Below are 55,553 nucleotides of genomic sequence, written 5' to 3' on the forward strand. Positions count from 1 at the left end.
GGAACGGCGTGGTACCCAGGCCGGCCCTCGTGAGCGGCTTGGTCGCGTCCCACTGGATCTCGCCGCAGCCCGTCACGGTCCCGCGGCGCACAGGGCATCGCTGGCGGCGGCCCTCACGGCCGTCGCCACCATTGGCATGCCTGCGCCAGGTCAGTGCTCCCACGACAGGAGCCGGCCGACGGAGCGCCAATGACCCGAAACGCCTTGGCAGGGAGGGGAGTTGAACTGCATCCCCTCGCCGCGGAACGCTCCGGCCCCGCCCCCACGATCAGGGGGGCGGGGTCGGAGCGGCAGCAGGCAGCCGACAGGCTTACTTCCTGCCCTGGGTCTGGAGGGCCTGTTCATTTGACCAGGTCAGCGGGACTCAAAACCCTGCTGACCTGCGGTGGGGCGGTCATTACTAGTCGTTGTTGGCCGTTGTTTGTCGCGCTCGGAGGGCCCAGAGAGGGCCCGGCGTGGTCGCCCCCGGGCCTCACTCAAGAGGAGCAGCCTCCCCTTCGCTCGCCGTGCGCAAGACGGGCCCGTCCCTCGACGTGGCCGTTCCGAAGCGGTAGCTGAAGTCCTCGGTGACGGGTCACGCCACACTCGCTTTCGAGTTCTGCCGCAGGAGTCATTGTCAAGAGTTGTGGATTTGACGCTTGGCCTTCAGGCTATGACCCGGCCGCGGAGGATGATGCGGCTGGGGTGAGCCAGGGTGGAAGCGTCGAGCGTGGGGTCGGTGTCGTAGGCGACGAGATCGGCGGGGGCTCCGTCAACCAGGCCGGGCAGGCCAAGGTAGGAGCGGGCCGACCAGGAGGCCGCGCCCAGCGCCGCTTCGGGCGACAGGCCCGCACGGACCAGCCATTCAATCTCCGAGCTGACGGTGCCGCATGGGAAGCTGTCGGTGCCGGCCAGGATGGTGACACCGGCCTCATGTGCGGCTCTCACGTTGGGCAGCATCGCGTCCCATCCGGCCAGCCACCAGTCCCGGCGGGCGCTCGGTTCGGCGGCCCGCCGCCGGTCGGCTCCGGAGCCGAAGACGCTGAGCGTGGGGACGAACGCTGTGCCTTGGTCCGCCATCCGATCGATCAGGCTCGGGTCCAGGTGCATGCCGTGCTCCAGGCTGTCGACTCCGGCCAGGACGGCGTTGCGACTGCCCTCGCTGGTCTGGCAGTGCGCGGCCACCCGGCCACCGATCGTGTGCACGGCCTGGACGACAGCAGTGAGGATGTCCAACGGCAGTGCGGGTTCGTCATGCCTCCAGTCCCCGATGACCTTGCACCAACCCGAGGACGCGGTGGCCTCCTCCACGGCTGCGGCGACCAGGTCAGCCTCGCTCACGTCTCTTCCAAAGCCGGGGAAGAAACGGCCCGGGGTGGCCAGCCAGCGTCCGGCCGAGTAGACGCGGGGCATGTCCGGGTCTTCGTCAACCCAGTCGGGGATGCGAGCTGCGGACCCGGGCGTGCGTACCAGCAGCACTCCGGCGTCGCGGTGATCGGTCAGGTGCCGCCGAAGCGTCGCGTCGCTGAACGGAGCCTCGATGTCTTCGGTGCCGGGATGGGTATGTGCATCAACCAGGCCGGGCAGCAGCCAGCCGCCGTCAATGACGAGGTCAGCATCCGGGGCAGCCCCGGCCCTCAGCCGGTCGCCATCGATCCAGAAGGATCGCTCCTCCCGCTCGGGCAATACGACGCCGCGCACTTGCAGCACCACCAGTGGCCTCCCCACGAACCCGCCTGCACGTTGGTCAATCTCGCTGATCCTATGAGAGACCTCGGCAGGGGAACCTCGGCATCAAGCAGCCGCCTCGTCAGTCCGCTCTACGAGGACTCCGCGCTCGAATCTTGCTCCGGCACGGACGAGGGCGACGAGGTGGGGTGCGTTCACCGCTCGCCACCGCTGTTGGGCGGACTCGACGAGCTTGAAGACCATGGCCAGGGCGGCGTTGGACGCGGGAGAGAGCATCAAGGCCGTAAGCGAGTACCTCGGGCACTCCGACCCGGGACTGACGCTGAAGGTGTACGCGCACCTCATGCCGAGCAGCCGCGACCGTGCCCGCAAGGCACTCGGTGAAGCGCTCCGGCCGCCGCAGGACTCCCCGCACTGAGGTCCCACAGTGGGCCCAGGGCGTGAAAATGCCCCCGCCCCGCGCCGTATACGCAGGTCGGGGGCATGATCATGAAGGCTACTACTTCTTGCCCTGGTTCTTCACGGCCTCGATGGCGGCGGCGGCGGCCTCCGCGTCGAGGTAGCGGCCGCCCTTGGCGACCGGCTTGAAGTCCGCGTCGAGCTCGTAGACGAGCGGGATGCCGGTCGGGATGTTCAGGCCCGCGATGTCCTCGTCGGAGATGCCGTCGAGGTGCTTCACCAGCGCGCGCAGGCTGTTGCCGTGCGCGGTGACCAGCACGGTCTTGCCCGCGGCCAGGTCCGGGACGATCGCGTCATACCAGTACGGGAGCATCCGGTCGACGACGTCCTTGAGGCACTCCGTGCGCGGGCGCAGCTCGCTCGGGATGTCCGCGTAGCGGGGGTCGCCGGCCTGCGAGTACTCGTTGTCGTCGGCCAGCACCGGCGGCGGGGTGTCGTAGGAGCGGCGCCAGAGCTGGAACTGCTCGTCGCCGAACTCGGCCAGCGTCTGGGCCTTGTCCTTGCCCTGCAGAGCGCCGTAGTGGCGCTCGTTCAGCCGCCAGCTGCGGCTGACCGGGATCCAGTGGCGGTCGGCCTTGTCCAGCGCGATCTGCGAGGTGCGGATGGCGCGGCGCAGCAGCGAGGTGTGCACCACATCGGGGAAGAAGCCCTCGGCGGCGAGCAGCTCGCCACCGCGTGCGGCCTCCTTCTCGCCCTTGTCGTTGAGGTCGACGTCGACCCAACCGGTGAACAGGTTCTTCTGGTTCCACTGGCTCTCGCCGTGGCGGAGCAGGATCAGTCGGTAGGTCGTTTCAGCCATGGCGCCCAGCTTAATGGAGGCCGAAAACGGGTAGCCGGGGCCCGGGGCCCGTGAGTAATGTGTGCTTGTCACTTGAGCCTCTTACAGTCCCGATGTCCGGTGTGTCCTGTTCGCATGTCACCGCTCATCGGGACTCCTGCCGTCCGGGAGTCCGCCGTGCCTGTCCCCGCCCGCATCCGCAGAGCCGCGACGGAGACGATGGGCGGGTTGCCGCGCCAGTTCTGGTGGCTCTGGACGGCGACGCTGGTCAACCGCCTCGGCGGATTCGTGGTGACCTTCCTGGCGCTGTACCTGACCACCGACCGCGGCTACTCCGCCTCTTACGCCGGTCTGGTCGCCTCGCTGTTCGGCCTCGGCTCGGCCGTCGCGGCGGTCGGCGGCGGCGTGCTCACCGACCGGATCGGGAGGCGGCCGACCCTGGTGGCGGCGCAGCTCGGGACGGCGCTGTTCACCGCGGTGCTCGGCTTCACGGACGGCCCGGTGGCGATCGCCGCGGTGGCGTTCCTGGTCGGACTCTGCAACAACGCCTCGCGGCCCGCCGTGTCGGCGATCATCGCGGACATCGTCCCGGCGGCGGACCGGGTGCGGGCCTTCGCGCTGAACTACTGGGCGATCAACATCGGCTTCGGGGTATCCGCGGCTGCGGCCGGCCTGATCGCCACCCACGGCTACCTCGTGCTCTTCCTGCTGGACGCGCTCTCCACCCTGCTCTGCGCGGTGCTCATCTTCGTCAAGATCCCGGAGACCAGGCCCGACGTGCCGGCCGCCCGGCGTGACGAACCGACCGTCGGCCTCGGCTCGGTCTTCCGCGACGGACGCTTCATGGTGGTGGTCGCGCTCAACCTGCTGCTCGCACTGGTCGTCCAGCAGGGCAGCACCACGCTGGCCGTCGACATGGGCCGGGCCGGCATCTCGGCCACCCAGTACGGACTGGTGATCGGGCTCAACGGGCTGCTCATCGTACTGCTGCAGATCCCGCTGACCCGGGCGATGGAGGGGCGCAGCCGGACGGCGCTGCTGGTCGCCAGCGCACTGCTCACCGGCTGGGGCTTCGGGCTGACGGCGCTGGCGGGCTCCTCGGCGCTGTTCTACGCGGGCACGGTGGCGGTCTGGACGATCGGCGAGATCATGAACGCGCCGACCATGATGGCCCTGGTCGCCGAGCTCTCACCGACCCACGCACGCGGCCGCTACCAGGGCGTCCACTCGCTCTCCTGGTCACTGGCGTCCTTCGTCGGACCGGCGGCGGGTGGCCTGCTGCTCCAGCACGTCGGGGGCGGGGCGGTGTGGGGCGCCTGCGCGGTGTGCGGGACGCTCGCCGCCCTGGGGTACGCGGTGCTCGGGCGGCAGCCGGGCGCGCCGACGGCGGCGGCAGAGCCGGTCGGGGCCGTGCCGGTGGCTGCCGAGGCGGCTGAGACTGCTGCGCCGGAGGCGGTCGGAACGGTGGCAGTCCAGCCGGGGGCGGCCGACACCAGGGCGGCCACCGAGACCGCGCCGATGCCGGCCGGCTGATTCCCCGGACGGGCGGGCCGGGCTCAGCCGACCGTCGCCGCCTACCCCGCTGCTGCGACCGCTGCGACCGGGCTACTCGGCAGCGGGGGCGGCAGCCGGCGCGGCGGGCGCGGCCAGGTGGGCGAAGGCCGCCAGATTGCGGGTGGACTCACCGCGCTTGGTGCGCCACTCCCACTCACGGCGGATCGCGGAGGCGAACCCGAGTTCGAGCAGCGTGTTGAACGGCTCGTCGGCGCTCTCCAGCACGGTGCCGAGCAGCCGGTCCACTGAGTCCCCCGTCAGGGCCTCCAGCGGAAGCCGGCCCGCGAGGTAGACGTCACCGAGCGCGTCGATCGCGTACGCGACCCCGTACAGCCGGGTGTTGCGTTCGAGCAGCCAGCGGTAGACCGCCTCGTGGTTCTCGTCCGGGCGGCGGATCACGAAGGCGTTGACCGAGAGGGTGTGATCGCCGACCCGCAGCGCGCAGGCGGTGTTCAGCTTCCGGATGCCCGGAAGGGTCGCCACCAGCGTGTACGGGTCGGTGGTGGCCGGCTCCCAGGCGACGCCCGCGTCGTCCAGGGCCGTGCGCAGGAGGGTGAGGGCCTCGTCCTTGGTGCGGATTGCCATGGGGGTGACGTTACTCGGCGGTACCTGCGGCGCGCAGCAGCGGCCGCGGCTGCCGAAGGGCGCGCCGCCGCCCCGCCCGGGGCGGAACGGCGGGTCGGGGGCAGGCATCCCCGAGGATCAGAGGATCAGAGGATCAGGCGAGCTTGCGGCGGGCGCCGCCGATCCGGCCTGCCGGGCGGCCCAGGGTGGCCGCGTACACCTCAGCTGTCCCGGCCGCGGCCGTGCCCCAGCCGAAGCCTGCGGCGTGCCGGGCGGCCGCCCGTCCCTGGGCGGCGACCAGGGACGGCCGGGTGGCGTACGGCTGGAGGGCGCGCGCCCAGTCCTCCGGGTCGTGCCCGCCGACCAGCCGGCCCGTCACGCCGTCCCGGACGGCGACCGGAAGCCCGCCGACCGCCGCCGCGACCACCGGCGTGCCGCAGGCCTGCGCCTCCAGCGCGACCAGGCCGAAGGACTCGCTGTACGAGGGCATCACCAGGGCCGTCGCCGCGCGGTACCACTCGGCGAGCTGCGCCTGGCCGACCGGCGGGTGGAAGCGGACCACGTCCCCGATGCCAAGCTGGGCGGCGAGCTTGTGCAGGCTCTCCGGCTTCGCGAGGCCGGTGCCGGACGGACCGCCGACCACCGGGACGACCAGCCGCTCGCGCAGCCCGGGCTCCCGGGCCAGCAACACGGCCACCGCGCGCAGCAGCACGTCGGGCGCCTTCAGCGGCTGGATGCGGCCGGCGAAGAGCAGCACCGCGGCGTCCTGCGGGAGGCCGAGCCGGGCCCGGGCGGCCCGCTGGTCACCAGGCCGGAACACGTCCAGGTTGACCCCCGGGTGGACCACCGCGAGCTGGTCGGGCCGGGCCGCGTAGTGCAGAGACAGCTCGGCCGCCTCCTCGGCGGTGTTCGCGATCAGCCGGTCGGCGGCGTCGACCACCTGGGTCTCGCCGATCACCCGGGCCGCGGGCTCCGGGGAGTCGCCCTCGGCCAGCGCGGCGTTCTTCACCTTGGCCATGGTGTGCATGGTGTGCACCAGTGGCACGCCCCAGCGCTGCGCGGCCAGCCAGCCGACCTGGCCGGAGAGCCAGTAGTGCGAATGGACCAGGTCGTAGTGGCCGGGCCGGTGGCCGGCCTCGGTGCGCAGCACACCGTGGGTGAACGCGCAGAGCTGGGCCGGGAGGTCCTCCTTGAGCAGGCCCTCGTACGGCCCGGCGGTGACATGCCGGACCAGCACGCCGGGGGCCAGCTCGACGAGGGGTGCGTCGTCCGAGCAGATCGCCCGGGTGAACACCTCCACCTCGATGTTGAGCTCCGCCAGGCGCTTGGCCAGCTCGACTATGTAGACATTCATACCGCCCGCGTCGCCCGTACCGGGCTGGTGCAGCGGTGAGGTGTGGACGCTGAGCATGGCTATCCGCCGTGGCCGGCGGGACCGGCCGCCGACCAGGGCCTGGAGCCGACCGCGACCGGTCGGCGCCTGGACATGGCGTGCCGGACGTACGGGGTGCTGGATCACCTGGCTGAAGCCTCCTTTGTGCTCCCCGACTGCTGCCACTGCTTACTGCCGCCTACTGCCACTGCTGGTCGTACTGCTCACTGCTCGTCGGCGCCTGCCGCCCGCGGGCCCGTGTGCCACCGGTGGCCGTCGGCCCGGCTCGGGCCGCACCGGCCCGTTCCGGCTTGCGCCGGTCCGGCCCGTTCCGGTGGGCGCGGTCGTGCCACCCGGAGCGCTCCGGGGCAGCCGGGCGCGCGGGCACGCCAAGCCACCAGTGTGCCAACCACAGGGCCACCGGTCGGCATTCCCGTCTCGCCCCATGAGATGCCAGCGGGTCCGCCACGTAGGCTGCGGGGCATGGCCGCTTCCTTCGACCCCGCCCTCCCGCCTGCCCGCGGCCGGACGGCCAGGCCGGTCGGGACGGTCACCCGGGGCACCACCAACACCAACCGGCTGCGGCGGATGGACCGCTGGATCGCCCACGCGCTCGGGCCGGCGCTGCGTTCGGCCGGGCGGCCGCCGGTGGCCGTCGACCTCGGCTACGGGGCGGCGCCGTGGACGGCGGTCGAGCTGTCGGCGCGGCTGCTTACGGTGCGGGCGGACGTGCGGGTGGTCGGGATCGAGATCGAGCCGGAGCGGGTCGCGGCGGCGCTGCCGTACTCCGCTCCGCCGCTGCTGAGCTTCAGGCGCGGCGGCTTCGAGGTGCCGCTGGACCGCGGCGAGCCGGCCCTGCTGATCCGGGCGGCGAACGTGCTGCGGCAGTACGAGGAGGCCGCGGTGGCCGGCGTCTGGGAGCGGCTGTGCGGACGGCTGGCGCCAGGCGGGCTGCTGATCGAGGGCACCTGCGACGAGATCGGGCGGCGGCACGTCTGGGTGGCGCTCGGCCCGGAGGGGCCGCGCACGGTGACCTTCGCGGCCCGGCTCGGCGGGCTCGGGCAGCCCTCCGACCTGGCGGAACGGCTGCCGAAGGCGCTGATCCACCACAACGTGCCGGGGCGCGCGGTGCACGCCTTCCTGACGGACTTCGACCGCGCCTGGGCGGCGGCGGCGCCGTACGGGGCGTTCGGCGCGCGCCAACGGTGGGTGGCCGCGTGCACGGCGCTGGCGGGGAGCTGGCCGCTGGTGGACGCGCGGGGGCGGTGGCGGCAGGGCGAGGTCACGGTGCCCTGGGCGGCGCTGGCGCCGTAGCGGGCGACTGGGGTGGTTGGACCGGGCGGAGGCGTGAACGGCGGCCCGGACGGCCGCCCCGGAGACGGTGCGGACGGCGGCCCGGGCGACGGTGCGGACGGCGGTCCTGGTGAGCGACCCCGGGGATTCACTCGAACGAGTTATCGAATATCCCTGGCATGTTGACGCCACGTCACGCCACCATGGGGACAGCCAACAGAGCCGCCCTGGCCACCGTCCCGCCATCGCCACGCCGCACAGCCGCTACAGCACCGCACGCCCGCACGGCCGACCCGCACCGCAGGCCCGCCATCAGTCCCGCTGTCCCGACCCCGACTCGTGCAACCCCAGCTCCCGCAACGCCCGCTCGAAGGCCGCGTACGACTCCGACCCGAACAACACGAACCGCGCCTCCTCCACCGTCGACCGCTCCCCCGCGACCGTGCTGAGCGCGATCCTGGCCGCATCGTCCAGCGGCCAGCCGAACACCCCGGCCGAGACCGCCGGGAACGCCACCGTCCGCGCACCCAGCTCCGCCGCCACCCGTAGCGACTCGCGATAGCAGGAGGCCAGCAGCTCAGCCCGCCGTTCGTAGTCCTCCGCCAGGTATACCGGCCCGACGGTGTGCACCACCCAACGCGCCGGCAGCCGGCCGGCCGTCGTCGCCACCGCCCGGCCGGTCACCAGGCCCTTGCCATAGTGCGAGGCCCGCAGCTGACGGCACTCCGCCAGGATCTCCGGCCCGCCCCGGCGGTGAATGGCGCCGTCGACCTCGCCTCCGCCCAGAAGGGAGGAGTTCGCGGCGTTGCAGACCGCGTCCACCTTCTGTTCCGTGATGTCACCCTCGACCAGCGTGATCCGCGCCACCGCTCCGCCCTCCTACCGCCTGCTCACCGGGAGCCCACACCCCCGGGCCCGTCCAACTCGTTCACGCTATCTAGATACGCCGCCACCAGCGTGGCAATAGCCACACCGATGCCGGTCGGCCAGAGAAATCCCCGGAGATCACGTTATGGTCGCGAGAAGTTCCCCGACACGCAGTGCCAGGCGGGCACTGCGCACGGATGTCGACCGTTGCCCACTCGGGGAAAGGGAGGACCGACCGATGCCCGCAACGGGAGACGGGCGGGCACCTGGTGCCGCAGACCTGCCGGGCACCGCGGCCGGTGCCCTGACCGACCATGCCCGCGCGGCGTCCAAGCGCCCGACCGTATCTGCGGGCGCCACTGGGAGCGTCTCGGTGGCATCCCCCGCGCCGATACCGCACCCCCGCGCCACGACCGGCTCCATCCCGACCGGCGCCCTCGCGACCGTCGCCGCACCGGGCGCCACCACCGGCTCCGGCGCGGCGGGCTCCGCCACCGGCGCCGGCTCAGCCGCCACCACGGCGACGGCCGCGACAGCCGCCACCACCCCGCCGCTCAGGCTCCTGGTGATCGAGGACGACGCCTCGGACGCCCAGTTGATCAAGGCGGCGGTGGCCGACAGTGGTGCGCCCATCGACGTGCACTGGGTGCGTGGCCTGGACCAGGCCGCCGAGCTGCTCGCCCCGGCACCTCCCTGGACGCGCCGCAACCGCTCGCGCGGCAGCGACTTCAGCTGCGTCCTGCTCGACCTCGCCGCCCCCGCCGACCTCGCGCACCCGTCGGACGCCTCCGACGGCCTGGAGGGGCTGCACGAGCTGCTCCGCCGCGCCCCACACACCGCCGTCGTCGTACTCACCGACGCGGCCGGGGCCGAGCTGGGTGCGGCCGCCGTGGCAGCCGGCGCCCAGGACTTCCTGATCAAGCACGAGACGGACGGCCCCCTGCTGGCCCGGGCGCTGCGCTACGCGGTGGAGCGCAAGCGGGCCGACGAGTCCCAGCGCAGGCTGGTCGAGGCCGAACTCCGCGGCCAGGAGAACGCCCGGCTCCAGCGCCATCTGCTGCCCACCCCGCTCCTCGACGGCGCCGGTCTGGCCTTCACCCGGCGCTACCGGCCCGGCCGCCGACGGGCACTGCTCGGTGGCGACTTCTACGACGCCGTGCGCACCGACGACGGCACGGTGCACGTGGTGATCGGCGATGTCTGCGGCCACGGGCCCGACGAAGCCGCGCTCGGCGTGGCGCTCCGGATAGCCTGGCGCACACTGGTCTTCGCGGGCCTCACGGGCGAAGCACTGCTGACGACGCTTCAGCACGTCCTGGAGCACGAGCGCCGCAGCGACGAAATCTTCGCGACCCTGTGCATGCTGGTCATCGAGCCCGGCGACGGCGCCACCGACGCGGGCTGGCACGGCGACCGCGCCACCGCCGGCGAAGCCAAGCGCCGCACCCGCGGGACCGACGGTACGGGAAGGGACGGCCCGGGCCATGGCGGTGCGGGGCAGGATGGCGCGGGCCCTGGTGTCGAGCACGCCAGGCTCTACCTGGCCGGCCACCCGGCCCCACTGCTGCTGGGTACGGATCACACCCCGGCGCTGCTGCCGGCCGACCAGGCCGGCCCGGCCCTCGGGTTGCTCCCGTGCGACGACTGCCAGGCGGTCTGGCCCGCGCAGCGGCTTGAGCTACGGCCCGGCTGGCGGCTGCTCCTCTACACCGACGGTCTGATCGAGGGCCGGGTGGGCGCGGGCTCACTCCGGCTCGGCCAGGACGGCCTGGCCGACCTGATCGGCGACCACCAGGCCACCGGGCTGACCAGGGGGCGACTGGTGGACAGTGCCATCGCCGAGGTGGAGGAGCTCAACGGCGGGGCGCTCACCGACGATGTCGCGGTGCTGCTGCTGGAGCGCAACCCCACCCCACTGATCCTGGGGTGACACGGTGACTCCCCCTCCGGGGTGACCGGGGTGACCCGGGCGACCGGGGAGAACGCCTCGGGCCCCGGCGCGCCTTGCGTGCGCGCCGGGGCCCGAGCCTCGATCGTTGTGGCCGACCGTCACCAGGGGCCGTACGGCCCCGTGTTGCGCCGGTCGCCGCTACCGCCTCGGCCGTCCGTGAGCTGCTTGATGGCCGGCCGCACGTCGACCATGTAGACGATCGCCGCGACGAGCCCGGCGAGCGTCAGGAAGCTCGTCAGGAAGCTGGCGCCGAAGATCAGGTCGAGCCCGAACGCGAGCCCGAGGACGACCAGCCAGAACGGCTTGGTCTTCTTGTCCGCCGCGCGGAAGGCGTCCTCCCGGCGGCTCGCCGCGTCCACGAGCGCGACCAGCTTGAAGCCCAGGATTCCGATGGCCAGCCACCAGAACGGGTTCAGGTAGTCGAAGGCCAGTACTTGGCCCACTGCACCCACTGCGGTCTCCTCACTCCGGCTCCACTCCGGCTCCGTCATCTCCGCAGCGCCGGCGCCGCCCATCCTGGCACGGCACCCCGCCTGCGGAGGGGACAACCTACCGGGCCGCCCGGATGTGCCCGTTACGTCCCTGGTTGCCCCCAGGCGACCCGTACCCTCCGGGGCGCCACCTCACGCTCGCGCGCCGTGCGCTACTTGGTGGTGCCGGTCTTCCGGGCGCGCGGAGCCTTCTTCGCGGCCGGCGAGTCACCGTCGGCGGCCTCGGACCCGGTGGCGTCAGCCGCCTCGGCGCTCTCCTCGGTCTCAGCGGTCTCAGCGGCCTCCTCGACCTCGGCGGCCTCAAAGGTCTCGACGGACTCGTGCGGCTCGACCACCACGGCCAGCTCGACGATCTCGTCAGACGCCTCCTTGCGGCCCTTGTCCACCACGCCCTTACCGCGAACGGCCAGCTCGTCGTAGGCCTCCTTGGCCTTCACCGCAAGCTCCACGGCCCGGCCCACCTGCTGGAGCGCGAAGCTCTGCGCCTTCTCCTGCAGCACCTTGATGTCGGTCGGCAGCGTGGTGACCGTCTCCGTCACCTTCACCTGCGTCTCGGCCAGCTTGGCCTGCGCCTCGTGGAGCCGCGCGGTCGCCTTCTCCTGGGCGCCCCGGCGGTCCGCCGCGATCGCCTCGACCAGGCCCGGCACCTCACGCAGCTTCTCGTACGCGAGGTCTCCGGCGCCCGCGAGGGCGTACAGCGGCGTCGGGTCGCTGAGGGTCTTCTTGATCTCGTCCGTGATCGGCATGACAGGTCCTCCTGGGGTCTGCTTCTAAGGTCTCTCAGTCGCTGCCGGCCGTCGTGGTCGGCCGCGCGGCCCGCGCTACGTCGTCCTGCTCGTCACCGACGCCCTCCTGACGCACGGCCCCGGGCCTCGGTGCCGTGTTCTCCCTCAGGAAGGTGTCGTAGACCGCGAGCAGCGCTTGCCTCTGCTGCTCGTTGATCAGCGGATCGGCCAGGATCGCGGCCCGCAGCTCCAGGCCCTCCCCGCGCCGCTCCTCCAGGATTCCGGCCTGGACGTACAGCGTCTCCGCCGAGATCCGCAGCGCCTTGGCGATCTGCTGCAGGATCTCCGCACTAGGCTTGCGCAGCCCGCGCTCGATCTGGCTGAGGTACGGGTTGGACACACCGGCGGCCTCCGCCAGCTGCCGCAGTGAGTACTGCGCACTCCGCCGCTGCTCGCGGATGTACTCGCCCAACGAACCGACATTCAGTGAGGCCATGCCTTCACCCTGCCCCACTCCGCTTGCAAATGCAAGCACACTGCTAGCAGGAGCAAGCTGGTTGGGGGAGACAGGCGGAGGCAGTGGCCGCGGCCTGCTGCACCTGGCCCCAGACGCCCGCGAGCAGCGCGGTCACGCCCTCGGCCGCCGCGAGCAGCCCGAGCGGCCGGCGCTCGGCCAGGTCGATGGCGACCCCGTCCGCCCCGTCCCCATGGCCGAAGCCTGGCGGGCCGTCCAACCGTCCGGGCGGGGATCAGCCGGGCATGCCCAGGCGCCGGGCGAGCGCGGGGTCCAGTGGGTAGACCCGCTCGGGCGGCAGCAGGGGGGTGATCCGGGCGGTTCGGCCACCCCGCAGCTGGCCCGCGATCCTGGCGACCCGGGGCGTCAGATCCTCGATGTCCACCACCCAGTCGTCCACCAGTGTGCCGATCACACCGCGGCCGATGCCGACCTGGATGCTGTAGTGGTTGAGCGCGGCACCCGACACCGACCGCTCCGGATCCCACTGGACGTGGACGGGCGCCACCGCCACCGCGGCCGGGTCGGAGGTGGTCAGCACGGCCTGGGCGAGTGCCTCCTCCCAGCCCCGCCGGGTGATCCGGACGGCCAGCACCCGCTCCTGCCCGGGCTTGCGGGCCCAGTTGCAGCGGTGCATCAGCCAGCGGAACGACGGCTTGATCCAGGTCATCCGGTGCCGCGAGAACGGGGGTACGAAGCGGTTGGCGGCGAGGGCGGGTGCGGCAATGGCGGGGCTGTACGCCTGGTAGACCACGATCGTCCGGGCGTCGTAGTCCGCGCGGATCTCATGGAGGGCTGTCATACCGGCCACTGTGACAGGCATCCCACCGTGCAGGACAACGAATTCGGCCCGCGCAGGCTGGTCACGGGGAGCGTCAAGGAGCCGCGAGGAGAGGGTCGAGGGCAGGTCAGGAACAAGTCAGGGAGGCAGGTCAGGGCAGGGGCAGGGTCAGGAGGAGAGGGTCCGGTACGCGGGTTCCAGCAGTGCGGCGAGGTCCCGGCCGCGCACGGTGATGCCGGAGGGGCCGAGCGCAGCGAGGGCCGAGGTGGTCGGCGACTGCTCGGCGTCCCCGCCGTCCTCGCCGTCCCCGCGGAGGGTGAAGTCTCCACGCCAGAAGTCGGCCACGCAGTCGGCGAGCGGGCGCTCACCCACCGGCGCGGCATTACCCGCGACGCTGCTGGAACCCGCCGGGGGCGGCGTCGGATCGGTCATCGCGTCCTCCTCCTGTTCCCCGTCCCGTTCTCGTTCCCGGCTCCACCCGGCCCGCCGACCGCTGTCGCTGTCGCTGTCACTGGCGTTGTCACCGCTCCCACCGTCAGTCCTCCCCCACCGCGTCCGCCGAGAGGCTCACCAGTTCGCGCAGCGCGTCGGCGGAGAGCTCGGTCAGCCAGTGCTCGCCCTCGCCCACCACCGCGTCGGCCAGGGCCCGCTTGGCGTCGATCAGTTCGGCGATCCGCTCCTCGACGGTCCCGACGCAGACGAAGCGGCGGACCTGGACGTCCCGGCGCTGACCGATCCGGAATGCCCGGTCGGTGGCCTGCTCCTCGACCGCCGGGTTCCACCAGCGGTCGAGATGGATCACCTGGTTGGCGGCGGTCAGATTGAGGCCGGTGCCGCCCGCCTTGAGCGAGAGCAGGAAGACCCGCGGCCCGTCCGGTGCCTGGAAGCGGGCCACCAGTTCCTCCCGGCGCCGCCTGGGGACACCACCGTGCAGGAAGAGCACCTCCTCCCCCAGCCGCTCGGCGAGGTGGGGCTGGAGCAGGGCCCCGAACTCCGCGTACTGGGTGAAGACCAGGCTGCGATCGCCCTCGGCGAGGGCCTCCGCCAGGACCGCCTCCAGTCGGGCCACCTTGCCGGAGCGGTCACCCAACGCTGACCCGTCGTGCAGGAGTTGGGCCGGATGATTGCAGGCCTGCTTGAGCTTGCCGATGGCCGCCAGCACGGTGCCGCGGCGCTCGACACCCCGGATTCCCTGCACCCGGTGCAGCAGGTCGGCGACCACCGCCTGGTAGAGCCCGGCCTGCTCGGCGGTGAGGTTGCACCAGAGCGTCATCTCCTGCTTCGCGGGCAGCTCCGCCGCGATCGCCGGGTCGCTCTTGTGCCGGCGCAGCACGAACGGCGCTGTGCGGCGCTGGAGTTCGGCGGCGACGGCGGCGTTCCGATGCTGTTCCACCGGAATCGCGTAGCGCTCCTTGAAGCGGGCCGCAGAGCCGAACAGGCCCGGGTTGGCGAAGTCCAGGACGGCGTGCAGCTCGGAGAGCCGGTTCTCCACGGGGGTGCCGGTGAGCGCCACGCGGTGGGCGCTGACCGGCAACGAACGGACCGCCCTGGACTGGGCGGTGGCGCTGTTCTTGATGTACTGCGCCTCGTCGGCGACGACCCGCCGCCAGGTGATCGACCGCAGCTCCTCGACGTCGCGCTGTACCAGCCCGTAGGTGGTGATGACCAGGTCGGCGCCCTGGACGGCCTCGCGCAGCCCGTCCCCGGTGAGCCGTTCGCCGCCGTGGTGGGTGTGCACCCGCAGGCCGGGGGCGAACCGCGCGGCCTCCCGCTGCCAGTTGCCGACCAGGGACATCGGGCAGACCAGCAGGGTCGGCGCGGTGACGCCCTCGGCCTGTTCGGTGGCCAGCAGGGCGAGGGTCTGGACTGTCTTGCCGAGCCCCATGTCGTCCGCCAGCACGGCGCCGAGCCCCAGTCCCGCGAGCGAGCGCAGCCACGCCAGACCCCGCTCCTGGTACGGGCGCAGGGTGGCCCCGAAGTCCCCGGGCAGCGGCGTGGCCGGGACCGGCAGCGCGCGCCCGGCCAGCAGGTCGCCGAGTGGGCCCTGCGCGTCGACGGCGGTGACGGGCAGACCGCAGACGGTGGCGTCGGGGTCGAGCGCCGTACGGAGCAGCTGGGTGGTGGGCATCAGGCCGTCCGCCCGGTCGGTGAGGAAGGCCAGCGCTGCGGCGATCTGGTCGGTGTCCACCTCGGTCCACTGCCCGCGTACCCGTACCAGGCCCTGCTTGGCAGCGGCCAGGTCGGCCAGCTCCTGCTGGGTGAGGGTCACCGTGCCGAGGGCCGCCTGCCAGCGGAACGCGACGATGACGTCCCGGTCGACCTGGCGGGCGGTCTCGACGGCACCGGGGGCCGGCGTGCGGACGGAGAGGGCGAGCCCGAGGCGCGGGCGGCGTCGCCACCAGGTGGGGAGCAGCACGCCGAAGCCCGCCTGGGTGAGGGCGGGCGCGGCGGTGCGGAGGAAGTCGAGGGCGCCGGCCCGATCGAGCTGGACGGCGCGGGGCCGGGTGGTGCGCAGCGACCGGCACAGCGCGGGCCAGCGGTGGGTGGCGCGGTCCAGCTCGGCGGCGAACTCGTCGAGCGGGTGCGCGGTCTTGCGTCCGAGCGCGGCCAAGGCGGGGCCTGCGCTCCAGAGCTCGGCGGCGGGGACGAGCAGGGACGGCTCGTCGACGGCCTGGAGCAGCAGTTCGACCTGCCACCCTTCCTCCGGGCCCAGCGGCTCCAGCAGCCGGAAGCAGAGCCGCAGCGCGGCGGTGACGGGTGTCGCTCCCGCGTACCAGGCGCCGAGTCGTTCGCGCAGCTCCGCGAAGTCGGCGTGGTCGGTGTCGGCAAGGGCGGGGGCCGTGGGGGCGGGGGCCGCAGCGGCGCTGTCGGCAGGGGCGGGGGCGGCTCGCCGTGGGGAGCGGGCTCGGAGTGGGAGGTCGGCCTGGCCGACTTCTGGTGCCGCCGGCGCCTCGCCCGCGACAGCCGGGCGGTGGCCCGCCGTGCTCGCCGGCCTGGCCGTGGGCCCGGGAATGCGACTGTCGGGGGCGGTGAGCGCGGCGAGCCAGCGTTCGGCGGCGGTGGCGGGCGCCGTGCGCAGCAGTGGGGGCGAGTCGGCGAGGGTGGCGCGGGCCTCGGCGTCGACCAGGGCGTCCAGCAGGTCGGCGACCAGTTCGCCGCCGGTACGGGCCTGGGGTACGGGGGTGGCCGGGGCCGAGGGGCCGGCGGGGCATTCGGCGCGGCAGACCGGTGGGCAGCCGGCGGCGAGTGCGGCGGCCTCGCGGCGCGCCGGCTCGTCCGGCGCGGGGCGCCAGCGGGCGTGCGCGATGCCGCCCTCGACGGTCGGCTCGGGCCGGACCAGGCCCCGGCCGACCAGCCGCCAGGCGAGGTCGTGGACGCCCGTCAGCCAGCGCAGCGAGGCGCCGTACGCGATCTCGACCGGCCCGACGCCGGGGAGTTCGGTGCTCGCCACGGCCCAGCGCGGGTCGAAGAGCCCGCCGAGCAACTGGGCCGCCGCGGCGGCGTCGAAGAGCAGCGCCGGCACCCGCCACGGGTGCAGGGCGGCTCCGCCGCGTTCGGGATCGGCGGGCAGCTCCGGGGAGGGGACGGGGGCTCCGTCGAAGGTCGGGAGCAACAGGGTGGCCCAGCGTTCGGGCGCCTGCTCGGCGAGCCAGCCGAGGCCGGGGCCGATTCCGGCGAGCAGCTCGGCCACCGCCACCGCCGGACAGGCGTAGGGGTGGGCGCGCAGCGCCCGGCCGGCGCCGGTCTCCGGCGGCGCGGCCACGGCGTACGCACGGGCGTCCTCCGCCCAGAGGGCGAGCCGCCCGTCCGCCCGCCAGAGTGCGTGCAGGGCGAACATGGCGGGCCTTCCGGTCTGTGGAGCGGGTGCGGCGCGGGTGCGGAGCCGATCGGGAGCCGACTCGGGACCGACTCGGGACCGACTCGGAGCCGACCTTGGAAAGCGTATCCGCCGAACCCGGCAATCGAACGAACGGTCGACGCATGGCTTCCGCGAACGCGGCCAGCAGCTGACCCGGTTCGCAGCCACCGTCGGTGGCGCCGGAGTTCAGGCGGCTCGCACGCCGGGCCGAGCCGGAGCGATCAACTCGACTCGCGGAGAACCACTCCGACGGCATGGTTGAACATTGAACGAAGTGGGGTTATGGTGGACGCAAGAAGTTGAAGCCTAAACATCTGGCTTCGGAACCTCAGGAGGAGCCATGGCCCTGTTCAACCGCACCAAGACCGCCACCAAGCCGGTCGAGCACACCGCCGCGACCACCGCCGGCCCCGACCTGGCGCATCTGACCGGCGACTGGGCCATCGACGCCGCGCACAGCCAGGTCGGCTTCGCGGTCCGGCACGCGATGGTCACGAACGTGCGCGGCACTTTCGCCGAGTACGACGGCAAGCTCCACCTGGACGGCAGCCACCCGGCCAACTCCTCCGCCGAACTGGTCATCAAGGTCGCCAGCATCGACACCAAGCAGTCCCAGCGCGACGAGCACCTGCGGACCGGCGACTTCTTCGCCGCCGAGGTACACCCCGAGATCACCTTCCGCAGCACCTCCGCCGAGCGGCTGCGCGAGGACTCGTACCGGATGACGGGCGACCTGACGATCAAGGGCACCACCCACCCGGTCGTCCTCAACCTGGAGTTCACCGGCAGCGCCGTCGACGCGTACGGCGCCGTGCGGGTCGGCTTCGAGGGCTCGGCGACCATCGACCGCACCGACTGGGGTCTGAGCTACAACGCCGCCCTGGAGACCGGCGGCGTGCTGATCGGCGAGAAGGTCAAGCTCAGCTTCGACATCTCCGCGGTCAAGGCCGCCTGACCGCCCCCGACACCCCGGCGCCCCGGCTTACCCGGCCCCCGTACGGACACGCCCACGCCCCTGCCGTCCCCCCGCGGCAGGGGCGGCGGCATGCCCGGCCGACGAGGCCACGAGGCCAGGAGGCCACCCGCCGCAAGTCACGTCCGCCTCGTCGCCGTCACCTCCGCCGTCACTGCCGCCGTCAGTGCCGCCGCGCAGCGGCCAGCAGGGCCACGTCCTCATCCGGCAGCCAGCTGCCCGGCGGACGCACCAGCCAGCCCTCCCGCCCGCCGAGCTCGGCGGCGGCCGCGAGCAGCGCGGCGAGCCCGGGATGTCGCAGCTCCGGCCGGTGCACCACGCTCAGCAGGCTCAGCGGCACCGGATCCACCAGCGGCAGCAGGACCGAGCCGGGGATCCGCGGTCCGCCGGTGGTGGTCAGCATCGGATCGCCGTGCCGGGCGAGATAGCGCGCGGTCTCGTCCACCCCCACCGGCGGGACGTACGGCGGGGCCGCCTCCAGGCCGTGCTGCCCGAGGAGTCGGGCCCCGAGGTCGGCCCACTCGGTGGTCGCGGGGTTGCCCGCGCAGATGTCCACCGGGTACCCGGCCAGGTCCGCCAGCGGCAGCACCTCCCGCCCCGCGAGCGGATGCCCGGCCGCCATCATCACCGCCATCCGCTCCAACCGCACTGGCACCTGGGCGAGTTGGGCGCGCACCCGGGCCGGGAGGCCGGCGAAGCGGCCGAGCGAGACATCGAGCCGGTGGGCCAGCAGCTCACCGGCCGCGGCTGACAGCCCGCCGTGGAAGCGCGCCAGCAACTCGCCGTCCGGCCAGGTGGTCCGGGCCCTGGCGAGCATCCGGTCGGCGGTCAGATCGTCGCCCGTGACGTCGCTGTTGAGGTCCAGCAGCAGCGGCCGGTGCTCGGCCGCCGCCACGATCTCGTCGTGCAGGGCCAGCAGCCGGCGCGCCTTGGGCAGCAGCCGGACACCCGCGGGGGTGAGCTCGACGCTCCGCGTGGTTCGGGTGAACAGGGCGTCGCCGAGGGCCAGTTCCAGCGCCCGGACGTCCCGGCTGAGCGCCTGCTGGGCGATGTGCAGCCGCTCGGCCGCCCGGCCGAAGTGCAGGCTCTCGGCGACCACGACGAAGCCGCGCAGCAGACGGGGGTGCAGGTCACGGGGCATGGCGGAAGATTAACAACAGAAGATTGTCAGTACGCCGAAACAGGTGTTGGACCGGAGGCCGGGGCGGCCCCGAAGCTGGTGACATCCCCCCGCAGTCCTCTCCAGGAGCCCCATGTTCGCCTCGTACCGCCGCATCTTCGCCGTGCCCGGCACGCTCGCCTTCACGCTGGCCGGCCTGCTCGGCCGGCTGGCCTTCTCGATGATGGGCGTCTCGCTCGTGGTGCTGATCGCCACCCGCCGCGACTCCTACGCGCTGGCCGGGACGGTCTCGGCTGCGGGACTCGTCGCGGTGGCGGTGGGGATGCCGCTGTTCGGCAGGTTGGTGGACCGCGTCGGGCAGTCCCGGGTCGCCGTCCCCGCCGCGCTCGTCGCCGCCGTGCCGCTCACCGGGCTGCTGCTCTGCGTCCACTTCGGCGCCCCCGCCTGGACCCTGTACCTCTGCTGGGCGGCCGGCTGCGTCGCCCCCAACCTGGGCGGCATGGCCCGGGCCCGCTGGGCCCACATCTACCGCGACGACGCCGAGGCCCGGCACATCGCCACCTCCATGGAGCAGGCGCTGGACGAGGCCTGCTTCATGGCCGGGCCCGTCCTGGGGATGCTGCTCTGCACCTCGCTGTTCCCCGAGGCCGGCCTGATCACGGCCGGAGTGCTGTCGACGACGGGCGCGCTGCTGTTCGCCGCCCAGCGCGGCACCGAGCCGCCCGTACGGTCGGCGCCGGCACGGGAGGAGGCGCCCGCCTCCCCCCTGCGGCTGCCGGGTCTGCGGGTGCTGACGCTGACCTTCTTCGCCACCGGGCTGCTGTTCGGCTCGATGGAGGTCACCACCCTCGCCTACGCCGACGCGCTCGGGCAGAAGCCGCTGGCCGGCCTGCTGCTGGGGCTGGTGGCCGCGGGCTCCTGCGCGGCCGGGCTGGGCTTCGGGCTGCTGCGGCCGCGCCGGGCACCGCATGTGCGGTTCCTGATCGGCGTCGGGGCGATGGCCGGACTGCTGCTCCTGCCGCTCCTGGTCACCCTCTCCGGCGCAGGGTTCGCGGCCCTCGCGGTGGTGCTGTTCATCGCGGGTACGGGCACCGCGCCGACCATGGTCAGCGGCATGACGCTGGTTCAGGAGCTGCTGCCGCAGCGGCAGCTCAACGAGGGCATGTCGATGGCGGTATCCGGCATCGTGGTGGGCATCTCCACCGGCGCGGCGATCGGCGGCGTGTTCGCGCAGCACACCGCGCCGGGGACGGGCTACTGGCTGCCCGCCGGGGCCGCGTCGACGGCCCTGCTGATCGCCCTCGCCGGGCGGCACCGGCTCCGGCCCGCACCCCGCGGCCGGACGGCGGGCGGCGCGCCGGCGGCCACGAAGGCGGCCGGCGCGCAGGCCGCGGGCGCGGGCGAGCGGCTGCCGGAGCCGGAGCCGGCCCGCCGGTGACGGCGGTCACGGCAGTCACGGCAGTCACGGTGTACGACCATGACGGCTGACCGCACTGTCGGCCAGGCCTCTGCACGTTCCCCTTCCCGCAGCGCGGGCGCACAGCCGCCCGGGCGCTCAGCCCTGCTCGGCTCGGTCGGCCTGCTCGGCCCGGTCCGCCTGCTCCCCCGGCCCGGACCGGACCGATCCGGGTCGGCGCTACCGCCGAACGGGGGCGGGCCAGGTGTACTCGTACTCGGGCAGGGTGAACCCCGCCGGGAACTCGCAGTCGCGCTCGTCCGTGCGCCGCCCGCCCGCCCGCTCGTAGAAGGCCACCGCGCGGATGTTCGCCTGCAACACCTCCAGGTAGAGGTCCGCGCCGGGAAACCGTTCGGCACAGCGGGCCAGCGCGGCGTCCATGAGCCTGCCGCCGATGCCCCCACCGGTCAGACCGGGGCGCACGTGCAGGTTGTCGAGCAGGACCCGGCCCTCCGGCTGCGGGACGAGGTAGGCGAAGCCGACGGTCTCCCCCGCCAGTTCGGCGATCAGCAGCAGCGGGGTGTTGGCGGGCTCGCCGTAGTCGGCGTCCAGACGCAGCGCCCACAGTTCGCGCCGCTCGTCCGCAAGGCCGTCGCCGAGCGCCTCCGCCGGCATGATCCCGGTGTAGGCGGTGCGCCAGCTGGCCGCGTGCAGGGCTGCCACCGCGTCGGTGTCGGCGTCGGCGCCCGTCCTGATCGTCACGCCCGGAGCGTGCTGCGTCGTCATGTGACGAGCCTCCCACACCCCCACCTTGAACACGTTCAAACTCAGGGCTACAGTCATGCCCACAAGGTTTTGAACACGTTCGAAACGAGGTGGTCCCGATGGACTGCACTGTCGTCAGCTACGCCGTCTACCTGCCGATCGCCACCGGCCTGACCATCTGGGTGGCCCGCACACTGACCAAGAACGGCCGCATCTTCCTCGCCGACGTCTTCGCCGGCGACGAGAAGCTCGCGGACGCCGTGAACCACCTTCTGGTGGTCGGCTTCTACCTGCTCAACCTCGGCTTCGTAGCGCTCTGGATGAAGACCGACCAGCAGGTCATCGGCACCCAGGGCGTCTTCGACGCGCTGTCGATCAAGCTGGGCACGGTCCTGCTGGTACTCGGCGGGATGCACCTCGCCAACGTGTACGTCCTCAACCGGATCCGCCGCCGCGGCGCGCTGGAGCGCCAGCAGCGCCCGCCGGTCGCACCGCAGGGCTACACCGCCTACCAGCCGGCCCAGGGCTGAGGACGGTTCAGGTGACCACCGACCCCGCGCCGCAGGCGGAGCCGTCCGTCCCGCCACCGGTCACCCGGATCACCGTGCTGCACGACCCGGCCTGCCCGCTCTGCCGGCACCTCACGGCCTGGCTGCGCGGCCGGTACCAGCTGGTTCCGCTGGAGTTCGTGGCGGTCGCCTCGGCCGAGGCCCGCGAGCGGTTCCCCGGGCTCGACCACGACGCGACACTCGGCGAGATCACCGTCGTCGCCGACACCGGTGAGGTCTGGCGCGGCCCGCAGGCGTTCGTCATCTGCCTCTGGGCGCTCGCCGAGTACCGGCCGCTCGCCCGGCGGCTGAGCACCCCGACCGGACTGCCGGTGGCCAGGGCGGCGGCCTTCGCCGCCAGCAAGTACCGCGCGGCCGTGGGGGCCGGCCGCGCCGCACCGGGTGCGGAGGGGACATCCGGTACGGCGCGGCCCGGCGCGGTCGCGGGCCGGACGCAGTCTGCCGCCCACCCGGTCACAGACCCGTACGGCGAGCCGTACCGGCCCCCGGCGTACGGCTGTGTCGACGGCGCCTGCTCGGTCTCCGGCTAGGCTCAACGACCGTGGACGACGTGACACCGACGAACGGCGCGAACGGACAGCAGCAGGGCGAGCCCGGAGAGCAGGGCGCGACCGCGGGAGCCGACCTCTCCGTCAAGGGCACGGGCAGGCAGCCCGTGCCCAGCGGCGAGGTCCCCGGCGGCCGCGCGCTGCCCAAGACCGGCAAGAGCGAGCAGACCCGGGCGCTGATCCTGGAGACGGCCATGCGGCTGTTCAAGGAACGCGGCTACGACAAGACGACGATGCGGGCCATCGCCTCCGAGGCGGGTGTCTCGGTCGGCAACGCCTACTACTACTTCGAGTCGAAGGAATTCCTGATCCAGGGGTTCTACGACCAGATGACGTACCAGCACGCCGCCGACGCCAGAGCCCGGATGGCCGGGCGGACGGACTTCGCGGAGCGCCTGGAGATCGCCCTGATCTCGTGGATCGACTGCGCCGCGGAGTACCACGAGTTCGCCTCGCAGTTCTTCCGTACCGCGGCCGACCCGACCAGCTCGCTCAGCCCGTTCTCCAACGAGTCCCACCCGGCCCGCGCGACGGCGGTCGAGCTCTTCCGCGAGGTGCTGACCGGCTCCGACATCGCCGCCAAGCTCGACGCCGAACTCGCCGATCTGCTGCCCGACCTGCTCTGGCTGGACCTGATGATCGTGGTCCTCTACTGGGTGTTCGACCGCACCCCGGACACCGGGCGGACCCGCGAGTTCGTGCGCCGCTCGACGCCGATGACCGCACGGGTCATCAATCTCTCGCGCTACCGGGTGTTCCGCCCGATCGTCCGCGACGCCAAGGGCCTGATCCAGGACTTCATCCTGCCGACCATCGGCCGTACGGCGAGGCCGTAGTACCGCCGATGGTCGTGCGGTCCTGTGCACGACCGCACGACCGCACGACCGCACGACCATCGGCGGTACCACGGCCCAAAAGGCCAGGCTCAGAAGGCCAGACCCAGAATGCCGGTCTCAGAAGGTGTCCGGATTCCAGGCCAGCAGTGGCGTGCGCAGCAGCAGGTCGGCGGCGGCGACCGCGCCCGGGCGCAGCTCGCCGACCAGCCCGGCCGCCGCCAGCCGCGGGAGCGTCTCGCCGCCGAGGTAGAGCGCGCCGAGGGTCGAGGCGTCGAGCGCGAGGTCGGCGTCGTCGGCGGTGGGGGCACAGCGGCCGGTGCCGTCGGCGGCGACCTCCAGGGACCAGCGGCCCGCCGCGTAGCCCACCTCGTCCTCGACGTCCAGGACCACCCGTCCGGGCGCGCCGTACGTCCGGGCGTTGAAGGCCGCCTCGACGTCGAGCACCCGCAGCCACATGAAGTCGGCGTTCTCCGCGTACGGGGTGGCGGCGCGCGGATCGTTGAGCAGCAGCGGCAGCGGGTCGTCCGGGCCGATGTTCTCGACCACCACCCGGCGCACCCAGTCGACCGAGAAGGCGAACCGCCACAGGGCGACGGCGGTGACGCGGTCCATCGCCATGAAGTCGGTGACGGTGAGGGTGCAGTTGGGGTAGCTGCCGTCCCAGGTGTCATCGATCTTGTAGACCACCAGACCGGTGACGGTGCCCTCGGCGTCGCGGTGGACCGCGGCGAAGGGCTGCTTCCAGTCGAAGCCCGGCACAGTCACATCGCCGGTGTGGATCCGCCAGAACAGCTCGTCCCGGCCGATCGCGCCCGGCTGGGTGAGGCGCCAGCGCTCGTGCAGCTCCGGGCCGATCTTGCGCAGCTCCGCCATGGTGGCGAAGTCGATCCGGCCGCCGGGCTCCGAGGGAAGCTCCGCGCGCAGGCCGCCGGCCCGCAGCAGGTCGATGTTCCAGCCGTGGCCGCGGGTCGCCGGGCCGAATCCGTAGCGGCCGTAGATGTTGTACTCGGCGGCGATCAGGATGGCGACGGTGTTGCCACGGCGGCGCGCCTCGGCCAGATCCCGGCCCATCATCTCGCTCAGCACGCCGCGCCGGCGGTGGGTGGCGCTCACCGTGACGGCGGTGATCGCGTCGGCGTTGACGGTGGCGCCGCCGGGCACCGTCAGCTGGTTGTCGTAGCTGCGGAAGGTCGCGACGCAGGTTTCCCCGTCGTACGCGCCGAGCGTCCGGCCCTGGGTGAGCTGGAGGCGGCGCAGTTCGGTGCCGTCCTCGACGTGCGGCCGCAGGAAGCCGAGGGTGAGGGCCCGGTCCCACCCGGCGAGGTCGTCCTCGGTGATCGCCCGGATCACCACATCGTCTTCTCGGCCGGTGCCCGGATCGCGGGTCGCACCAAGCGCGTAAGTACCCATTCCGCCACCGTACGACCGGCCCCGCGCCCCCGGCATCCCATTTTCCGCGCCCCGCCGCCTCCCCCGCCTCCCCGAACGGCGGGCATGAGGAGCCGTTGCCTCCCGTCCTCGTCCCCGTCCCTGTCCCCGTCCCCGTCCCTGTCCCCGTCCCCGTCCCCGTCCCTGTCCCCGTCACGCAGCGTCCGCTGAACGCCCGCGAGCGGGCCGTGCACGCCCGTGGCAAAGGTGAAGCTCGCAACGCCCCTCTCCCGCGCAGGTGGCGGACACCCGATGGTCGGGCCGCAGGTTCTGGACGATGCTGATGCCGTGCGTCGAGCGACCTCCCCCACCATCCGGGCCCGCCTGCGGTCGGCCGCCCGGAGACGTCCGCCGGGCAGCACCGCCGCACCTCCGGCGACGCGGGCCCTCGGCCACAACCTGGCGCCCTGGGCCACGGCGTTGTCCGCCATCGCGGCAGCGATCGGCCTCTTCTTCAGCGCCACGGTGGCATCGTCGAGCGTGGACGCAACGCGCAAGCAGCTGGAGCGGGACCGGCGGGAACAGGCCGGACGGGTCAGCTACTGGACCGAGTGGGCCGGTGAGACCAGCGAGACGGTGATCATCGCGAACCGCTCGCTGGACCCGGTGACCCGGGTCGACCTGTGGTTCTACGCGCCGGACGCGGGCATTGATCCTGCTACCCACGAATGGATCTTCATGGGCTTCGACGCCATCCCGCCCTGCACCCGGCTGGTCTTCGCCGCCCAGGACATCGACGGCTTCCTCCGGGGCTACGGAGTCCTGCCGGGCGGGGCACCGATTCGGGCGGTCCAGTTCTTCGACAGCGACGGGAAGAACTGGTCGCGCGACCCGGACGGGCTCCGCTCGGCCGAGCACGAGAGGAACGACGGCGAAGATCTCCTCGCCGCACCCGCCAGGCAGGAGCCGGCCGAGCACTGCGACAAATGAGCGTCGCGTGGCGGCCACGCCGAGGCGAACCGGTGTCTCGTCGTCGTCCAGGGCCAGGCCGTCCAGGGTCCGGCCAGTGGGTGGCAGCCGACCGTCGACCGGATGGGACCGGCACCAGACCTTCTCCAAGGTCGGCGAGTTCCTGCACCAGGTGCGCGTTCGGGCGCGTCAGTCGGCGAACCCCGGCACCACCAGGCCGGACTCGTACGCGATCACCACCGCGTGGGTCCGGTTCTGCGCGCCGAGCTTGGTCAGCACGTTTCCCGACGTGGGTCTTGACCGTCTCCAGGCTCACGGTGAGCGAGTCCGCGATCTCCGGGTTGGACAGGCCGGTGGCCCATCGACCGCAGCACCTCCTCCTCCCGCCCCGTCAGCGCCGCCTTCGGCAACGCCTCGGCGGAGCCCAGCGGGCGGGCGGCGACCGTCCGGCGCAGTGCCGCCGGGAAGAGGATCGCCTCCCCCGCCGCCACCACCCGCACGGCCTCCGCGATCTGCCGCCCCGGCTACCGCCGGGCCCGGGGCGTCCTCAGGTGCGGGTGCGGGTGCAGGTAGCGGTGCGGCGCCCGGGGTTCCGGCCCCGTGCCGGCCGACGGCTCCTGCGGGGCCGGTCCGCCGGCGCGGACGCCGTACGTCCTGCTGCGTCCGGCCCGTACCGTACGGCGGCGCTGCCGGGCGCGGTCCTGGCGGCCGGGCTGCCCGTGCTCCACCGCACCGCCGCCGGCCGTACCGGGCCCGGGGGCGCCGGCCGCCGAGCGCCGGTCGGCGAGCCGGGCCGAGCGACGGGCCAGGGCGCGGGCCTCGTGGGCGTCCAGGTGTGCGGTGGCGCGGGCGGCCATCCGCTCGGCGACCCGGTGGGTCGCGGTGTGGTGGGCGGGGACCTTGTCAGGGGCGCCGGCGATCAGGTCGAAGACCCAGGTGCGCGCCCGGTCCGCGCGCCGGTGCAGCAGGCGTTCACGCCGGAGCGCCCGGGCCCGGCGGCGCGGGCGGGTGGCGTAGCGCCAGCGCGCCCACGGGCTGCTCGGGCGGGCCAGCCGGATGGCGCCGATCCAGGACAGACCGGGCACCATGATGCCCAGCAGCCCCGTCCAGACCTTGCCCTTGACCAGGGCGATGATCGACACCAGCGCGTTCACCGAGATCACCGCGACCAGGCCCCAGCGGGTCTCCTGACTGGGCACCACCCCGAGCGGCACGTAGCCGGTGAGCAGCAGTGCGGTGAACAGGATGCCGAAGATCACCGCGTCCACGGACTTGCGGCCCTGCTCGCTCCAGTACACGTCGTCCAGGTGCAGGATCAGCGCGAACTCGTCCAGCACCAGGCCGCAGCCGATGCCGAAGCAGAACCCGAAGCCGTCGATCCACGGGTGTCCGCCGTTGGTGGCGAACACGCCGACGCCGCCGACCAGCAGGAAGCCCAGGCCGAAGACCATGTGGTGGATGTGCAGGCCGCCCGGGGTGATGTTGCCGGGCCACCAGCGGACCTTGGCGCGGATCATCCGCACGCTGACCCGGATGCAGACGAAGGACGTGATGAACCCCACCAGCAGCAGGAAGAGCGGCTGCTTGTGCGCCGCCACGATGTGCTCGTGGTAGCCGTCCAGCAGGGTCCTGATCATTGGTCGTACCTTCGTTCCAGGTGCTGCTCCGGGACTGCGCCCGGCTGACGTGCGCTCAGAAGCCTCGGGTGCGCTTCGCCGCCCGCCTGGGCAGCGCCGGGTAGAGCTCGGGCCGCTCCGCGCCGCCGGGGATCTTCATGAACAGACGCGCGACCTCGCCTCCGAGGTTGACCCCGATGGCCAGGGCCATGGCGAGCGCGGCCGCCCGGCTGATCGAGACCAGGCCCGCGCTGGAGTGCCCCTGGGCGAAGGAGAGCATCCCCAGGTAGATCGCGGAGCCCGGCATCAGCGGGCCGATCGCGGCCGTGACGTACGGCAGTGCGGAGGCGTAGCGATAGCGGGCCATCAGCTGGCCGAAGAGGCCCACCAGTCCGGCGGCGACGCCGGTGGCGACTATCGGCGAGACGTCGGCGTTGACCAGCACTCCGTAGCTCGACCAGCCGATCGCGCTGTTGAGGGTGACCAGCGCCAGGCTCCTGCGGTCGGTCTGCAGCAGCATCGCGAAGGCCAGCGCCAGCACCATCGCGGCGACCAGCTGGACGGGCGGGTAGTCCACCCCGACCAGGCTCGCGTCCGGATTGAGGTTGGAGATGAAGCCGACCCCGGCGTAGAGGATCAGCATCACGCCGATCACGATGCCCGCCACCAGGTAGATCACCTCCAGCAGCCGGGCGGCGGCGGTGATGTAGAAGCCGGTCAGGCCGTCCTGGACGGCGGCGACCATGGCCCGGCCCGGCAGCAGCGCGAACAGCCCGCCGGTGATGACCACCGAGCCGCGCAGGCCGAGGTCGATGAACGAGAGGATGATGCCGGAGAGGGCGGCCGGCATCGCTGCGACCACGAACTGGTAGAACTCGGGCAGCCCGCGCCGGGCGATCAGCGAGGCCAGCCGGTCGCCGAGGATGGCGGCGACGAAGGCGTTGGCGAACACCAGCCAGGCCTTGCCGTCGATCCGCCCGCCGACCAGGAAGGTCGCCGCGCCGGCCAGCAGCCCGGTGGTGAGCGAGAGCAGCCAGACCGGGTACGGGTGCCGGTTGCGGCGGATCACGGCGAGCCGGCGGTACGCGTCGTTGACCGTCACCTCCTCGGCCGTGATGTCGGCGACCAGCTTGTAGACGGCGGCGAGGCGGGTGTAGTCGGAGGTACGGCGGCGGACCACCCGGTCGGCGGTGACGGGCGCGTCGACCAGCGAGGGCTGGTAGGAGATGCCGATCAGGGTGAAGGTGACCTGCGGCTCGCAGCGGTCCAGCGCGTAGGCGTGCGCGATGCCGAGCATGGCCGCCTCCACGTCCTCGGCGGCCTCGCCGCTGGCGAGCAGCAGCTCGCCGATGCGCAGGGTGAGGTCGAGGATGCGCGGGACGTTCTTGGCGTGGACCTCGGGCGGGCGCTCCTGCGTGGGGGTGCGCTCGTAGCCGGGGCGCTCGTGCATGGGTGTGCGCAGCAGGGTGCGCATCCGGTCGGGCCAGGGCGCGGCGCCGGGCGCGCCGGCGTTCAGCATCGGGATGCCGGTGGGCGGCGTGTAGCCGGCGGCGCGCCAGTCCTCGGGGGTGAGGGTGTCCTCCGCGCCGGTCGCCCGGCTCTCGCGCGCCGGAGTGTCCCGGGCGGGGGTGTCGTACGGCGCGGGGTCGTAGGACGCGGGGTCGTAGGGCATGTCGTCGTCGGTCCGCGCGGGGCCGTACGGCGCGGCGTCGAGCGCCGGGGCCGGGCCGGCCGGCGCGTCGCGGGCCTCGACCGCCGGGGTCAGCAGGCCCTCCGTCTCCAGGGCCGCCGGGGCGAGCGGGATGACGGTGGTGGGATCGGCGGCCGGCGCCGGGTGGCCGAGCAGACCCTCGGTGGGCGGCGCCTTGGACGGATGGACGGGCTCGCCGGACTGGACCTGCCCGGCCGGGCTCGCGGCGCGGGTGGGCCGGGCCGCTCTGCCGCCCCTGGCTCTCTTGCCGCCACCCGGCCGGCCCCGCTTCGGCACTTCCCGCTCCTCGCCCCTGGTGGCAGTCCACCGTTCGATCTCCGCCTACACCTTGCCTGATCGAACCACGGGACGCACATATACGCGGCGGCGGGCCCGCCCGCCCCGGGAGGACCAGCCGGCGCAGACCACGACCGCGCCCCGGACCGAGGCCACCCGCCGCCCGCCGGGAAGCGGGAAACGGGAGGCACGCGGCCGGAGGCACGACCCGACAGGCAAGAGGCGAGAGGCGAGGGCCGCGCCTCAGAGGCCGTAGCGCTCGGCGATCTCCTCGTGCCCGGCGGTGTCCACCCCCGCCGTCCTGGCCAGCTCCAGCCAGGCGAGCGGGTGCGGCCAGTGCGCGGTGAGCCGGCGCAGCAGGGCGTCCGCGTCGGCGGCCTGGGCCGTGGGCGGCACCCCGAGCGCCGCGTAGACACCCGGCAGCATCGCGTCCTCGTCCTCGGGGTCGGTGATCGTGTACTCGTCCCCGCTGTAGACCCAGACGCCGTACCCGGCCTGGGCCAGCGCGTCGCGGAAGGCCCGCCATGCCTCGTCCCCGGGCCAGCCGCCGTCGATCCAGTAGGTGGTGTAGCCCGCCGGGTCGAGCAGGGCGAGGTAGCGGAAGGTCGGGCGCCAGCGCTCCCGCTCGGGGGTGCCCTCCTCCGGAACGGGCTCCAGCAGCGCGGGGCCGAAGACCACCACGTCGTGGTGGTTGACGGCCAGCTCCTCGCCGAGCACCGGCAGGATGCGCGCCGTGGCCGGGCCGGTGCGCACCGCCGGGAGGTCGACGGTGGAGCCGTTGGCCCGGGTCGCCCGGACGGCGATCAGCTGCCACTCCTCCTCGACCGGCCCCTCGGGCTCGTCGAACTCAATGCCGAGCAGGGCGCCGGCGCGGCGCACCGCCGCCCAGTCCCGGTTGACGGTGGCGGCGGTGATCAGACGCCAGAGATCGGGCTCCTGGACGGTGCGGTGCTGCTCCTCGGGCTCGGCGCCTTCGGCCGGCGGGGCGTGCACCAGCAGCTCCTCGTAGAGCCGCTGTGCCTCGGCGTGGTCGCCCAGCTCGGTCGCGGCGGCGGCGGCCAGCCGACGGGTGTTGATCCGGTCGGGCTCCCGCGCCAGCAGCAGGGCGCACTGTTCGCCGACCTCGGCCCAGCGGCTCTCGGCGGCGGCCCAGCGGGCCCGTGTCCAGTACGCGTCGGCCGGGCGGGTGGCCATCAGGCGGTCGGCCAGGCGCCGTACGCCCTCGCCGTCCCGGGCCTCGATCAGGGCGGAGCCCAGCATGCCGACCAGGTGCTCGTGGCCCGGGTCGGCGTCCAGGCGCTGCCACAGCAGCTCGGAGGCGGCCCGGGCGTGGCCGAGGCCGCCGAGCACGCCGGCCAGGTTGAGTACCAGGTCGGTGGCGTCGGCCGCCGGACCCCGGTGCCGCTCCAGCGCGGCGGCGATCAGGTCGGCCTCGGCCTCGGACGCGCCGCCCTGCTCGCGCCCGGCGAGCAGTTCGATCAGCTCCCCCGGCGGCACGGGCAGCTCCGGTACGGGCAGGGCCTCGGCGGCCGCCCGCAGCTCGGCGATCTGCTCGGCCACGCCCTCGGTGCGGCGCAGCTGGGCGAGCTTGCGCTCGCCGGTGCCGGCCAGCGTCAGCGCGACGGTACGGGCGCCGCGCCGCAGGGCCAGCCGGCCGGCCGTCAGCAGCAGGTCCACGCAGGGGCGGTGGGAGCCGGCCGTGTCCAGGTAGCCGACCCAGTGCGCCAGCGCGGCGCCCAGCTCGGTGTCGTTCTCGCGGGCGCCGGCGGAGACGAGCAGCTCGACCGTCTCGGCCCAGGCGTGCCGGAGGTTGGCGTGCTCCGCGGCCTGCGCCATGGTGGGCAGCAGGGCGAGGGCCTCGTCGGTGCGGCCGAGGCCGGCCAGCGCGCGGGCCCGCAGCAGGGCGCCCCAGCGGCGGTCGCTGCCGTCGATCTCCTGGCCACGGGCGCGCTCGGCCTGTTCGGCGGCGTCGATCACGGCGAGGACGTCCTCGTGCCGGCCGAGCAGGTGCAGCGTCCCGGCCCTGGACTGGTGGAAGCGCAGGGAGAGCCGCTGGCCGGCGGACTGCATCCGGGCGCCGGCGGCGTCGAGCCGGGCGAGCGCCTCGGCGGGGCGGTCGTCGTCCTCCAGCGCGTCGGAGTACTCCCGGGAGAGGCAGTCGTAGCAGGCGCGGCTCGGTTCGATCCGCTCCAGGGTCTCTCCCAGGACGGCCAGCCGCTCCTGGACGTACCCGGGGCCGTCGACCCGGGCGTGGCAGATCGCGAAGTCCTGCACGGTGCAGACGGACTGGGGGCAGCTCGCGGTCTCCTCGCGGTGCGCGAACTCCAGCAGGTCCACCGCCTCGGGGAGGGCCTGCTCGCCCTGGTTGCGCTTGTTCAGCAGGTTCTGCATCCGCCAGTGCCTGAGATAGACCTCGACCCAGGGGAGGTTCAGCGCACGGGCCGAGGCCAGCGCCTCCGGGAACACGGCGTCGAGCTGGTCGTCGCGGCCCTCGTTGGCGTGGCCGGGGATCTCGTAGATGGCGTTGGCCAGGCGGTGGTGGCCCGCCTCGGCCAGCTGGTTGTGGGTGTCGTGGACCCAGGCCCAGATGTCGGTGGTCATGCGGTCTCCCCCTGCGGGTGGTGCCGTGCGCCCTCGGAAGCGCTGTCGGACAGTGTGCGGCCGGCCACTGACAGTCCGTCCGCTCTCATGCCGGCTCGCCGTCGGAGAGGGGGCCGGGGCTGTCCGGGACGGCGGGCAGTCCGGCCGGGACGGCAGCGGTCAGGGCCGAGACGGCCGTCCCGATGCCGGCCAGCGCGGCGGTCAGGTCGCCGCCCGCCGAGCCGGAGGCGGTCGCCATGATCACCTTGAGCGAGCGCAGCAGGCCCGCGGCGGTGGCGCTGCCGGTGTGCCCGGCGCGGTAGGCGGTGAGCAGGTCCTGGACGGCGGGCGAGGCCAGGTTGAGGTAGAGCCTGGCCCGTACCTCGCCGTCGGTGCGGGCGGTGAAGGCGCGGGCCAGGCGCAGCGCGGCGGACGGGATCCGGGCGTCCGCCTGGTCGTCCTCGATCCTGGCCTTGAGCTCGGCCTCCCGGTCGGGTACCAGCACCAGCGGCAGGCCGGGCGGGTCGAACCGGGCCGGGACGAGCTGTTCGCCCTCGTCCGCGAGCGCGGCGCAGAGCCAGGCGCCCTCCTCGGCGGGCAGCGGGCGTTCGGGGTCGCGGAACAGCTCGCGGTTGCCGCTCGCGCTGCCGAGCTCGACGATCCGGCAGCCCCGCAGCTGGCAGTAACGGCGCAGGAACGGCAGCACGGCGTACCGGTCGCCGCGCGCGATCGGGACCTGCATGGCGCGGTAGAGCATCTCCTCGAAGCCGCCGCCGCTGCCGAGCGCCACGTGTACCGCTCCGCCGCCCGCTCCGCCCTCGCTGGCGGCCCGCAGCGCACCGGCCGTCAGGTCGCCCTGCGAGGTGGGGACGGGCACGTCGTCGGCGAGCAGGGTGAACAGCCGGTCGTCGCACAGGGCGGCGCCGAGCAGGTCCTGCCCGTGCCGGGCGAGGATCCGGCGCCAGGCGGCCGGGCGCAGCCGGGCGGTCTCGTGGAGGCCCGCCACGATGGCGTCGGTGAGGGTCTGCTGGAGGGCGCGGTAGTGGTCGTCGCGCTGGAGGTCCTCGCGGCTGGCGGTGGGGGTGAGGCGGCTGGACTCGATCACTCCGCCGATGAAGCCGGCCCAGCCGGGCAGCAGGTCGCGGGCGTCCTCGGCGAGCAGCATGCCGCGCAGGTGGACCGACAGGTCCCGGTTGTCGCTGCTGCCGTAGGTGCCGCCGTCCTGGACCCAGAGCAGGCCGATCGCGTCGGTGCCGCCGTCCACCGGATCGACGGGGAAGGCGGTGAGCGGCTCGAAGCGGCGGCCGAAGGTGGTGGCGAAGCGCATCCGCGCCTCGTACTGGTCACCGGGCACCGGCTGCCGCCAGGGCACCGGGACGTTGTTGACGGGCTGCTCGTCCTCGCCGACGTGGACCGGAATGGGCAGCAGGACGCAGTAGCGGGCGAGCACCTCGCGCAGCGCGTACTCGTCGGCGAGGTGGGCGTGTTCGGGTTTCAGGGCCAGCTCGACGACGGTGCCGGGGGTGGGCCGGGCGGCGACCGGTTCGACGCTGTACTGCTCGCCGCCGCGGCTGCGGTAGCGGTGGCCGAGGTCGGGTTCGCGGTGCGAGGTGGTGGTGACGGTGACCTCGCGGGCGACCGAGAAGGCGGAGAGGAAGCCGAGTCCGAACGCGCCGATCAGCTCGTCGTTGCCGGTGACCTCGCGCAGCAGCCGGGTGTAGCCGGTGCCGACGGTGGCCAGGTAGGCGTGGATCTCCGGTTCGGTCAGGCCGGCGCCGGTGTCCTCGATGCTCACCAGAGCGCGGGCGGCGTCGCCGCGGACCCGGATCAGCGGCCGGTGCGCGCCCTGCGGGTCCTCCAGACGGCGGCGGGTGTGGGAGTCGTGGGCGTTCTGGACGAGTTCGCGCAGGGCGACCAGTGGGGTGGAGTAGAGGTGCGTGGCGAGGACGCTCACCAGTCCGCCGAGATCGACCTCGGTCGTTCGCAGTTCCTCGGCGGGCGCGGGGTCGGGGCGGAGACCTTCAGACATGGGTCCAGAGTCTGCCAGTACGACCAATACGCAGACCATCCGATATCCAGCGCATCCTTCGGTCAACCGGGAGTTGACGTCGGCCGGTCACCCGACCGGCCCTCCCAGCAGGCCCAACGCACCTCCGTCCGGGGGAACTTCACTGTCTCGGCGCACCCACGCGAACCCGCCGCCCGTTGCGACCTTATGCCTTCTTCATGACACCATCGGGCGAATTGCCACCCATTCGGTGGAACTGGCCGTGTAGGCCGGTGAATGCTGAGTGTGCGACGCCAGGCAACGGCGCGACCGGGGCGGCCACCTCGGATCAGCCGATCTCGCACCACCTCACCAGGAGACCATCGTGTCCCGAATTCGCACAGTCGCCGCCGTCACCGCCCTCGGGGCGTTCCTGCTCGCGGGCGTCGGCACCGCCCAGGCCGACAACGGCGCCGGCTCCGACCACCACGCCAACAGCAGCGTGGTGAGCAACGTGGGCTCCGGCAACATCGTCGGGGGCGTGCACGGCAACGGCAACGCCGCGCAGCAGACGGCCACCGGCTCCGGCGGCAGCAACCAGAACAACACCCTCGGGGTGGCGGGCAACTCCGGCGGCGTCGGCGTCGCGCAGGGCAACGGCAACCTCTCGGACGAGGTCTACTACCCCGTCGTCCTCGACTAGGCCGCCGCACGGGCCGGCCGTCGGCAGCGGGCAGGCGGCGGTGGCCGCACCCCCGGGGACCCGCCCCACCAGCGCGGGGGCGGGCACCCGGCGCGGCACCCTCCACCACCACCCCGACGGCCTACGACACCCGGCGGGGGCGGGCCACCACGGCCCGCCCCCGCCGACCTGTGTCCGCCGGCGAGGGCGCGCTACGAACGGCCGCGGACACCGTCGTTGACCAGCGCGGACATCGCGCGCACGCTGGTTGCGCGGGGTCGGCGCGGACTATGGACAGCCGAAGCTACCGGGGATTAACTTGTCCAGCGGTCAACTACGCCCCCGACAGCGCGCCGGCCCGCCCAGCCGCGGCGCCACCGCCCGGCGGGAGCGCCACCGAAGGGAGCCCCACCGTGCGCCGCACCGTGTTCGACGAGAACCACGAGGCCTTCCGGGAGACGATCCGGGACTTCATCGCCAAGGAGGTCGTGCCGGTCTACGAGAGCTGGGAGAGCGCCGGCCACCCGCCGCGCGACTTCTACCGCAAGCTCGGCGCACTGGGCGTCTTCGGCATCGAGGTCCCCGAGGAGTACGGCGGCGCCGGCGAGACGGGCTTCAAGTACCAGGCCGTCGTCACCGAGGAGACCGCCCGCGCGGGCGTGAGCTTCGGCTCCGCCGGGGTGCACACCGGCCTGGTGCTGCCGTACCTGCTGGAGTACGCGAACGAGGAGCAGAAGCGCCGGTGGCTGCCGGGGTTCGTCTCCGGCGACATCATGACGGCCATCGCGATGACCGAGCCGGGCGCCGGCTCCGACCTCGCCGGTATCACCACCACCGCCAGACTCTCCGCGGACGGCACCCACTACGTCCTCAACGGCGCCAAGACCTTCATCACCGGCGGCGTGCTGGCCGACCTGGTGCTGGTGGTCTGCCGCACCTCGCCGTACGACCCGGCCGACCGCCGGGCGGGCCTGTCGATCCTGTGCTTGGACACCACCGCCGAGGGCTACAGCGTCGGGCGCAAGCTCCAGAAGATCGGGCTGCGCACCTCCGACACCGCCGAACTCGCCTTCAGCGACGTCCGGGTGCCGGTGGAGAACCTGCTGGGCGAGGAGGGCCTGGCCTTCGGCTACCTCACCCACAACCTGGTGCAGGAGCGGCTGGCGATCGCGGTGGGCGCGTACGCGGCATCGGCGGCGGCCGTCCGCTTCACCGTGCAGTACGTCAAGGACCGCAAGGTCTTCGGCAAGGCGGTGGCCGAGTTCCAGAACACCAAGTTCTCACTGGCCGACTGCCAGGCCCAGGTGCTCGCCCAGCAGTCGATGATCGACCGGGCCCTGGAGCTCTACCAGCAGGGCGGGTTGACCGTGGCGGACGCCGCGGCGGCCAAGCTGTTCTGCACCGAGTCCGCCTCCGAGCTGATCGACAAGTGCCTTCAGCTGCACGGCGGTTACGGGTACATCCTGGAGTACCCGATCGCCCGGCTCTACACCGACAACCGGGTGTTCCGGATCTACGGAGGCACCAGCGAGGTCATGCGCTCGATCATCGCCAAGTCGATGGGGCTGTAGCACCGTCGCGACGGGACACCGCAGAGCGCGACACCACGTGACGGGGCACCGCAGGGCGCGACACCACGTGACGCCACGGCGCACCGCGACGCCCGTCACGACAGGCCCCACCCCGACGACCGCCGCCACGCAGCGGGCCGCGCACCCTCGCCCGGCCCGCTGCCACCGGCTCGGCCGGCGTCAGTTTTTCGAGGACACGTCGTGCGCGTTGCGCCAGGTCTCCCAGCCGGCCGCCTTGGCGGCCACCGAGGCCTCCTTGGCGTGGTGCAGCGCCCGGTGCGCCCGCTCGGCGGGCGGCGTGTCCATCTGCCGCACCCAGCCCCGGCCGGCCGAGGCCAGCGCCACACACACCATGGCCGCACCGGCCAGCCCGACCAGCGCGCCGGCACCGGTGAGGACGACCCCGCCGATCATGAGCGGACGGTTGATCTGGAACCCGCTGAAGACATTCTGATTCGCCATGTCTCCACCATGGGCGAGACCGGCCACCCCCGCACCCCGAGCGCCACCCGATGTGCGCCACCGGTGGCACCCGGGCGCCGGGCCCGGGGTGCGCGAGCCGTCCGGTCGGCTCTAGGGTCGCGAACGGGGCCCCTCCAGGAGGACGCGATGGAAGATCTCGTACAGCTCGCCGACGAGCAGGCCGCCAAGGCCGCCGCCAGCGCGCACGGACGCAGCGCCCACCTGCTGATCCATGACGGGCCGCTGCGCCAGACGGTGATCGCGCTCACCGCCGGCACCGCGCTGGACGAACACAACGCGCCGGTCGCCGCCAGCCTCCAGGTGCTGCGGGGGCGGGTCTCGCTGACCATCACGGGCCGGCGCGAGGAGCTGTCCACGGGCCAGCTGCACCCGATCCCGCAGGAGCGGCACGGGCTGCTGGCCCACGTGGACTCGGTCGTCCTGCTGACCGCCGTCACCAACTAGCGCGGCACCCGGGCCTGTTCCCCCGTCAGCACGTCGCCGGCCAGCAGCCGCAGGCCCTGGAGGATGTCACCGCCAGCGGGCGCCTGGTCGGGCGCGGCAAGCCACTGGGCCGCCAGACCCGCCAGCAGTGACTGGTAGAAGCTGCCGCGGGCCAGCTCCTCCTCGGTGTCGGGCACCTCCTCGACGCCCTGGAAGAGTGCCGACAGCCCGAGCCGGGCGGTGCGCTGCGCGGCGCCGAGCGACTCCTTGAGGTCCGGCAGGTGCTCCACCTGGCTGATCGCCTCGAACTGGGCGGCCCACAGGCCCCGGTGCTCGGAGAAGGTCTTCAGCACGTCGTCCCAGACCGCGGCGAACCGCTCCTGCGGGTCCTGCCCGGCCTCGCCGGCACCGGCCACGGCGGCGGCGAGGGCCTCACCCCACTCGCCGGTGGCCTCGATCAGCGCCAGGCTGAGCAGCGCGTCCTTGGAGCCGAAGTGGTAGCCGATGGCCGCCAGGCTGACGCCGGAGGAGGCGGCGATGTCCCGGGCGGTGGTGCGCCCGTAGCCCTTCTCGTAGAGGCAGCGCTTGGCCCCGGCCAGCAGGTCTTCTCGATTTCCCATGCCCGAAGGCTACGCCAGATCTGTACAGGCGTCTTGCACGAACGAGCCAGACGAACGAACCAGACGGACGAGTGAGACGAATGTACTAGACAAACGTCTGACACGCCCGTACCGTCTTCCTCATGACCGCAACCAACGGCCTCGCCGGCCGCCGCGAATGGACCGGCCTCGCCGTCCTCCTGCTCCCGACCCTCGTCCTCACCATGGACATGGGCGTCCTCTTCTTCGCCGTCCCGTTCATCAGCACGAGCCTGGCGCCGAGCGGCACCCAGCAGCTGTGGATCATGGACATGTACTCGTTCCTGCTCGCCGGACTGCTGATCACGATGGGCGCCCTGGGCGACCGGATCGGCCGCCGCCGGCTGCTGATGATCGGCGCCACCGGCTTCATCGGCGCCTCGCTGCTCGCCGCCCACGCGGGCGGGGCGGGTGAGCTGATCGCGGCCCGGGCCCTGCTCGGCATCGCCGGGGCGACCGTGATGCCCTCCACGCTGGCGCTGATCCGCAACATGTTCCTCGACCCGAAGCAGCGTCAGATCGCGCTCGGCGCCTGGGGTGCCGTGCTCACCGCCGGGGCCACCCTCGGCCCGGTGGTCGGCGGCCTGCTGCTCGACCACTACTGGTGGGGCTCGGTCTTCCTGATCGCGATCCCGGTGATGCTGCTCGTCCTGCTCGCCGCCCCGGTGCTGCTGCCCGAGTACCGCGCCCCCCGCAGCGGCAGCTTCGACCTGGCCGGCGCCGCGCTCTCGCTGGCCGCGATCCTTCCGCTCGTCTACGGCATCAAGACCCTCTCGGTCGAGGGCTGGAGCCTGCTGCCGGCGCTCGCCGTCCCGGCCGGACTGCTGCTCGGCGCCGCGTTCGTGCACCGCCAGCGCACCGCCGCGAACCCGCTGCTCGACCTGAGCCTGTTCAGGATCCGCGCCTTCAGCGGGGCGATCAGCGTCAACACCGTCGCGATGTTCGCGATGATGGGCTTCACCCTCTTCACCTCGCAGTACCTTCAGCTGGTCAAGGGCATGAGCCCGTTCACCGCCTCGCTCTGGGCGCTGGTGCCGAGCGTCGGGGTCGGCGCGGCGGTCGGGATCTCCGGCGCCCTGGCCGGCCGGGTCCGCCCGGCGATCCTGATGACCGGCGGCTTCCTGATCGGGGCCGTGGGCTTCGCGATGATGACCCAGGTCGGCGCCCACTCCCCGCTCTACCTGATCCTCACGGCCGCCGGCGTCCTGGCCGCCGGCACCGTCGGCACCATGACGCTCACCGCCGAGATGGTCGTCTCCGCGGCTCCGGCCGAGCGGGCCGGTGTCGCCTCCGCCACCTCGGAGACCGCGGTCGAGCTCGGCAGCTCGATGGGTATCGCCCTGCTCGGCGCGGCCGGCGCCGCCGCCTACCGGACCCAGCTGGAGGACCGGCTTCCGGCGGGCCTGCCCGACGGCGCGGCCCGGGCCGCGCAGGACACGCTGGGCGGCGCCGTCGCCGCGGCCGGCGAGCTGCCGGGCCGGCTGGGCGGCGACCTGCTGGAGGTCACCCGCACCGCGTTCACCGACGGTATGCACCTCGCGGCGGTGGTCGGGCTGGTCTTCACGATCGGCGCCTCCGCCCTCGCCTACGGCCTGATGAGGCACCTGCCGGTGCAGGGTGCCGGCGCGACGAAGGCCGAAGCCGGATCCGCCGAGACCGCCGAACCCACCGCGGCCGGTACCCGCTGACCCCACCGGTCGACCGACCGGCCGAGCCACCGGTCGGCCCACCGGTCGGTGCCGGAGGAATCGGCGAGGCCCCTCCGGCACCGGCCGGGCAACCGACCCCCACCTGGTGGCGAGAGCCCTGAACGCGAGTCCCCTCCCCACGGAGGGGACTCGCGCGTTCGCCGCCCGCCCCTCCCGCCGCAACCCGCGCTGCGCGCAGCGGGCGGCTCGCCTAGGGTCGCCAGCAACAGCCACGACCACCCGCTGGAGACCCGCCCCGATGCCGGAACCCGCCTGGCGCCGCGAGGACGAGGAGCCGGACTACCGCTTCTCGCTCGCCAACGAGCGGACCTTCCTGGCCTGGGTCAGGACGGCGCTGGGCCTGCTCGCCGGCGGGGTCGCGATCGACCAGCTCGCCACCGACCTCGCACCGGCGGCGCTGCGGACGGCGCTGGCGGCGGTCTGCGCGCTCGGCGGGGCGGTGCTGGCGGCCCTGGCGTACCGCCGCTGGTCGGCGGTCGAACGGGCGATGCGCGCGGGCAATCCGCTGCCGCACACGCCGGTGCTGATCATGCTGGCGGTCGGTGTGGCCCTCATCGCCGCGGTCTTCTGCGTACTGATCGTCAGGAACGCCTGAGTCCAGGCGACGGCGTCCGGCCCGGCCGGCCGGACTCCTCGGCGGCACCTGGTCTTTGACCAGCGTTTCCCGGCCGGTGTATACGTTCTCCGGTTTAGCCAGGCATACTGGCCAGGTCGGGCGACCCGCTCGGCACAACGGCGAGAATCGAAAGGACCGGTGGTCAGGGATGCTGCGTAACGGTCTGGAGCCCTGGCACGTCCTAGTAGTGCTGGCTGTCGTCATCCTGCTCTTCGGCTCGAAGAAGCTGCCCGAGATGGCTCGGGGCCTCGGCAAGTCGATGCGCATCCTGAAGGCCGAGACCAAGGCCCTTCGTGAGGACGACGCCCCCGCCGAGGGCTCCACCCAGAACGGCACCGCCGCGTCCACCGCGTCGCAGCCCGCCGACCAGCCGCGTCCGGCCGTCACGCCGACGAACGTGACCACGGCGGCCGAGACCAACAAGTCGGCCACCACCGCCTGAGCAGGCACCCCACGCTTCCGGAGCCCGCGACCCGTCAACGGACGGGTCGCGGGCTCTGTCGCCTGTCCGGGCGGTTCTGCCCCTCCCCGAGGCCTCCGGGGCGGCCCTGACACACCATGCCCTCCGAGCACCGCCGGCCGGCAGCCCGACCCGATCCGTCGCAGTGGGGTTCCCGGACGGTCCGGGCGGCCGCTGAGACCGGACCCGGGCCGGGGCCCGGTCAGTCGGGGTCGGCGGCGGCGAGCACCTTCGGCTCGGCCACCCGCGGCACCGCCGCCGCGGTGGGCGCGGCGATCCGCACCGCGCGCCCCGGCCGGCGGATGAACAGTGCGGCCAGCGCACCCGCGAGCACCACCGCGACGCCGAGCCAGAGCGACTGCCGCAGCCCGTCCTCGAAGGCCGAGCGGGGCCCGTGGGACAGCCCGGCGTCGAAGGCGTGGGTGAAGACGGTGGTCAGCACCGCGATCCCCAGCGCACCGCCGAACTCGCGGACGGTGTTGTTCACCCCCGAGGCCTTGTTGTGCTCGTGCTCCGCCACGCTGCCGATCACCGTGGCCGGCACCGCCGCGAACACCAGGCCCATCCCCACCCCGGCCAGGGCCAGCGCGGGCACCAGCGCCGGGTACGAGACGTCCGGGCCGATCAGCAGCGCGATCCAGCCGAGCGCGGCCGCCTGCATGGCGCAGCCGAGCGCCTGGAGGATGCCGCCCCCGACCCTGGGGACCAGCGCGCTGGCGATCGGCACCACGATCATCGGCGCGGCCGTCCAGGGCAGCGTGCGCAGCCCGGCGCCGAACGGCGTGTAGCCCATCGGGCCCTGCATGAACTGGGCGAGGAAGAAGATCGAGCCGAAGACCCCGAAGTACATCGCCAGCGAGACGGCGTTGCTGAGCATGAACGGCCTGATCCGGTACATCGCCAGCGGCACCAGCGGCTCGGGCACCCGGCGCTCGTGGACGGCGAAGACCGTCAGCAGCAGCCCGGCGGCGGCGAGCCCGCCCAGCGTACGGGCTCCGCCCCAGCCGTGGTCGGCGGCGCCGACGATGCCCCAGACCGCGCTGACCACGGCCGAGGTGGCCAGCAGGATGCCGGTCACGTCCAGTGCCGCGGCCCGGCCCCGGCTCTCCCGGATCGCCCACAGGGCGAGCGGGAGGGCGGCCAGGCCCACCGGCACGTTGATCCAGAAGATCCAGTGCCAGTCCAGCCCCTCGGTGACCAGGCCGCCGGCCAGCGGGCCGACCGCGACGCCCAGACCGTTGACCCCACCCCAGACACCGACGGCCAGCGCCCGGCGGGCGGGCGGGACGGCGGCCACGGCCAGCGTCAACGAGACCGGCAGGATCGCCGCCGCACCCGCGCCCTGGAGCACCCGGGCGGCGACCAGCTGGCCGGCGGAGTCCGCCAGGCCGCAGGCGGCGGACCCCAGGGTGAAGAGCAGGATGCCCCAGACGAAGATCCGCCGGCGCCCGAAGCGGTCGCCCAGCGCCGCCCCGGCCAGCAGCAGCCCGGCGAAGGCGAGCACATAGCCGTTCACCACCCACTGGAGTTCGGCCTGGCCGACATGGAAGTCCGCGCTCATCTCGGTGAGCGCGTTGGTCACCACGAGGTTGTCGAGGGACACCATGAACATCGGGATCGAGGTCGCCAGCAGCGCCCAGAGCGCTCCCGGCCGGTTCTTCTGCATGACCGGTCCTTCTGATGGATAGTGGAGCTGCCCGTTTTGGATAGCAGACAGCATAGGTATCTATATAGGGTGACCGCAAGAGGAAGTGGACAGGTAAGCTATCCATATCGCCGGGATGAGGAGAGCCGATGCGCATCGGAGAGTTGAGCACCAGGACCGCGGTCCCGGTACCGACGATCAAGTACTACCTCCGCGAGGGCCTGCTGCCGGCCGGCGAGCGCACCAGCCCCAACCAGGCCCAGTACGGCGACGCGCACGTACGCCGGCTCAAGCTCGTCCGCGCCCTGCTCGACGTGGGCAAGCTCTCCGTCGCCGCCACCCGCGAGGTGCTGGCCTCGGTCGACTCACCCGACAGCACCCTGCACCACACCCTCGGCACCGCGCAGATCGCCATCACCCCGCCGGTCACCCCCGACCCCGACTCACCCGCCTGGCAGCAGGCGTACGAGCGCAGCGAGGCGGTGATCGCCCGGCGCGGCTGGCGACTGGAGCCCGGCAACCCCGCCCGTGACCTGCTCACCCAGCTGGTGCTCACCTACCACGACCTGGGCGAGGGCGACATGCTCTGCGTCCTGGACGAGTACGCGGCCGCCGCCGAGCGGATCGCCGCCGCCGACATCGCCGCGATCGGTACGCGCGCGGAGGTGGACAGCAAGGTCGAGGGCGCGGTGCTCGGGACGGTGCTGGGCGACACCCTGATCGCCGCGCTGCGCCGGCTCGCGCAGGAGGACGCCTCGGCCCGTACCTTCGGCCCCGTGACCGGGCGTACCGCGAGTACCGCGAAGCCCGCGGAGGCGCCCACCGGGGAGCCTGCCCCGGCGGGCTGAACCCGCACCCGGCCCCACGGAAGCGGCCCGGCCCCACGACGCCCGGCCCCACGAAGCCCGGGCGCCGTAACCCAGGGCGGGTGACCGGACGGCGCAGCCCGCCGGGCAGCCGGGGCCGGCCGGCCGCAGGCTGGGAGGAACCGCGCCCGACGCCCCGCCAGCAGGCAGGTACCCGTGAAGCTGCCCCCACCACCCCGCACCGGCCCGGACTACTTGGGCTGGGCCGGACTGCTGGTGGGCTTCGGGCTGCTGATCGCCGCCTACTTCATGCTGCCGCTGACCGCGTTCGGCCCCCACCACCCGACGCTCAGCTGGATCGTGTTCAGTGTGGCGCTGGTCGGGCTGTCGGTGCTGCTGCTGTTCCAGATCCGGCAGGTGCTGCTGGAGGCCGAGGGGCGCCCCGGGGTGCAGCTGGTCTTCCTGAGCGCCGTGTCGATGGTGATCTTCTCCGCCTCGTACTACGCGCTGTCACGCGAGCCCGGCGCGTTCATCGGCCTGAACACCCGGACGGACGCGCTCTACTTCACGGTGATCACCATGTCGACCGTCGGGTACGGGGACATCACCCCCGCCACCCAGACCACCCGGCTGCTGGTGGTCCTGCAGATCCTCTACAACTTCGTCTTCCTGGCCGCCGCGGCGAGCGCCGTCAGCGGCCGGGTGCGCAGTCAGGTCGGTGTCCGGATGCGCAAGCGGGGGAAGGACGGGACGGGCGGCGCCACGCCCGAGGGCGAAGGCCCCGCGGACCCCTGACCGCCCGCCGTCCCCGCCCCGGGCGCCGGCGCCGGGCGTCAGTTGCCGTCCCCGGCCGCCACCGTGTGCGCGGCAGCGACCAGCAACTTGAGCCGGCCGTCCCAGTCCCGGAGGGTCCCGTCGTCGATGGCGCGCTTCTTGGCGAGGTCGCGCACCACCCGCTGGGCCGTCTTCAACTCCTGCTCCGCATCGTCCGCCTGCCCCGACTGCACCCGTCTGGCCGCGTCGTCCAGGATCTTCACCAGGTCACCCTGGCGGTCGCGCTCCTTGGTCAGCTGCGTGCGGGCCACCGTCTGCCGGAACGCCTGGATCGCGGCCGCCACTGCCGGGCCCGCGGACGTCGGGGTGGGCGCCTGGGCCGAGCTCGGTGCACTCGGCGAGGGCGTCACCGTGGACGGGGAGGGGGCCGGGCTCTCGGGCGTGCCGGTGACGGCCGGGGAGGACGGGAACGACGAGGAGGACGCCTGCGGGGCCGCCGCCCCGGGGGCCCCCGGGCCGTTCAGGACGACGAACGCGACCGCCGCCGCGCCGACCACACCCGCCAGGCCCAGCGCCCCGAGCAGCAAGGGCCGCCGGCTCCGGCCGGCGGGAGCCGGCGGCGGGCCGGTGAGGCCGGACTCCGCCTCGTAACCGGCCGGGACGGCCGGCATCAACGAGGTGGCCGGCGCGACTCGCTGGGCCGGCAGGACGGTGGTCCGCTGCTGGTCGGCGAGCGGGCGACGAGCGGCGGACCCGTCCGCGAAGAGGTGGTCCGCGAAGGGGGGCGGCGCCTGGGTCGGCTGCCCCGGGCCGGCCGGGGCGGCGCCGAGCAGCTCGGCGGTCCGGTCGGTGACCGCCGGGGACGGCACGGTGGCCAGCAGTTCGGCGCGCGCGGCGGCCGCGTCCGCCGGTCGGTCCGACGGGTCCTTGGCCAGCAGCCGCAGCACCGCCGCGTCCAGCGCCGGCGGGATGCCGTGCCGCCGCGCGGAGGGGGGTTCGGGCTGCTCGGACACGTGCTTGAACGCGATGGCGACCGGCGCCTCCGCCAGGAACGGCGGCTCCCCGGTGAGCATCTCGACCAGCACACAGCCCACCGCGTAGAGGTCCGCGCGCGCGTCCACGGCGGCGGCGGTGGCCTGCTCCGGGGACAGGTAGGCGGCGGTGCCGACCACGCTCGCGGTCTGGGTGAGCCGGCTGCCGGAGGCGTTCACCCGGGCGATGCCGAAGTCCACCACCTTCACGCCGCCGTCGTCCGTGATCATGATGTTGCCGGGCTTGATGTCCCGGTGCACCAGACCCGCGCCGTGCGCGACCTCCAGTGCCTCGCAGACCGCCGCGCCGATGCCCACCGCCCGCTCCACCGGCAGCTCCCGCCACTCGGCGAGCAGCGCGCTGAGCGGCCGGCCCTGCACCAGCTCCATGACGATGTACGGGGAGCCCTGGTCGACACCCGAGTCGAAGACCATGACGATCCGCGGGTGCGCCAGCATCGCGGCGTGCTGCGCCTCCCGGCTGAAGCGCTCGGCGAAGCGTGGGTCGTCCGCCAGGCCGCCGTTGAGCACCTTGACGGCCACCGGCCGGCCGAGGACCCGGTCGACACCGCGCCAGACCGTGGCCATGCCGCCGACGCCGATCGTCTCGACGAGCTCGTAACGCCCGTTCAGCGCGCGTCCGATCACCTGGCAACGCTCCCCTCGTTCACCGCGCCCGGGGCTCCGGAGCGGCTCGTGCATCTGTGCACGATAGCCGCCGTCGTGTTCGAGTGCGGCGGGAGCGCCGACCTGCCCCGGCCGCGGCGGCGGTGGCGGTCCGGGCGGCCGGCGGGCCCGGGGGAACCCACCGGCCACCCGGAGTTCTCGGGGGTGGTGCCGGATCGTGCGGTCGAGGCCGGCGCTCCGCGCCGCTGCGTGGCGCCGGGTGGTGCTGCGTGGCGCCTGGTGGCGCCCGGTGGTCGTGCGTGGTGCCGCGGTCGGGTCGTTCGGGTTGCCGGACGGGTGGTGGGCCCGGGGGGATTCGCCCACCGCCCGTCCGGGGATCGGGGTTACCTCTTTCCGGAGGTTTCGTCGGGCCGGTCCGGGGTGGCGCTCGGCCGGGCACTGCGGTCGGCCCCCGGACGGCTGTCGGGCTTCCTGCCGTCCTGGCCGCCCGCGCCGCCCCCGCTGTCCTCGCCCTTCCTGCTGCCGCCGGTGGAGGCGGGGCCTGAGGACGGTGCGGAGGCCTTCGGGGTGGCGCCGGGGCGCTCGTCGTCGCCCTTGCGGCCCAGGGCCTCCCGGCAGTAGTCGCCGACCTTCTCCGGGCCGCCCGCCGCACCCAGCAGCGGCGCGAACGGAGCGTCGGCGAGCAGCTCGCGCTGGCGTTCCCCGGCGGCCGTCCGCTCGGCGAGCCCACGGCACAGGGCCGCCAGGTCCGCCGGGTCCGACGCGGTCGCGGTGCCCGTGCCCGGTCGCGCGGCCGAACCGGACGCCGTGGGCGTGGGCGTGCCGAAGGCCTTGTGCCCGCCGCCACCCGAGGGATCCGCCGAGGTCGCCGGGCCGGACTGGCCCGACGCGCCGAGCCGGCTCGGGACACCGGGTGCGACCCGGGCCGGCGGATCGGGCTGCCTGCCGCCCAGCGAGCCGGGCAGGTTGCCGGTGCCGGCCGCGACCGCGACCCCGCCGAGCGCGGTGGCCGCGAGCGCGACGGCAGCGGCCTTCGCACTGAAGGCCTGCGCCAGCGCGGCGGTGGACATCGATCGTCTCCTCGGCGGTCGGACAGGGGCGGCGGGACGGGCCTCCCGGAACGCGGCCAGGGCCGCTGCCTCACCGGGGAGCTCGCCGTCCTCCGCTGCGGGGGCAGCGGCCGCGGCCAGCAGTCGGGCGAGAGCGTCGTACTGCCCGCTACCGCCGTCCGTTCCGGTGAGGGAGGCCTGACCGGCCGGCGAGCCGACCCCGGCACCGCCGAGCAGCTGCTCGGCCGTGTCGCGGTCGATCCGACGGGATCGGTTGGTGCTCATCTCATGTCCTTCAGCGTCGCGGCCCGGGGTTCTGTCACACCCTGCGGAGAACTTCTTTTCACGGGTTCCTGGCGCGGGATCCCGGCCCCGGCCGCCCCCGACTGCTCCAGCAGCTTGGCGAGCCTGCGCAGCCCCCGGTGCGCGGCCATCCGCACGGTGCCGGCCCGCTTGCCGAGCACCCGCGCGGCGCTCTCCGCGTCCAGCTGCATCACCACCCGCAGCAGCACCGCCTCGGCCTGGTCGGGTGGCAGCCGGGCGATCAGCGCGAGCGCGTCGGACGTACCGACCGCGGCGAGCGCGGAGCCCGCGGTGTCGTCGCCCGAGGCGAGCTCGGCCAGCAGTTCGACGGGCAGGTCGGCCGCCGGGCGGCGGCGCCGGCTGCGCAGGTGGTCCAGGGCGCGGTTACGGGCGATGGTCGCCGCCCAGCCGCGGAAGCCGTCCGCGTCACCGGAGAAGGAATGCAGATCGCGGGCGATCTGGAGCCAGGCCTCGGAGGCTATGTCCTCGGCGTCCTGGGTGTCGCCGGGCCGCCCGCCGACCAGCACCCGCAGGTAGCGCAGCAGTCCGGGCTGGACGGCGCGGAAGAGCCGCCGGAACGCGTCCTCGTCGCCGGCCTGGGCGGCCCGTACGGCGGCGGAGAGATCCGGGTCGGCGCCCGGGGCGGCGGGCGCGGCGGCGGTCGACGCGTCGGCGTCGGCGTACGACGGCTCGGCCCGCTCCCGGCCGGGCTGCGCCGCACCGGCCCACGGCTGCGAGGACGGCGCAGGCGAGGGTGCGGGCGCAGGCGAGGACTGCGCCGGCCAGGCCTGGCGGGGCCCGGCCGCCGACGGGGGCCCGCCGGCCTGCGGCGGGTCGAGCCGGCCCGTCCCTGTGCCCGCCCCGGGGTGATCTGCACTGTGCACCTGCCACATCATGCGGCATGGCCCGGCGGGCCAGCACCGGTACCAGGTGAACACGGCATTTCCCACCCCGGGACGAAGGCCCCTGCGGGCCGACCGAAGGCCCCGCAGGCCGTGGCCCTTGACCCTCACCCCACGGCCGGACCTCCGATCACATCGGTAAGTGATCGAACCAATTCCGGGCCGGATCGCCGGGTCACCTGAGGGCCGGCACTCCTGAAGCCAGGACCACGCCCACGGCCCACGGCGGGACCCGCGCCTGAGACCCAGGCCACCGCCCGGTCAGGAACCACCCGGCCTCCCCCGTAGTCATGAGATCGAAGGGGGCAACGCGCCTCCTCGGAGATGGGGGACCCGATGACGCAGACTCACACACCGTCCGACGAACGCACGCTGACCTGGGACGGCTGCCTCAACGTCCGCGACCTCGGCGACCTGCCGACCGTCGACGGAGGCCGCACCGCCCGGGGCTCGATAGTCCGGGCCGACAATCTCGACCGGCTCACCGCCGAAGGCTGGGAGGCCCTGCGGGCCCACGGCATCCGTACGGTCGTCGACCTTCGCAACACCGAGGAGTACAAGCCGCTCCTCCCGCTGCCCGCGGACGTCGAACTGGTCCGCGTGCCGCTCGACGAGCTGGCCGGCGCCGACTGGTGGCAGCGCTGGGGCCACCTGGACGGCACCCCGCTCGCCCTGCGCCCGTACCTGGACCACTGCCCGCACGCGAGCGCCGACCTGATCCGCACCATCGCCCGGGCCCGGCCCGGCGGCGTGGTCGTGCACTGCGGCGCCGGACGCGACCGCACCGGCCTGGCCGCGCTGCTGCTGCTCGCCTTCGCGGGCGTCGAGCCGGCCGGGATCGTCGCCGACTACCAGCAGAGCGCGCCCAACCTCCGCCCGCTGTGGGCGATGCTCGGCCTCTCCGAGCGGCCGTCCGAGATCGAGGCCGTCCTCGCCCGGGCCGGGACCACCGCCGAGCAGGCCCTGTACGCCGCTCTGGAGGGCTTCGACCCGGCCCGCTACCTGCGCGCCGCCGGACTGACCGAGGGCGAGCTCGCCGCCGTCCGGTCCCGGCTGCGCGGCTGATCCCCGCACCCGAGCGGCTGATCCCGCCCGCGTCCCCTCACCAGAGGCGGTCGATCAGCCCCGGGTGCAGCGCGATCCGGCTGTGCTCGAAGTCCCGCCGGTGCCGCCGGGCCCGCGCCGAGAAGAAGCCGGCGAGCGTCACCTTGTCGAAGCGGTCGCTCGGGAGCGGCTCCTCGGCCGTCCCGCCGACCAGGACCGCGCCGGGCAGCAGCGGCCAGCCGGCCCGCTCGTAGAAGCCCTGGAGCTCCCGGTCGCAGGTGAAGATCCCGAGGTCGGCCCCGCTCTCGCGGACGGCCTCGCGGGCCGCCTCGACCAGCCGCCGGCCGTGCCCCAGCCCCCGTTGCGCACGGTCGGTGACCACCGCGCTCAGGCCCGCCGCCGCGTACGTCCGGCCGCGATGGACGATCTCCTTGGAGAGCACGTCCAGCGAGGCCAGCACCCGGTCACCGGCGTCCAGCAGCAGCATCGACAGCGGCCGCAGCGCCGGATCGTGCACCGGCCCCGGGGCGGCCGGCGCGCCGCCCACGCTCGGCCAGGCCTGCTCCTGAAGGGCGGCCACCTGCCGGCGCAGCCCGGCCGGCACCTTCGCCTCCGGCGCCGTGACTATCCGCATCCGCCACCCCGCCCGCTTCCGCTCTTCCGGGCTCCGGCCTGCCAGACTCCGGTCCGTGATCTTCCGTACCGCAACCCGCCAGGACCTCCCCGCGATCATCGCGCTGCTCGCCGACGACGAGCGGGCGGTCGACCCCGCCACCGTCACGGTCGACGAAGCGTACGCCCGTGCGTTCGAAGCCGTCGACGGTGATCCGCGCAACGAGATGCGCGTGCTCGACGACGGGGAGGGCGCCGTCCTGGGGTACCTCCAGATCACCTACATCCCCGGGCTCGGCCGCCACGGCCAGGAGCGCGCCCTGATCGAGGGGGTCCGGGTCCACCCTGAGCACCGGGGCGCGGGCCTGGGCCGCGAGCTGCTCGGGCACGCCGTCGAACGGGCTCGCGGGCGCGGCTGCACGCTGGTCCAGCTCACCAGCAACAAGCGGCGCACCGAGGCGCACCGCTTCTACGCGTCGCTGGGCTTCGCGCGCAGCCACGACGGCTTCAAGCTCACCCTCTGACCGCCGGCCGGCCCCTCCCGATCGCGGCGACCGGCCGTCAGAAGCCGGAGACCGGGGTGGTGACGATCCGGACCCGGCCGTCGAGGGCGGCGTCGAGGGCGGCGCGCAGGCGCAGCGAGCGGGCGGGGCCGAGCAGATCGAGCGCCTCCTCCACGGTGGCCCAGCGGTAGTCGTCCAGCTCGCCGGCCGGGACGGTGACCGGGGTGCCGGCCGGCACGGTGCCGAGGTCGAAGAGGAAGTGCGCCGCCGGGTGGTCGAGTTCACCGCTCGGGTGGGCCCAGGAGACGGCCAGCAGCTCGCCGGTCTCGCGGACGAGGCCGGTCTCCTCCTCCAGCTCCCGCCTGGCGCACTCGACCGGCCCCTCCCCCGGGTCGATCGTGCCGCCGGGGAACTGCCAGTGCTCCCGGTAGCCGGCCTTGACGATCAGGATCCGGCCGTCCTCGTCCCGCAGGATGCAGCCCGCGGCGGCGTACACGCGGGTGAGCGAGGCGAGCCAGTCCTCGCGCGACTGGAGGGGGGCATCCGACATGAGGCTCCTTCGGGGGTAGTGGGGGCCGTGCTGGTGGCTCCACTCTGCCATGCCGGTCAGTGAGGACTGCCGGGATCCGAAGGCGGTGGTGACGATGCGCCGGACCGTCGGGAACGGCCGTCCGGGACGGCCCCCGATCCGACCCGGATCCGGGTCGGGCATCACCCAGCGGCCGGCACCGGGCACACGTCAGGGGCGGGAGCGCGGGGCCCGGCGGCGGTCTGCGCTCCCGCCCCTGACGAGCGGGTGGGGGGTCAGTGGGCGGAGTGCTTCTCGGCGCCGCGGTGGCGGTGGCCCTTCAGCTCGGCGTGCATGGCGGGGGCAGACTGCACTCCCATGGTGGTGTCGGCCTGGCCGCCGTGGCGGAAGGCCGTGTCGCCGAAGTGCGTACCGGCCTTCATCCCCGGGATCGCGTTGGCCTTCGTGTCCGGGCCCATCGGCTTGGTGCTCGCCGCCATGCCCCGGCGTTCCAGCAGCTCCTGGGTGCCTTTGCGGAGCTTGTTCGTACTGCCCATCGATCGCTTGGTCATCGGTGACCTCCCTTCGGCGGGCATCCGCCCCGCAGATACGGGTCCGGTGGCCGCACGGGCTGTTATGTCCGGATTTTATCCGATGTACACATTTTGGGAGATCGAGGCCCGCGGGTGCCGCGCACCGGCGGCCGTGAGGCGGCGATCGGACACGCGGCGGGCAGGCGGCGGGCACGCGGGCAGGTGGGCAGGCGACACGGGCAGACGTCAGGCGGGCAGCCGTGGGCCGCCGGGGTGTGCGGGGCGCCCCGGCGCGGCGGCGGTGGCGGTCAGCCCATGGCCTCGTGGACGTAGCACCAGCGCCACTCCTCCCCCGGCTCGTACGAGCGGATCACCGGGTGGGAGGTGTTGTGGAAGTGGGCGCTGGCGTGGCGCTGCGGCGAGTTGTCGCAGCAGCCGATGTGCCCGCAGTCCAGGCAGAGCCGCAGGTGCACCCAGTCGCGGCTGCCGGCCGCGAGACAGTCCGCACAGCCGTCGGTGGGCGGCAACGGCGCGATGTCCGGGGGTGCCGCCGAGAGGTCTTCGCACGCGCTCATACCCGCAGGGTAGTGACGACGGCGCCGTGGTGCGGGCTCCCGCGCCGGGCGGGCCGCCGCCCCGCCCGTGCCGTGGCGGCAGGACACCGGCCGGCGCGTCCGGCGGACGAGGTGCGGCCGGGTACGGCACGCGGCACCGCGGACGAGGTTCGGCCGGCGCGCCGCCCGGGGAGGCCCGGCCGGACCCGGCATGGGAGCATGCCGCGTGGCCACCGTGACAGAACGACAGGACAGCGACACGGGCATACCCGCCCCTGCCCGGACCCCCCTGCGGGTGAGACAGCCCGCCGCGCTGATCCGGTTCCTGCTCGGCCTGGCCGCCGTCTGCCTCACCCTGCTGCTCGCCGACCACGCCCAGGCCACCGCCGGCGGCCTGGACGCCGACGTCGCCCAGGGCGCCGGCCTCGTCCCGCGCCCGGTGGCCGGGATCGCCGGGGCCCTGTCCACCGCCGCCCTGCTGCTCGTCCCCGCCGCCTCGGCCGGGTGGCGGCTGCTGGGCCGCGAGGGCCGGCGCGGGCGCCAGCAGGTCGCCGACGGGCTGCTGGCCGCCGTCCTGGCCTACGGCGCGTCCGTCGCCCTCGACCTGTGGGCCGACGGCCCGGCGGCCGCCTCGCTGCTCACCTCGCTCACCCACCCGCTGCCCGGCGGCGGGCACACCGAGCCCGTCTACGGCTACCTGGCACCCGTCCTCGGCTTCCTGGTCGCCTCCGCCGCCCGCGAGCGCCGGCTGCCCCGCGCCGTGCTGGCCCTCTCCGGCGCCGCCGGGCTGATCGCCGGGTACGCCAGCCCGCTCTCCGTCGTCCTGGCGGTGCTGATCGGCTGGACCACCGCCCACGGCACCCTGTACGCCATCGGTGTACCCGACCCCCGCCCGCTCCCCGAGCAGCTGCTGCGCAGCCTGCGCCAGGTCGGACTTCGCCCCAGCGGCGTCAGCGCGGCGGGCCCCGACCGCTACCTGGTGCGCCAGCACGACGGACGCCCCGACCTGGACGTGCTGCTGCTCGACCGGCAGGCGCTGGTCGCCGCGCTGTTCCAGCGCGTCTGGCGCCGGCTGCGGCTGCGAACCGCCCCGCACCCGCGCGTGCTGCGCTCGCTGCGCACCGGCCTGGAACACGAGGCCCTGGTCTCGTACGCGGCCGTGGCCGCCGGGGTACGCACCCGCAAGGTCGCCGCGACCGCCGAACTCGGCCCGGACGCCGCCCTGGTGGCCTACGAGTCCCTGCCCGGCCGGACGCTCGCCGAACTGGCCGACGAGGAGCTCACGGACGCGCTGGTCGACGACGTCTGGGCGCAGTTCAAGCTGCTGCAGACCCGGCAGATCTCGCACCGCGCGCTGGTGTCCGAGTCCGTCCTGGTCACCGCCGACGGCGCCGTCCACCTGGTCGACCTCGCCGACGGCGACATCGCGGCGAGCGAGCTCGTCCTGCGGGTCGACGTCGCCCAGCTGCTCACCACGCTGGCCCTGCGGGTCGGCGCCGAGCGCGCGGTGCGTCGCGCCGTCGCCGTCCTCGGCCCGGACGCCGTCGGGTCGGCGCTGCCGCTGCTCCAGCCGATCGCCCTGGCCCGGCCGACCAGGGCCGCGCTCAAGGAGCAGGGCGAGCTGCTGGACGCCATCCGGGCCGAGGTGCTGCGCACCCGGCCGCAGGCGCCGGTCGCCGCGGTACGCCTGGAGCGGCTGCGCCCGCGCACGCTGCTCGCCGTGGTGGGCGGGGTGGTGGCGGGCTGCCTGCTGCTGCCGCAGTTCTTCGCCACCGACCACAATCCGATCGCCACCATGGTGGACGCCGACCCGGGCTGGACGGCGCTGGCCGTGCTGGCCGCCGCCGCGAGCCACCTGGCCGCCACCATGGGGTTCGTCGGCTTCGTCCCCGAGCGGCTCCACCTCGGCCGGGCCGCGCTGACCCAGGTCGCCGGCTGCTTCGTCAAGCTGGTCTCCCCGGGCGGCGTCGGCGGCGTCGCCCTCAACACCCGCTTCCTCCAGCGCTCCGGCATCCCGACCGCGCAGGCACTGTCCAGCGTCGGCGTCGGCCAGCTGCTCGGACTGATCCTGCACCTGCTCCAACTCGGGGCCTTCGTCTACCTGTTGGGGCGGGATCCGGGCGAGGAGCTGACCGCCCTGCCGGCCCTGGTGGGCGGGCTGGGCGGCGCCGCCCTCCTACTCGCACTGGTCTTCGCCGTCCCGCAGGCCCGCCGCTGGCTGGCGGCCCGCCTGCGCCCGCTCACCGCGGAGGTGCTGCCCCGGCTGCTGGACCTGCTGCGCAGCCCCGGCCGGCTCGCGGTCGGGATCGCCGGGCAGCTGCTGGTCTCGCTCTGCCTGGTGGCGTGCCTGTACTGCTGCGCGCTGGCGGTCGGCGAGCGGCCGGGCTTCTCCTCGGTCGCGGTGGCGCTGCTGATCGGCAACGCGGTGGGCAGTGCGGCGCCGACCCCGGGCGGGGTCGGCGCGATCGACGTGGCGCTGCCCAACATGCTGACGGCGACGGCCGCGATGACCGACAGCTCTGCCTTCGCCGCGGTGGTGCTCTACCGGCTGCTGACCTTCCTGCTGCCGGTGCTGCCCGGCTGGGCCGCCTTCGCCTGGTTGCAGCGCCGCCGCGCGCTGTGACGGCCGGGGCCTGTGTCAGCCGGGTGCGCGGTGTCCGGGTGCGCGGCGGCCCGGTGCGCGGTGTCCGGGCGGGGTGACCTCCCCTGCGGGCCGGTACGGGGCGGCGCCACCGGTCAGCGGTACTCGTCCTCGTCCAGCTGCACGATCCGGGTCTGCTCGGCCGCGTCCGCGACCTCGGTGGCCGGGTCGGCGCCGAGCGCGCGGCGCTCCGCGAGCTCGTCGTACTCGTCCTCCTCGGAGCCTTCCTCGTCCGGCTCCTCGACCTCGACGGCCTCGTCCAGGTAGTCCTCGGGGTTCTGCGGCATGGCGTCCGTCCTCGCTGTTCGGACCCTCACCCGGGCCCTCGTGGTCCCGAGGGTCTGTCCAGCCCCATTGTCTCGCCGCGCGTCGCCCCGCGCGGCATCCGGCGGGAGGGGAGGGACAGGCCCTTGAAGTATCCGACGGCGGCGCCCGGCGCGCGATGCGTCTGCCCCACCTCCGGGCGGCCCGCCCCGGCCGGGCCCCGGAGGCCGGGGCGGCCCGGGGCGGGGGGCAGGGGCAGGGTGGCTCCGGGGCGCGGCAGAGCGGCGGTCCGTCAGTCCTGTGGCGGGAGCGGCAGGGATCGGCAGAGCGCCTCCAGGGCGGCGGCGAAGCCGTGGTCGGGCGGTGCGCCGTAGCCGACCACCAGGCCGTCCTCGGGGGGCATCGGGCTGGCGGGGTGCCGGTAGGGCGCCAGACCGTCGACGGCCAGGCCCTGCCAGGCGGCGCCCTTCAGCACGCTGCGCTCCGTGCCGCGCGGCAGGCGCAGCACCGCGTGCAGCCCGGCCGCGATGCCGGTCACCGCGACGTGCGGGGCCTGCTCGGCGAGGGTCGCCACCAGCTGGTCGCGGCGTCGGCGGTAGCGGCGGCGCATGCCGCGCAGGTGGCGGTCGTAGCCGCCGCAGTCGATGAAGTCGGCCAGGGTCAGCTGGTCGGTCACCCCGACCCAGGCCTCGCGCTCGCCCTTGGCGGCGAGGACGGCGTCCACCAGGTGCTCCGGCAGCACCATCCACCCCAGTCGCAGCGCGGGCGAGAGGCTCTTGCTGACCGAGCCGAGGTACACCACCCGGTTCGGGTCCAGGCCCTGGAGCGCCCCCACCGGCTGCCGGTCGTACCTGAACTCGCCGTCGTAGTCGTCCTCCAGCACCAGGCCGCCGGTGGCGCGGGCCCAGTCGATCGCGGCGGCCCGGCGTTCGGGGTGCAGCGGGCCGCCGGTCGGGTACTGGTGGGCCGGGGTGAGCAGTACCGTGCGGGCCCCGGAGGCGGCCAACTCGCCCGTCCTGGCGCCGTGTTCGTCGATGACCAGCGGGGTGGTGGCGAGTTTGGCGGCGGTCAGCAGGCCGCGGTGGAAGTCCAGCCCGTAGGACTCCACGGCGACCGGGCCCGCCAGCAGCCCGCCGAGCAGCCGCAGGGCGTGCGCGAAGCCGGAGCAGATCACGATCCGCTCGGGGTCGGTGCGCACGCCGCGGGCCCGCGCCAGGTAGTCCGCCAGGGCGCGGCGCAGCTCCGGGCGCCCGCGCGGGTCGCCGGGGCCGAAGGCCTCGTTGGGTGCGGCGGTCAGCGCGCGGCGGGCGGAGGCGAGCCAGGCGGCGCGCGGGAAGGCGGCGGCGTCGGGCGAGCCGGGCCGCAGGTCATGGACGGGCCGGGGCGCACGGGAGGGGCGCGCGGGCCGGCGGGCGCGGCCGGACGCCGGCGGCGTGGCCCGGGCGGCGACCCGGGTGCCGGAGCCCTGCCGGGCGGTGAGCCAGCCCTCGGCGACCAGCTCGGCGTACGCCTCGGCGACGGTGTTGCGGGCCAGCCCCAGGTCCGCGGCGAGCGTGCGGTACGGGGGCAGCCGGGTGCCGGGCGT

General features: G+C 74.1%; 50 protein-coding genes and 4 pseudogenes (1 of these 54 only partly in view). 21 read left to right on the forward strand and 33 right to left on the reverse strand.

What is annotated here, in order from left to right; translation table 11 throughout:
- Positions 1–645 precede the first annotated feature (645 nt).
- Both ACIBH3_RS17310 and ACIBH3_RS17315 read right to left on the reverse strand, forming a co-directional pair.
- Positions 646–1,692, reverse strand: coding sequence for an amidohydrolase family protein (locus ACIBH3_RS17310; RefSeq protein ID WP_396312814.1), 1,047 nt, complete (start codon positions 1,690–1,692; stop codon positions 646–648).
- Positions 1,693–1,773: 81 nt separating this feature from the next.
- A pseudogene (locus ACIBH3_RS17315) lies at positions 1,774–1,935 on the reverse strand (IS256 family transposase); the annotation flags it as partial.
- On the opposite strand from ACIBH3_RS17315, the pseudogene ACIBH3_RS17320 reads away from it, so the two are divergent.
- Positions 1,913–2,086: pseudogene (locus tag ACIBH3_RS17320) on the forward strand (site-specific integrase); the annotation flags it as partial. The pseudogenes ACIBH3_RS17315 and ACIBH3_RS17320 overlap by 23 nt on opposite strands.
- Before the next feature lie 81 nt (positions 2,087–2,167).
- Here the strand turns inward: ACIBH3_RS17320 and ACIBH3_RS17325 are convergent.
- Positions 2,168–2,926, reverse strand: a complete 759-nt coding sequence (locus tag ACIBH3_RS17325) for a phosphoglyceromutase (protein ID WP_396312815.1) — start codon at positions 2,924–2,926, stop codon at positions 2,168–2,170.
- 156 nt (positions 2,927–3,082) lie between these two features.
- On the opposite strand from ACIBH3_RS17325, the gene ACIBH3_RS17330 reads away from it, so the two are divergent.
- Positions 3,083–4,438, forward strand: a complete 1,356-nt coding sequence (locus ACIBH3_RS17330) for an MDR family MFS transporter (RefSeq protein ID WP_396312816.1) — start codon at positions 3,083–3,085, stop codon at positions 4,436–4,438.
- A 72-nt stretch (positions 4,439–4,510) separates the two neighbouring features.
- On the opposite strand, the gene ACIBH3_RS17335 is transcribed toward ACIBH3_RS17330, so the two are convergent.
- Positions 4,511–5,044 carry a YbjN domain-containing protein gene (locus tag ACIBH3_RS17335; protein WP_396312817.1) on the reverse strand — a complete coding sequence of 178 codons (534 nt, stop codon included), beginning with the start codon at positions 5,042–5,044 and terminating at the stop codon, positions 4,511–4,513.
- 133 nt (positions 5,045–5,177) lie between these two features.
- On the reverse strand, positions 5,178–6,542 hold the full coding sequence (gene mshA / locus ACIBH3_RS17340) for a D-inositol-3-phosphate glycosyltransferase (protein WP_396312818.1): 1,365 nt from the start codon (positions 6,540–6,542) through the stop codon (positions 5,178–5,180).
- 336 nt (positions 6,543–6,878) lie between these two features.
- On the opposite strand from mshA, the gene ACIBH3_RS17345 reads away from it, so the two are divergent.
- Positions 6,879–7,709, forward strand: coding sequence for a class I SAM-dependent methyltransferase (locus ACIBH3_RS17345; protein WP_396312819.1), 831 nt, complete (start codon positions 6,879–6,881; stop codon positions 7,707–7,709).
- Positions 7,710–8,000: 291 nt separating this feature from the next.
- Here the strand turns inward: ACIBH3_RS17345 and ACIBH3_RS17350 are convergent, their stop codons facing one another.
- On the reverse strand, positions 8,001–8,555 hold the full coding sequence (locus ACIBH3_RS17350; RefSeq protein WP_396312820.1) for an O-acetyl-ADP-ribose deacetylase: 555 nt from the start codon (positions 8,553–8,555) through the stop codon (positions 8,001–8,003).
- A 373-nt stretch (positions 8,556–8,928) separates the two neighbouring features.
- On the opposite strand from ACIBH3_RS17350, the gene ACIBH3_RS17355 reads away from it, so the two are divergent.
- Entirely contained in the window at positions 8,929–10,485 is a 1,557-nt protein-coding gene (locus tag ACIBH3_RS17355; protein ID WP_396312821.1) for a PP2C family protein-serine/threonine phosphatase, read from the forward strand.
- Between the two features lie 119 nt (positions 10,486–10,604).
- Here the strand turns inward: ACIBH3_RS17355 and ACIBH3_RS17360 are convergent, their stop codons facing one another.
- The 7 genes from ACIBH3_RS17360 to ACIBH3_RS17390 form a co-directional block, all read right to left on the reverse strand.
- Entirely contained in the window at positions 10,605–10,958 is a 354-nt protein-coding gene (locus ACIBH3_RS17360; protein WP_396312822.1) for a DUF2516 family protein, read from the reverse strand.
- 191 nt (positions 10,959–11,149) lie between these two features.
- Entirely contained in the window at positions 11,150–11,743 is a 594-nt protein-coding gene (locus ACIBH3_RS17365; RefSeq protein ID WP_396312823.1) for a hypothetical protein, read from the reverse strand.
- 34 nt (positions 11,744–11,777) lie between these two features.
- A complete protein-coding gene (locus ACIBH3_RS17370) occupies positions 11,778–12,218 on the reverse strand; it encodes a helix-turn-helix domain-containing protein (protein WP_396312824.1) in 441 nt (146 codons plus the stop codon).
- A 43-nt stretch (positions 12,219–12,261) separates the two neighbouring features.
- Positions 12,262–12,456: a hypothetical protein gene (locus ACIBH3_RS17375; protein WP_396312825.1), complete on the reverse strand. Its 195-nt coding sequence runs from the start codon at positions 12,454–12,456 to the stop codon at positions 12,262–12,264.
- A gap of 15 nt (positions 12,457–12,471) precedes the next feature.
- Entirely contained in the window at positions 12,472–13,038 is a 567-nt protein-coding gene (locus ACIBH3_RS17380; protein WP_396312826.1) for a DUF4291 domain-containing protein, read from the reverse strand.
- A gap of 147 nt (positions 13,039–13,185) precedes the next feature.
- Entirely contained in the window at positions 13,186–13,449 is a 264-nt protein-coding gene (locus tag ACIBH3_RS17385; protein ID WP_396312827.1) for a hypothetical protein, read from the reverse strand.
- A gap of 103 nt (positions 13,450–13,552) precedes the next feature.
- Positions 13,553–16,855: an SNF2-related protein gene (locus tag ACIBH3_RS17390; RefSeq protein ID WP_396312828.1), complete on the reverse strand. Its 3,303-nt coding sequence runs from the start codon at positions 16,853–16,855 to the stop codon at positions 13,553–13,555.
- A gap of 361 nt (positions 16,856–17,216) precedes the next feature.
- On the opposite strand from ACIBH3_RS17390, the gene ACIBH3_RS17395 reads away from it, so the two are divergent.
- Positions 17,217–17,831 carry a YceI family protein gene (locus tag ACIBH3_RS17395; RefSeq protein WP_396312829.1) on the forward strand — a complete coding sequence of 205 codons (615 nt, stop codon included), beginning with the start codon at positions 17,217–17,219 and terminating at the stop codon, positions 17,829–17,831.
- Between the two features lie 181 nt (positions 17,832–18,012).
- Here the strand turns inward: ACIBH3_RS17395 and ACIBH3_RS17400 are convergent, their stop codons facing one another.
- Positions 18,013–18,990 carry a LysR family transcriptional regulator gene (locus ACIBH3_RS17400; RefSeq protein ID WP_396312830.1) on the reverse strand — a complete coding sequence of 326 codons (978 nt, stop codon included), beginning with the start codon at positions 18,988–18,990 and terminating at the stop codon, positions 18,013–18,015.
- A gap of 112 nt (positions 18,991–19,102) precedes the next feature.
- Between ACIBH3_RS17400 and ACIBH3_RS17405 the strand changes: the two genes are divergently transcribed.
- Positions 19,103–20,407: an MFS transporter gene (locus tag ACIBH3_RS17405; RefSeq protein WP_396312831.1), complete on the forward strand. Its 1,305-nt coding sequence runs from the start codon at positions 19,103–19,105 to the stop codon at positions 20,405–20,407.
- Positions 20,408–20,605: 198 nt separating this feature from the next.
- On the opposite strand, the gene ACIBH3_RS17410 is transcribed toward ACIBH3_RS17405, so the two are convergent.
- Entirely contained in the window at positions 20,606–21,151 is a 546-nt protein-coding gene (locus ACIBH3_RS17410) for a GNAT family N-acetyltransferase (protein WP_396312832.1), read from the reverse strand.
- A 98-nt stretch (positions 21,152–21,249) separates the two neighbouring features.
- Between ACIBH3_RS17410 and ACIBH3_RS17415 the strand changes: the two genes are divergently transcribed.
- Genes ACIBH3_RS17415 through ACIBH3_RS17425 form a run of 3 tightly spaced genes read left to right on the forward strand, consistent with a single transcriptional unit; the run spans position 21,250 to position 23,083 of the window.
- Positions 21,250–21,660 (forward strand): hypothetical protein, encoded by a 411-nt coding sequence (locus tag ACIBH3_RS17415; RefSeq protein WP_396312833.1) that lies wholly within the window; start codon positions 21,250–21,252, stop codon positions 21,658–21,660.
- A gap of 11 nt (positions 21,661–21,671) precedes the next feature.
- Positions 21,672–22,229 carry a thiol-disulfide oxidoreductase DCC family protein gene (locus tag ACIBH3_RS17420; protein WP_396312834.1) on the forward strand — a complete coding sequence of 186 codons (558 nt, stop codon included), beginning with the start codon at positions 21,672–21,674 and terminating at the stop codon, positions 22,227–22,229.
- 11 nt (positions 22,230–22,240) lie between these two features.
- The gene (locus tag ACIBH3_RS17425; RefSeq protein WP_396312835.1) at positions 22,241–23,083 is read left to right on the forward strand and encodes a TetR family transcriptional regulator; all 843 of its coding nucleotides are present in this window, start codon (positions 22,241–22,243) and stop codon (positions 23,081–23,083) included.
- Between the two features lie 117 nt (positions 23,084–23,200).
- On the opposite strand, the gene ACIBH3_RS17430 is transcribed toward ACIBH3_RS17425, so the two are convergent.
- Positions 23,201–24,493 carry a GNAT family N-acetyltransferase gene (locus tag ACIBH3_RS17430; protein WP_396312836.1) on the reverse strand — a complete coding sequence of 431 codons (1,293 nt, stop codon included), beginning with the start codon at positions 24,491–24,493 and terminating at the stop codon, positions 23,201–23,203.
- 306 nt (positions 24,494–24,799) lie between these two features.
- On the opposite strand from ACIBH3_RS17430, the gene ACIBH3_RS17435 reads away from it, so the two are divergent.
- The gene (locus tag ACIBH3_RS17435) at positions 24,800–25,441 is read left to right on the forward strand and encodes a hypothetical protein (protein WP_396312837.1); all 642 of its coding nucleotides are present in this window, start codon (positions 24,800–24,802) and stop codon (positions 25,439–25,441) included.
- Positions 25,442–25,609: 168 nt separating this feature from the next.
- Here the strand turns inward: ACIBH3_RS17435 and ACIBH3_RS17440 are convergent.
- The 5 genes and pseudogenes from ACIBH3_RS17440 to ACIBH3_RS17460 form a co-directional block, all read right to left on the reverse strand.
- A pseudogene (locus ACIBH3_RS17440) lies at positions 25,610–25,944 on the reverse strand (response regulator transcription factor); the annotation flags it as partial.
- Positions 25,945–27,057 (reverse strand): hypothetical protein, encoded by a 1,113-nt coding sequence (locus ACIBH3_RS17445; protein ID WP_396312838.1) that lies wholly within the window; start codon positions 27,055–27,057, stop codon positions 25,945–25,947.
- Positions 27,058–27,112: 55 nt separating this feature from the next.
- The gene (locus ACIBH3_RS17450) at positions 27,113–28,708 is read right to left on the reverse strand and encodes a threonine/serine exporter ThrE family protein (RefSeq protein WP_396312895.1); all 1,596 of its coding nucleotides are present in this window, start codon (positions 28,706–28,708) and stop codon (positions 27,113–27,115) included.
- A 558-nt stretch (positions 28,709–29,266) separates the two neighbouring features.
- On the reverse strand, positions 29,267–31,624 hold the full coding sequence (locus ACIBH3_RS17455; RefSeq protein ID WP_396312839.1) for a hypothetical protein: 2,358 nt from the start codon (positions 31,622–31,624) through the stop codon (positions 29,267–29,269).
- A gap of 85 nt (positions 31,625–31,709) precedes the next feature.
- On the reverse strand, positions 31,710–33,632 hold the full coding sequence (locus tag ACIBH3_RS17460) for an ATP-binding protein (RefSeq protein WP_396312840.1): 1,923 nt from the start codon (positions 33,630–33,632) through the stop codon (positions 31,710–31,712).
- Between the two features lie 343 nt (positions 33,633–33,975).
- Here ACIBH3_RS17460 and ACIBH3_RS17465 point away from each other — a divergent pair, with 343 nt between their 5' ends.
- Positions 33,976–34,293: a hypothetical protein gene (locus ACIBH3_RS17465; RefSeq protein WP_396312841.1), complete on the forward strand. Its 318-nt coding sequence runs from the start codon at positions 33,976–33,978 to the stop codon at positions 34,291–34,293.
- A gap of 392 nt (positions 34,294–34,685) precedes the next feature.
- Positions 34,686–35,843: an acyl-CoA dehydrogenase family protein gene (locus tag ACIBH3_RS17470; RefSeq protein ID WP_396312842.1), complete on the forward strand. Its 1,158-nt coding sequence runs from the start codon at positions 34,686–34,688 to the stop codon at positions 35,841–35,843.
- 180 nt (positions 35,844–36,023) lie between these two features.
- On the opposite strand, the gene ACIBH3_RS17475 is transcribed toward ACIBH3_RS17470, so the two are convergent.
- Positions 36,024–36,305, reverse strand: coding sequence for a hypothetical protein (locus ACIBH3_RS17475; RefSeq protein ID WP_396312843.1), 282 nt, complete (start codon positions 36,303–36,305; stop codon positions 36,024–36,026).
- Between the two features lie 147 nt (positions 36,306–36,452).
- On the opposite strand from ACIBH3_RS17475, the gene ACIBH3_RS17480 reads away from it, so the two are divergent.
- Positions 36,453–36,770: a cupin gene (locus ACIBH3_RS17480; RefSeq protein ID WP_396312844.1), complete on the forward strand. Its 318-nt coding sequence runs from the start codon at positions 36,453–36,455 to the stop codon at positions 36,768–36,770.
- Here the strand turns inward: ACIBH3_RS17480 and ACIBH3_RS17485 are convergent.
- Positions 36,767–37,369 carry a TetR/AcrR family transcriptional regulator gene (locus ACIBH3_RS17485; RefSeq protein ID WP_396312845.1) on the reverse strand — a complete coding sequence of 201 codons (603 nt, stop codon included), beginning with the start codon at positions 37,367–37,369 and terminating at the stop codon, positions 36,767–36,769. The genes ACIBH3_RS17480 and ACIBH3_RS17485 overlap by 4 nt on opposite strands.
- 122 nt (positions 37,370–37,491) lie before the next feature.
- Here ACIBH3_RS17485 and ACIBH3_RS17490 point away from each other — a divergent pair, with 122 nt between their 5' ends.
- The 3 genes from ACIBH3_RS17490 to tatA all read left to right on the forward strand — a co-directional run bounded on the left by ACIBH3_RS17490 (position 37,492) and on the right by tatA (position 40,154).
- Complete coding sequence (locus ACIBH3_RS17490; RefSeq protein WP_396312846.1) at positions 37,492–39,075, forward strand: MFS transporter; 1,584 nt, start codon at positions 37,492–37,494, stop codon at positions 39,073–39,075.
- Between the two features lie 259 nt (positions 39,076–39,334).
- Positions 39,335–39,691 (forward strand): YidH family protein, encoded by a 357-nt coding sequence (locus ACIBH3_RS17495; RefSeq protein WP_396312847.1) that lies wholly within the window; start codon positions 39,335–39,337, stop codon positions 39,689–39,691.
- Positions 39,692–39,860: 169 nt separating this feature from the next.
- Positions 39,861–40,154: a Sec-independent protein translocase subunit TatA gene (gene tatA, locus ACIBH3_RS17500; protein WP_396312848.1), complete on the forward strand. Its 294-nt coding sequence runs from the start codon at positions 39,861–39,863 to the stop codon at positions 40,152–40,154.
- A 220-nt stretch (positions 40,155–40,374) separates the two neighbouring features.
- On the opposite strand, the gene ACIBH3_RS17505 is transcribed toward tatA, so the two are convergent.
- Positions 40,375–41,838, reverse strand: coding sequence for an MFS transporter (locus ACIBH3_RS17505; RefSeq protein WP_396312849.1), 1,464 nt, complete (start codon positions 41,836–41,838; stop codon positions 40,375–40,377).
- Between the two features lie 128 nt (positions 41,839–41,966).
- Here ACIBH3_RS17505 and ACIBH3_RS17510 point away from each other — a divergent pair, with 128 nt between their 5' ends.
- The gene (locus ACIBH3_RS17510; RefSeq protein ID WP_396312850.1) at positions 41,967–42,665 is read left to right on the forward strand and encodes a MerR family transcriptional regulator; all 699 of its coding nucleotides are present in this window, start codon (positions 41,967–41,969) and stop codon (positions 42,663–42,665) included.
- Positions 42,666–42,839: 174 nt separating this feature from the next.
- Positions 42,840–43,418 (forward strand): potassium channel family protein, encoded by a 579-nt coding sequence (locus ACIBH3_RS17515; protein ID WP_396312851.1) that lies wholly within the window; start codon positions 42,840–42,842, stop codon positions 43,416–43,418.
- 38 nt (positions 43,419–43,456) lie between these two features.
- Here ACIBH3_RS17515 and ACIBH3_RS17520 read toward each other — a convergent pair whose 3' ends face one another.
- From ACIBH3_RS17520 to ACIBH3_RS17530, 3 genes and pseudogenes are all read right to left on the reverse strand, one after another.
- Complete coding sequence (locus ACIBH3_RS17520; protein WP_396312852.1) at positions 43,457–45,130, reverse strand: protein kinase; 1,674 nt, start codon at positions 45,128–45,130, stop codon at positions 43,457–43,459.
- A 308-nt stretch (positions 45,131–45,438) separates the two neighbouring features.
- Positions 45,439–46,389 (reverse strand): hypothetical protein, encoded by a 951-nt coding sequence (locus ACIBH3_RS17525; protein WP_396312853.1) that lies wholly within the window; start codon positions 46,387–46,389, stop codon positions 45,439–45,441.
- Positions 46,386–47,045: pseudogene (locus tag ACIBH3_RS17530) on the reverse strand (RNA polymerase sigma factor); the annotation flags it as partial. The gene ACIBH3_RS17525 and the pseudogene ACIBH3_RS17530, both read right to left, overlap by 4 nt.
- 600 nt (positions 47,046–47,645) lie before the next feature.
- Between ACIBH3_RS17530 and ACIBH3_RS17535 the strand changes: the two are divergent.
- Positions 47,646–48,374 (forward strand): tyrosine-protein phosphatase, encoded by a 729-nt coding sequence (locus tag ACIBH3_RS17535; protein ID WP_396312854.1) that lies wholly within the window; start codon positions 47,646–47,648, stop codon positions 48,372–48,374.
- Between the two features lie 37 nt (positions 48,375–48,411).
- On the opposite strand, the gene ACIBH3_RS17540 is transcribed toward ACIBH3_RS17535, so the two are convergent.
- On the reverse strand, positions 48,412–48,987 hold the full coding sequence (locus tag ACIBH3_RS17540; RefSeq protein WP_396312855.1) for a GNAT family N-acetyltransferase: 576 nt from the start codon (positions 48,985–48,987) through the stop codon (positions 48,412–48,414).
- 55 nt (positions 48,988–49,042) lie between these two features.
- Here ACIBH3_RS17540 and ACIBH3_RS17545 point away from each other — a divergent pair, with 55 nt between their 5' ends.
- Positions 49,043–49,489: a GNAT family N-acetyltransferase gene (locus ACIBH3_RS17545; protein WP_396312856.1), complete on the forward strand. Its 447-nt coding sequence runs from the start codon at positions 49,043–49,045 to the stop codon at positions 49,487–49,489.
- Positions 49,490–49,526: 37 nt separating this feature from the next.
- Here the strand turns inward: ACIBH3_RS17545 and ACIBH3_RS17550 are convergent, their stop codons facing one another.
- The 3 genes from ACIBH3_RS17550 to ACIBH3_RS17560 form a co-directional block, all read right to left on the reverse strand.
- Positions 49,527–50,018, reverse strand: a complete 492-nt coding sequence (locus ACIBH3_RS17550; RefSeq protein ID WP_396312857.1) for an NUDIX domain-containing protein — start codon at positions 50,016–50,018, stop codon at positions 49,527–49,529.
- A 254-nt stretch (positions 50,019–50,272) separates the two neighbouring features.
- Positions 50,273–50,548: a hypothetical protein gene (locus ACIBH3_RS17555; RefSeq protein WP_396312858.1), complete on the reverse strand. Its 276-nt coding sequence runs from the start codon at positions 50,546–50,548 to the stop codon at positions 50,273–50,275.
- A 269-nt stretch (positions 50,549–50,817) separates the two neighbouring features.
- Positions 50,818–51,084, reverse strand: a complete 267-nt coding sequence (locus tag ACIBH3_RS17560) for a UBP-type zinc finger domain-containing protein (protein ID WP_396312859.1) — start codon at positions 51,082–51,084, stop codon at positions 50,818–50,820.
- Between the two features lie 205 nt (positions 51,085–51,289).
- On the opposite strand from ACIBH3_RS17560, the gene ACIBH3_RS17565 reads away from it, so the two are divergent.
- Positions 51,290–53,686 (forward strand): lysylphosphatidylglycerol synthase domain-containing protein, encoded by a 2,397-nt coding sequence (locus ACIBH3_RS17565; protein ID WP_396312860.1) that lies wholly within the window; start codon positions 51,290–51,292, stop codon positions 53,684–53,686.
- Between the two features lie 113 nt (positions 53,687–53,799).
- Here ACIBH3_RS17565 and ACIBH3_RS17570 read toward each other — a convergent pair whose 3' ends face one another.
- Positions 53,800–53,991, reverse strand: a complete 192-nt coding sequence (locus tag ACIBH3_RS17570; protein ID WP_396312861.1) for a hypothetical protein — start codon at positions 53,989–53,991, stop codon at positions 53,800–53,802.
- Positions 53,992–54,260: 269 nt separating this feature from the next.
- Positions 54,261–55,553, reverse strand: the 3' portion of a protein-coding gene (locus tag ACIBH3_RS17575; protein WP_396312862.1) for a PLP-dependent aminotransferase family protein. 141 nt of this gene lie beyond the right edge of the window; only the last 1,293 of its 1,434 coding nucleotides appear in the window; its start codon lies off the right edge, out of view; it ends in the stop codon at positions 54,261–54,263.

Source organism: Kitasatospora sp. NPDC050543 (genome assembly GCF_044457565.1).
Classification (GTDB): domain Bacteria; phylum Actinomycetota; class Actinomycetes; order Streptomycetales; family Streptomycetaceae; genus Kitasatospora.

Coding starts and splice junctions, on each gene's coding strand:
- ACIBH3_RS17405 (WP_396312831.1), top strand. CDS start 19,103: ATGTTCGCCTCGTACCGCCGCATCTTCGCCGTGCCCGGCACGCTCGCC.
- ACIBH3_RS17445 (WP_396312838.1), bottom strand. CDS start 27,057: ATGATCAGGACCCTGCTGGACGGCTACCACGAGCACATCGTGGCGGCG.
- ACIBH3_RS17555 (WP_396312858.1), bottom strand. CDS start 50,548: ATGACCAAGCGATCGATGGGCAGTACGAACAAGCTCCGCAAAGGCACC.
- ACIBH3_RS17540 (WP_396312855.1), bottom strand. CDS start 48,987: ATGCGGATAGTCACGGCGCCGGAGGCGAAGGTGCCGGCCGGGCTGCGC.
- ACIBH3_RS17550 (WP_396312857.1), bottom strand. CDS start 50,018: ATGTCGGATGCCCCCCTCCAGTCGCGCGAGGACTGGCTCGCCTCGCTC.
- ACIBH3_RS17480 (WP_396312844.1), top strand. CDS start 36,453: ATGGAAGATCTCGTACAGCTCGCCGACGAGCAGGCCGCCAAGGCCGCC.
- ACIBH3_RS17560 (WP_396312859.1), bottom strand. CDS start 51,084: ATGAGCGCGTGCGAAGACCTCTCGGCGGCACCCCCGGACATCGCGCCG.
- ACIBH3_RS17510 (WP_396312850.1), top strand. CDS start 41,967: ATGCGCATCGGAGAGTTGAGCACCAGGACCGCGGTCCCGGTACCGACG.
- ACIBH3_RS17370 (WP_396312824.1), bottom strand. CDS start 12,218: ATGGCCTCACTGAATGTCGGTTCGTTGGGCGAGTACATCCGCGAGCAG.
- ACIBH3_RS17490 (WP_396312846.1), top strand. CDS start 37,492: ATGACCGCAACCAACGGCCTCGCCGGCCGCCGCGAATGGACCGGCCTC.
- ACIBH3_RS17345 (WP_396312819.1), top strand. CDS start 6,879: ATGGCCGCTTCCTTCGACCCCGCCCTCCCGCCTGCCCGCGGCCGGACG.
- ACIBH3_RS17570 (WP_396312861.1), bottom strand. CDS start 53,991: ATGCCGCAGAACCCCGAGGACTACCTGGACGAGGCCGTCGAGGTCGAG.
- ACIBH3_RS17475 (WP_396312843.1), bottom strand. CDS start 36,305: ATGGCGAATCAGAATGTCTTCAGCGGGTTCCAGATCAACCGTCCGCTC.
- ACIBH3_RS17325 (WP_396312815.1), bottom strand. CDS start 2,926: ATGGCTGAAACGACCTACCGACTGATCCTGCTCCGCCACGGCGAGAGC.
- ACIBH3_RS17430 (WP_396312836.1), bottom strand. CDS start 24,493: ATGGGTACTTACGCGCTTGGTGCGACCCGCGATCCGGGCACCGGCCGA.
- ACIBH3_RS17495 (WP_396312847.1), top strand. CDS start 39,335: ATGCCGGAACCCGCCTGGCGCCGCGAGGACGAGGAGCCGGACTACCGC.
- ACIBH3_RS17410 (WP_396312832.1), bottom strand. CDS start 21,151: ATGACGACGCAGCACGCTCCGGGCGTGACGATCAGGACGGGCGCCGAC.
- ACIBH3_RS17460 (WP_396312840.1), bottom strand. CDS start 33,632: ATGTCTGAAGGTCTCCGCCCCGACCCCGCGCCCGCCGAGGAACTGCGA.
- ACIBH3_RS17450 (WP_396312895.1), bottom strand. CDS start 28,708: ATGCCCTACGACCCCGCGTCCTACGACCCCGCGCCGTACGACACCCCC.
- ACIBH3_RS17380 (WP_396312826.1), bottom strand. CDS start 13,038: ATGACAGCCCTCCATGAGATCCGCGCGGACTACGACGCCCGGACGATC.
- ACIBH3_RS17395 (WP_396312829.1), top strand. CDS start 17,217: ATGGCCCTGTTCAACCGCACCAAGACCGCCACCAAGCCGGTCGAGCAC.
- tatA (WP_396312848.1), top strand. CDS start 39,861: ATGCTGCGTAACGGTCTGGAGCCCTGGCACGTCCTAGTAGTGCTGGCT.
- ACIBH3_RS17455 (WP_396312839.1), bottom strand. CDS start 31,624: ATGACCACCGACATCTGGGCCTGGGTCCACGACACCCACAACCAGCTG.
- ACIBH3_RS17525 (WP_396312853.1), bottom strand. CDS start 46,389: ATGAGCACCAACCGATCCCGTCGGATCGACCGCGACACGGCCGAGCAG.
- ACIBH3_RS17485 (WP_396312845.1), bottom strand. CDS start 37,369: ATGGGAAATCGAGAAGACCTGCTGGCCGGGGCCAAGCGCTGCCTCTAC.
- ACIBH3_RS17385 (WP_396312827.1), bottom strand. CDS start 13,449: ATGACCGATCCGACGCCGCCCCCGGCGGGTTCCAGCAGCGTCGCGGGT.
- ACIBH3_RS17400 (WP_396312830.1), bottom strand. CDS start 18,990: ATGCCCCGTGACCTGCACCCCCGTCTGCTGCGCGGCTTCGTCGTGGTC.
- ACIBH3_RS17505 (WP_396312849.1), bottom strand. CDS start 41,838: ATGCAGAAGAACCGGCCGGGAGCGCTCTGGGCGCTGCTGGCGACCTCG.
- ACIBH3_RS17415 (WP_396312833.1), top strand. CDS start 21,250: ATGGACTGCACTGTCGTCAGCTACGCCGTCTACCTGCCGATCGCCACC.
- ACIBH3_RS17535 (WP_396312854.1), top strand. CDS start 47,646: ATGACGCAGACTCACACACCGTCCGACGAACGCACGCTGACCTGGGAC.
- ACIBH3_RS17520 (WP_396312852.1), bottom strand. CDS start 45,130: ATGCACGAGCCGCTCCGGAGCCCCGGGCGCGGTGAACGAGGGGAGCGT.
- ACIBH3_RS17365 (WP_396312823.1), bottom strand. CDS start 11,743: ATGCCGATCACGGACGAGATCAAGAAGACCCTCAGCGACCCGACGCCG.
- ACIBH3_RS17335 (WP_396312817.1), bottom strand. CDS start 5,044: ATGGCAATCCGCACCAAGGACGAGGCCCTCACCCTCCTGCGCACGGCC.
- ACIBH3_RS17390 (WP_396312828.1), bottom strand. CDS start 16,855: ATGTTCGCCCTGCACGCACTCTGGCGGGCGGACGGGCGGCTCGCCCTC.